The 56,556-nt window shown below is 71.6% G+C and carries 49 protein-coding genes and 3 tRNA genes (2 of these 52 running past the window's edge); 24 read left to right on the forward strand and 28 right to left on the reverse strand.

The window, feature by feature from the left end; all coding sequences use genetic code 11:
* Positions 1-548 carry the 3' portion of an alpha/beta fold hydrolase gene (locus DK419_RS14160; RefSeq protein ID WP_109959644.1) on the forward strand. 346 nt of this gene lie to the left of the window's left edge, so 548 of the gene's 894 nt are visible here — the last part of the coding sequence; its start codon lies off the left edge, out of view; it ends in the stop codon at positions 546-548.
* 4 nt (positions 549-552) lie between these two features.
* Here the strand turns inward: DK419_RS14160 and trpC are convergent, their stop codons facing one another.
* From trpC to DK419_RS14180, 4 genes are all read right to left on the reverse strand, one after another.
* Positions 553-1,401, reverse strand: a complete 849-nt coding sequence (gene trpC / locus DK419_RS14165) for an indole-3-glycerol phosphate synthase TrpC (RefSeq protein ID WP_109959645.1) — start codon at positions 1,399-1,401, stop codon at positions 553-555.
* 59 nt (positions 1,402-1,460) lie between these two features.
* Complete coding sequence (gene trpD / locus DK419_RS14170) at positions 1,461-2,474, reverse strand: anthranilate phosphoribosyltransferase (protein ID WP_109959646.1); 1,014 nt, start codon at positions 2,472-2,474, stop codon at positions 1,461-1,463.
* 45 nt (positions 2,475-2,519) lie between these two features.
* The gene (locus DK419_RS14175; protein ID WP_109959647.1) at positions 2,520-3,155 is read right to left on the reverse strand and encodes an anthranilate synthase component II; all 636 of its coding nucleotides are present in this window, start codon (positions 3,153-3,155) and stop codon (positions 2,520-2,522) included.
* A 166-nt stretch (positions 3,156-3,321) separates the two neighbouring features.
* Positions 3,322-3,804 carry a peroxiredoxin gene (locus DK419_RS14180; protein WP_109959648.1) on the reverse strand — a complete coding sequence of 161 codons (483 nt, stop codon included), beginning with the start codon at positions 3,802-3,804 and terminating at the stop codon, positions 3,322-3,324.
* Between the two features lie 380 nt (positions 3,805-4,184).
* Here DK419_RS14180 and DK419_RS14185 point away from each other — a divergent pair, with 380 nt between their 5' ends.
* Entirely contained in the window at positions 4,185-4,730 is a 546-nt protein-coding gene (locus DK419_RS14185) for a YqgE/AlgH family protein (protein ID WP_109962307.1), read from the forward strand.
* Between the two features lie 40 nt (positions 4,731-4,770).
* Here the strand turns inward: DK419_RS14185 and DK419_RS14190 are convergent, their stop codons facing one another.
* Entirely contained in the window at positions 4,771-5,772 is a 1,002-nt protein-coding gene (locus tag DK419_RS14190) for a hypothetical protein (RefSeq protein ID WP_109959649.1), read from the reverse strand.
* 471 nt (positions 5,773-6,243) lie between these two features.
* Here DK419_RS14190 and dnaK point away from each other — a divergent pair, with 471 nt between their 5' ends.
* From dnaK to DK419_RS14205, 3 genes are all read left to right on the forward strand, one after another.
* Positions 6,244-8,166, forward strand: a complete 1,923-nt coding sequence (dnaK, locus tag DK419_RS14195) for a molecular chaperone DnaK (RefSeq protein ID WP_109959650.1) — start codon at positions 6,244-6,246, stop codon at positions 8,164-8,166.
* Positions 8,167-8,315: 149 nt separating this feature from the next.
* Positions 8,316-9,491: a molecular chaperone DnaJ gene (gene dnaJ, locus DK419_RS14200; RefSeq protein WP_109959651.1), complete on the forward strand. Its 1,176-nt coding sequence runs from the start codon at positions 8,316-8,318 to the stop codon at positions 9,489-9,491.
* Positions 9,492-9,684: 193 nt separating this feature from the next.
* The gene (locus DK419_RS14205) at positions 9,685-10,326 is read left to right on the forward strand and encodes a class I SAM-dependent methyltransferase (protein ID WP_208642317.1); all 642 of its coding nucleotides are present in this window, start codon (positions 9,685-9,687) and stop codon (positions 10,324-10,326) included.
* A gap of 112 nt (positions 10,327-10,438) precedes the next feature.
* On the opposite strand, the gene DK419_RS14210 is transcribed toward DK419_RS14205, so the two are convergent.
* The gene (locus DK419_RS14210) at positions 10,439-11,488 is read right to left on the reverse strand and encodes a hypothetical protein (RefSeq protein ID WP_109959653.1); all 1,050 of its coding nucleotides are present in this window, start codon (positions 11,486-11,488) and stop codon (positions 10,439-10,441) included.
* A 174-nt stretch (positions 11,489-11,662) separates the two neighbouring features.
* Between DK419_RS14210 and DK419_RS14215 the strand changes: the two genes are divergently transcribed.
* The 6 genes from DK419_RS14215 to DK419_RS14240 all read left to right on the forward strand — a co-directional run bounded on the left by DK419_RS14215 (position 11,663) and on the right by DK419_RS14240 (position 17,708).
* Positions 11,663-12,994, forward strand: coding sequence for a replication-associated recombination protein A (locus tag DK419_RS14215; protein ID WP_109959654.1), 1,332 nt, complete (start codon positions 11,663-11,665; stop codon positions 12,992-12,994).
* A gap of 110 nt (positions 12,995-13,104) precedes the next feature.
* Complete coding sequence (locus DK419_RS14220) at positions 13,105-13,935, forward strand: ParA family protein (protein WP_109959655.1); 831 nt, start codon at positions 13,105-13,107, stop codon at positions 13,933-13,935.
* 60 nt (positions 13,936-13,995) lie between these two features.
* A complete protein-coding gene (locus tag DK419_RS14225; protein ID WP_109959656.1) occupies positions 13,996-15,588 on the forward strand; it encodes an RluA family pseudouridine synthase in 1,593 nt (530 codons plus the stop codon).
* A 159-nt stretch (positions 15,589-15,747) separates the two neighbouring features.
* The gene (locus tag DK419_RS14230; protein ID WP_109959657.1) at positions 15,748-16,134 is read left to right on the forward strand and encodes a serine/threonine protein kinase; all 387 of its coding nucleotides are present in this window, start codon (positions 15,748-15,750) and stop codon (positions 16,132-16,134) included.
* 79 nt (positions 16,135-16,213) lie between these two features.
* Positions 16,214-16,876 (forward strand): HAD-IA family hydrolase, encoded by a 663-nt coding sequence (locus DK419_RS14235; RefSeq protein ID WP_109959658.1) that lies wholly within the window; start codon positions 16,214-16,216, stop codon positions 16,874-16,876.
* Between the two features lie 43 nt (positions 16,877-16,919).
* Positions 16,920-17,708: an ATP12 family chaperone protein gene (locus DK419_RS14240; protein WP_109962308.1), complete on the forward strand. Its 789-nt coding sequence runs from the start codon at positions 16,920-16,922 to the stop codon at positions 17,706-17,708.
* 35 nt (positions 17,709-17,743) lie between these two features.
* On the opposite strand, the gene DK419_RS14245 is transcribed toward DK419_RS14240, so the two are convergent.
* Complete coding sequence (locus tag DK419_RS14245) at positions 17,744-18,034, reverse strand: hypothetical protein (RefSeq protein ID WP_109959659.1); 291 nt, start codon at positions 18,032-18,034, stop codon at positions 17,744-17,746.
* A 76-nt stretch (positions 18,035-18,110) separates the two neighbouring features.
* Positions 18,111-18,455 (reverse strand): hypothetical protein, encoded by a 345-nt coding sequence (locus DK419_RS14250; RefSeq protein WP_245442436.1) that lies wholly within the window; start codon positions 18,453-18,455, stop codon positions 18,111-18,113.
* Between the two features lie 414 nt (positions 18,456-18,869).
* On the opposite strand from DK419_RS14250, the gene DK419_RS14255 reads away from it, so the two are divergent.
* The 10 genes from DK419_RS14255 (at position 18,870) to DK419_RS14300 (ending at position 33,827) form a co-directional block, all read left to right on the forward strand.
* Positions 18,870-20,057 carry an aminotransferase class V-fold PLP-dependent enzyme gene (locus tag DK419_RS14255; RefSeq protein WP_109959661.1) on the forward strand — a complete coding sequence of 396 codons (1,188 nt, stop codon included), beginning with the start codon at positions 18,870-18,872 and terminating at the stop codon, positions 20,055-20,057.
* A 153-nt stretch (positions 20,058-20,210) separates the two neighbouring features.
* Positions 20,211-21,149 (forward strand): D-2-hydroxyacid dehydrogenase, encoded by a 939-nt coding sequence (locus DK419_RS14260; RefSeq protein WP_109959662.1) that lies wholly within the window; start codon positions 20,211-20,213, stop codon positions 21,147-21,149.
* 84 nt (positions 21,150-21,233) lie between these two features.
* Positions 21,234-22,094 (forward strand): NADP-dependent methylenetetrahydromethanopterin/methylenetetrahydrofolate dehydrogenase, encoded by an 861-nt coding sequence (locus tag DK419_RS14265; RefSeq protein WP_109959663.1) that lies wholly within the window; start codon positions 21,234-21,236, stop codon positions 22,092-22,094.
* Entirely contained in the window at positions 22,094-22,723 is a 630-nt protein-coding gene (gene fchA, locus DK419_RS14270; protein WP_109959664.1) for a methenyltetrahydrofolate cyclohydrolase, read from the forward strand. The genes DK419_RS14265 and fchA overlap by 1 nt, the downstream gene beginning before the upstream one ends.
* 129 nt (positions 22,724-22,852) lie before the next feature.
* Positions 22,853-24,022, forward strand: a complete 1,170-nt coding sequence (locus DK419_RS14275; protein WP_109959665.1) for a malate--CoA ligase subunit beta — start codon at positions 22,853-22,855, stop codon at positions 24,020-24,022.
* Positions 24,023-24,033: 11 nt separating this feature from the next.
* Positions 24,034-24,933: a succinate--CoA ligase subunit alpha gene (gene sucD / locus DK419_RS14280; RefSeq protein WP_109959666.1), complete on the forward strand. Its 900-nt coding sequence runs from the start codon at positions 24,034-24,036 to the stop codon at positions 24,931-24,933.
* A 243-nt stretch (positions 24,934-25,176) separates the two neighbouring features.
* On the forward strand, positions 25,177-27,915 hold the full coding sequence (locus DK419_RS14285; RefSeq protein ID WP_109959667.1) for a phosphoenolpyruvate carboxylase: 2,739 nt from the start codon (positions 25,177-25,179) through the stop codon (positions 27,913-27,915).
* 361 nt (positions 27,916-28,276) lie between these two features.
* A complete protein-coding gene (locus tag DK419_RS14290) occupies positions 28,277-29,251 on the forward strand; it encodes an HpcH/HpaI aldolase/citrate lyase family protein (protein ID WP_109959668.1) in 975 nt (324 codons plus the stop codon).
* Between the two features lie 237 nt (positions 29,252-29,488).
* Positions 29,489-30,646: an efflux RND transporter periplasmic adaptor subunit gene (locus tag DK419_RS14295; RefSeq protein WP_425352580.1), complete on the forward strand. Its 1,158-nt coding sequence runs from the start codon at positions 29,489-29,491 to the stop codon at positions 30,644-30,646.
* 1 nt (position 30,647) lies between these two features.
* Positions 30,648-33,827, forward strand: a complete 3,180-nt coding sequence (locus DK419_RS14300) for a multidrug efflux RND transporter permease subunit (RefSeq protein ID WP_109959670.1) — start codon at positions 30,648-30,650, stop codon at positions 33,825-33,827.
* A gap of 66 nt (positions 33,828-33,893) precedes the next feature.
* On the opposite strand, the gene DK419_RS14305 is transcribed toward DK419_RS14300, so the two are convergent.
* The 6 genes from DK419_RS14305 to DK419_RS14330 form a co-directional block, all read right to left on the reverse strand.
* A complete protein-coding gene (locus tag DK419_RS14305; RefSeq protein ID WP_109959671.1) occupies positions 33,894-34,748 on the reverse strand; it encodes an alpha/beta fold hydrolase in 855 nt (284 codons plus the stop codon).
* Positions 34,749-34,805: 57 nt separating this feature from the next.
* A complete protein-coding gene (locus tag DK419_RS28615; protein ID WP_162561229.1) occupies positions 34,806-35,207 on the reverse strand; it encodes a transposase in 402 nt (133 codons plus the stop codon).
* Between the two features lie 685 nt (positions 35,208-35,892).
* Positions 35,893-35,968 (reverse strand) — tRNA-Ala (locus tag DK419_RS14315).
* Positions 35,969-36,063: 95 nt separating this feature from the next.
* Positions 36,064-36,139, reverse strand: a tRNA-Ala gene (locus DK419_RS14320).
* A gap of 94 nt (positions 36,140-36,233) precedes the next feature.
* Positions 36,234-36,309: transfer RNA gene (locus DK419_RS14325), tRNA-Ala, on the reverse strand.
* A gap of 235 nt (positions 36,310-36,544) precedes the next feature.
* On the reverse strand, positions 36,545-36,931 hold the full coding sequence (locus tag DK419_RS14330) for a TIGR02300 family protein (protein WP_109959673.1): 387 nt from the start codon (positions 36,929-36,931) through the stop codon (positions 36,545-36,547).
* Positions 36,932-37,102: 171 nt separating this feature from the next.
* On the opposite strand from DK419_RS14330, the gene aroA reads away from it, so the two are divergent.
* From aroA to DK419_RS14345, 3 genes are all read left to right on the forward strand, one after another.
* Positions 37,103-38,452, forward strand: coding sequence for a 3-phosphoshikimate 1-carboxyvinyltransferase (gene aroA / locus DK419_RS14335; RefSeq protein ID WP_109959674.1), 1,350 nt, complete (start codon positions 37,103-37,105; stop codon positions 38,450-38,452).
* A gap of 8 nt (positions 38,453-38,460) precedes the next feature.
* Complete coding sequence (gene cmk / locus DK419_RS14340; RefSeq protein WP_109959675.1) at positions 38,461-39,081, forward strand: (d)CMP kinase; 621 nt, start codon at positions 38,461-38,463, stop codon at positions 39,079-39,081.
* Positions 39,082-39,267: 186 nt separating this feature from the next.
* On the forward strand, positions 39,268-40,890 hold the full coding sequence (locus DK419_RS14345) for an ABC-F family ATP-binding cassette domain-containing protein (RefSeq protein WP_109959676.1): 1,623 nt from the start codon (positions 39,268-39,270) through the stop codon (positions 40,888-40,890).
* Between the two features lie 30 nt (positions 40,891-40,920).
* Here the strand turns inward: DK419_RS14345 and leuD are convergent, their stop codons facing one another.
* The 14 genes from leuD to DK419_RS14415 all read right to left on the reverse strand — a co-directional run.
* Entirely contained in the window at positions 40,921-41,523 is a 603-nt protein-coding gene (gene leuD, locus DK419_RS14350; protein ID WP_109959677.1) for a 3-isopropylmalate dehydratase small subunit, read from the reverse strand.
* A 2-nt stretch (positions 41,524-41,525) separates the two neighbouring features.
* Entirely contained in the window at positions 41,526-42,932 is a 1,407-nt protein-coding gene (leuC, locus tag DK419_RS14355; protein WP_109959678.1) for a 3-isopropylmalate dehydratase large subunit, read from the reverse strand.
* 325 nt (positions 42,933-43,257) lie between these two features.
* Positions 43,258-44,652 carry an FAD-dependent oxidoreductase gene (locus DK419_RS14360; RefSeq protein ID WP_109959679.1) on the reverse strand — a complete coding sequence of 465 codons (1,395 nt, stop codon included), beginning with the start codon at positions 44,650-44,652 and terminating at the stop codon, positions 43,258-43,260.
* Positions 44,649-45,260: a cysteine hydrolase family protein gene (locus DK419_RS14365; RefSeq protein ID WP_109959680.1), complete on the reverse strand. Its 612-nt coding sequence runs from the start codon at positions 45,258-45,260 to the stop codon at positions 44,649-44,651. Before DK419_RS14365 ends, DK419_RS14360 begins: the two co-directional genes overlap by 4 nt.
* A complete protein-coding gene (locus tag DK419_RS14370; protein WP_109959681.1) occupies positions 45,257-47,323 on the reverse strand; it encodes a hydantoinase/oxoprolinase family protein in 2,067 nt (688 codons plus the stop codon). Before DK419_RS14370 ends, DK419_RS14365 begins: the two co-directional genes overlap by 4 nt.
* On the reverse strand, positions 47,320-49,005 hold the full coding sequence (locus DK419_RS14375) for a hydantoinase B/oxoprolinase family protein (RefSeq protein ID WP_109959682.1): 1,686 nt from the start codon (positions 49,003-49,005) through the stop codon (positions 47,320-47,322). Before DK419_RS14375 ends, DK419_RS14370 begins: the two co-directional genes overlap by 4 nt.
* Positions 49,002-49,868, reverse strand: a complete 867-nt coding sequence (locus DK419_RS14380) for an isocitrate lyase/PEP mutase family protein (protein WP_109959683.1) — start codon at positions 49,866-49,868, stop codon at positions 49,002-49,004. Before DK419_RS14380 ends, DK419_RS14375 begins: the two co-directional genes overlap by 4 nt.
* Positions 49,869-50,235: 367 nt before the next feature.
* The gene (locus DK419_RS14385; protein WP_109959684.1) at positions 50,236-51,630 is read right to left on the reverse strand and encodes an MmgE/PrpD family protein; all 1,395 of its coding nucleotides are present in this window, start codon (positions 51,628-51,630) and stop codon (positions 50,236-50,238) included.
* Between the two features lie 2 nt (positions 51,631-51,632).
* Positions 51,633-52,334, reverse strand: coding sequence for an ABC transporter ATP-binding protein (locus DK419_RS14390; RefSeq protein WP_109959685.1), 702 nt, complete (start codon positions 52,332-52,334; stop codon positions 51,633-51,635).
* Positions 52,327-53,088, reverse strand: a complete 762-nt coding sequence (locus DK419_RS14395; RefSeq protein WP_109959686.1) for an ABC transporter ATP-binding protein — start codon at positions 53,086-53,088, stop codon at positions 52,327-52,329. Before DK419_RS14395 ends, DK419_RS14390 begins: the two co-directional genes overlap by 8 nt.
* 3 nt (positions 53,089-53,091) lie before the next feature.
* Positions 53,092-54,075 (reverse strand): branched-chain amino acid ABC transporter permease, encoded by a 984-nt coding sequence (locus DK419_RS14400; protein WP_109959687.1) that lies wholly within the window; start codon positions 54,073-54,075, stop codon positions 53,092-53,094.
* Complete coding sequence (locus DK419_RS14405) at positions 54,072-54,944, reverse strand: branched-chain amino acid ABC transporter permease (RefSeq protein ID WP_109959688.1); 873 nt, start codon at positions 54,942-54,944, stop codon at positions 54,072-54,074. Before DK419_RS14405 ends, DK419_RS14400 begins: the two co-directional genes overlap by 4 nt.
* A gap of 2 nt (positions 54,945-54,946) precedes the next feature.
* Complete coding sequence (locus DK419_RS14410; RefSeq protein ID WP_425352581.1) at positions 54,947-56,164, reverse strand: ABC transporter substrate-binding protein; 1,218 nt, start codon at positions 56,162-56,164, stop codon at positions 54,947-54,949.
* Positions 56,161-56,556, reverse strand: partial view of a GntR family transcriptional regulator gene (locus DK419_RS14415; RefSeq protein WP_109959689.1) — the 3' portion only. It continues 429 nt past the right edge of the window; only the last 396 of its 825 coding nucleotides appear in the window; its start codon lies beyond the right edge, outside the window; its stop codon occupies positions 56,161-56,163. Before DK419_RS14415 ends, DK419_RS14410 begins: the two co-directional genes overlap by 4 nt.

Genomic DNA, 56,556 nt, shown 5'->3' on the forward strand with positions numbered 1-56,556 from the left:
CCCGCCACCCCGACCGGCTGGAGCGGCTGGCGATCCTCAACGCGCCGCACCCGGACGTCTTCGGCGCCTATGCCCGCCGGCACCCGAGCCAGGCCTTGCGGAGCTTCTACGTCGGGCTGTTCCAGATCCCCGGCCTGCCCGAGGCGCTGCTGCGGGCCGGCGACTGCGCCGCCCTGCGCCGGGCCCTGACGGGGTCGAGCCGGCCCGGCACCTTCTCGGCGAACGACCTCGACCTCTACGCCGCCGCCTGGCGCCGCCCCGGCGCGATCACCGCGATGCTGAACTGGTACCGGGCCCTGCGCCTCCACCGCGACCCGGCGCCGGGCCCGATCCGGCCACCGGTCCTGGTGCTGTGGGGCGAGCGCGACACGGCCCTCGAGCGGGGGCTGGCCGCCGAGAGCCTGAAGCTCTGCGCGGAAGGGGCGGTACGGTACTTCCCCGCCGCCACCCACTGGCTCCAGCACGAGGAGCCCGACGCGGTCAGCGCGGCCCTGATCGGGTTCCTGACCGCGTCGGGCGAGACCCGGGGCGCGACGAACCAGGCGTGACCGCTCAGGCCCGCTCGCCGAACAGCAGCCGCTTCGTCGCCGCCGCCACGTCGTCCTGCCGCATCAGGCTCTCGCCGACGAGGAGGGTGCGGATGCCGGCCTTGCCCAGCACCTGCGCGTCGGCGTGGCTGCCGATGCCGCTCTCGCCGACCAGGATGCGGTCCGGCGGCACCAGCGGGCTCAGGCGCACGGCGTTGTCGAGGGAGACCTGGAAGGTGCGCAGGTCGCGGTTGTTGACGCCGATGAGGCGGGTGCCGAGGGGAAGCGCCCGGGCGAGCTCCGCCTCGTCGTGCACCTCGACCAGCACGTCCATGCCGAGGTCGTGGGCGGTCTCGACGAGGGCTGCCGCCTCCTCGTCGTCGAGGCTCGCCATGATGACCAGGATGCAGTCGGCGCCCCAGGCCCGGGCCTCCACCACCTGGTAGGGCTCGAACAGGAAGTCCTTGCGCAGAACCGGCAGGGCGCAGGCGGCCCGGGCCGCCATCAGGTATTCGGGCTTGCCCTTGAACGAGGGCTCGTCGGTCAGCACCGACAGGCAGGTGGCGCCGCCCTCCTCGTAGGCGCGGGCGAGCGCCGGCGGGTCGAAATCCTCGCGGATCAGGCCGCGGGACGGCGAGGCCTTCTTGATCTCGGCGATCAGCGCGAAGCGACCTTGAGCGACGTGGGCCGCGATCGCGTCGGCGAAGCCCCGCGGCGGATCGGCCTTGGCGGCGCGCTTCTCGAGCTCGGCCAGCGGCACGCGCAGCTTCGCCGCCGCGATCTCGCGCCGCTTGTAGGCCTCGATATGGGCGAGCACGTCGGCCGGGCGCGGCCGGGCCTCGTCCTCCGGGGCGGTCGTATCGATGTCGGACAAGGCCGTGTCCTCCCCTCGGGAGCGTGTCGGGGATAACGAGGTGACGGGACGCCGTCGATTCACGCGTTGGAGACGACCGCCAGGCGCTCCAGGACCGCCCTGGCGGCGCCGGTGTCGATCGCCTGGGCGGCGCGTGCGACGCCGTCCTGCAGGCTGTCAACGCGCCCGGCGACCATCAGGGCCGCCGCGGCATTCAGGACGCCGATGTCGCGGTAGGGCGTGCGGGCGCCGTCGAGCACCTCGCGCAGCGCGGCCGCGTTGTGCTCCGGGTCGCCGCCGCGCAATTCCTCAGGCTGGCTGAGGCGCAGGCCCAGCTCCCGCGGGTCGATGGTGAAGCGGCGGATCGCGCCGTCCTCGAGCGCCACCACGGCGGTCGGGCCGGTGGTGGTGATCTCGTCGAGGCCGTCGGAGCCGTGCACGGTCCAGACCCGGCGGCTGCCGAGCTCGGACAGCACCCGGGTCATCGGCTCGGCGAGCGAGGGGGCGTAGACGCCGAGGAGCTGGCCCGGGACGCCGGCCGGGTTGCACAGCGGACCCAGCACGTTGAACAGGGTCCGGGTGCCGATCTCGACCCGCACCGGCGCGACGTGGCGCATCGAGGCGTGGTGCGACTGGGCGAACATGAAGCACAGGCCCGCCTCGGACAGGCAGCGGGCGAGGTGCTCGGGGGTGAGGCCGATGCCGACGCCGAGCGCCGCGAGCACGTCGGCGGCGCCGGAGCGCGACGAGGCGGCGCGGTTGCCGTGCTTGGCCACCGGCACGCCGCAGGCGGCGGTCACGATCGCCGCCAGCGTCGAGACGTTGTAGCTGCCCGAATGGTCGCCGCCGGTGCCGACGATGTCGATCGCACCCTCCGGCGCCGCGACGCGGGTCATGCGCTCGCGCAGCGCGCCGGCGGCGCCGGCGATCTCGTCCACGGCCTCGCCGCGCACCCGCAGCGCCATCAGGAAGGCGCCGGCCTGGGCGTGCGTGACCTCGCCGGAGAGCAGATGGTCGAAGGCGCGGCGCGCCTCCTCGCGCGTCAGCGCGGCGCCCGTGGCGACCTTCGCCAGGTAGGGCTTGAACGAGTCCATGACGAGTACGAGCCTGATCTCAGCGCGGGTGTCGGGCCGGGTCCGTCAATGCACATCTCGGCCGCGCTTGTCACCCCGGGCGTCGGCATTCCGAGCTTTGGAGTTCCACGCCGCGGCGAGATCGAGGAAATTGCGCACCATGGTCCGGCCGTGCTGCGACAGGATGCTCTCGGGGTGGAACTGCACCCCGTGCACCGGCCGGTCGGCGTGCTCCAGCGCCATGATCAGCCCGTCGGCCTCCGCGGTCACGACGAGATCCTGCGGGCAGCTCCCCCGCTCGACGATCAGCGAGTGGTAGCGCGTCGCCGCGAACGGCCCGTCGATGCCGCGAAACAGCCCGGTCGCCCGGTGCTGCACCTGCGAGACCTTGCCGTGCATCGGGGCCGGCGCCCGCACCACCTCGCCGCCGAAGGCCTGGCCGATCGCCTGCAGGCCGAGGCAGACGCCGAGCATCGGGATCTCGTCGCTCAGGTCCCGCACCACGTCGAGGCACACGCCCGCCTCGCTCGGCGTGCACGGCCCCGGCGACAGCACCAGGGCGTCGGGCGCGCGGCGGCGGATCTCCTCGACCGTGATCGCGTCGTTGCGCACCACCTCGACCGCGCCGGCGAGCGGCCCGATCAGGTGGACGAGGTTCCAGGTGAAGGAATCGTAGTTGTCGATGACCAGGATGTCGGACATGGGATGCGCGCCCTCGGAAGGCGCGGTGTGGGGCCGGGGGTGGCGCGCGGTCAAGGGGGCGCCGGCGGCGGCGCCCGACGGCGACCGCGGAATCGGTCGCCGTCCCGGGCCGGGGCCGGGCGACGCCCGGACCGTCGGATAGCCCGTGAGGAGGTTGCGTGCGGCCTCAGAGCGACTTCAGCAGCGTCTCGGCCCCGGACAGGTCCGCCTTCGAGGGCGCGTCCTCGACGTTGAGCACCCGCACCACGCCGTCCTCGACCAGCATGGCGTAGCGCTTCGAGCGCACGCCGAGGCCGAAGCCGGTGCCGTCCATGTCGAGGCCGAGCGCCTTGGCGAAGTCGCCGTTGCCGTCGGCCAGGAACTCGATGCCCTCGGCGCCGGCGGCCTTCGACCAGGCCTCCAGCACGAACACGTCGTTGACCGAGGTCACCGCGATCGCGTCGACGCCGCGGGCCAGGATGTCGTCGCGCCGGGTGACGTAGCCGGGGAGGTGGTTGCGGTGGCAGGTCGGCGTGAAGGCGCCCGGCACCGCCACCAGCACCACCCGGCGGCCCTTGAACACGTCGTCGGTGGTCTTCGCCGCCGGGCCCTCGGGGCCCATGACCCGGAAGGTCGCCTGGGGCAGGTGATCGCCGACCTGGATCGTCATCGTGCTCTCCTCGCGGAAACGTTCCGGGCCGGCCCCGCCGGGACCTCGAGCCCGGGCGGGGTCTAGCGCGGCGGTCCGGGCGAGTCGAGGCGGGCATCCCCGAAGCCCGAGGCTCGAGGCCCGGGCCCCCGCGGCAAGCGGTGCCGGAGCCACGGGCGCCTCCGCGCGTTCACCCCCCGAGGCGGGCTATGGACAACGCCGGGGCGGGGCGTAGCATGGGCATCATGCGCAGCAGATTTCCTCAGGACCTTCTCTCCCAGGACGCCGCCGGCCAGGATGCCGGAGCGGGCCCGGACCCGCGCGCCGGGGCGCGGGGCGAGAGCGGGGAGGCGCCGGGCCGCGGCGCGCCGAGCTACCTCGACGGGCAGCTCCTCGTCGCGATGCCGGGCATGGTCGACGAGCGCTTCTCGCGCTCGGTGATCTACCTCTGCGCGCACTCGGCCGAGGGGGCGATGGGGATCATCGTCAACAAGCCGGCCGCCGACCTGAACATGCCGGACCTCCTGGTCCAGCTCGACATCATCGCCCAGGACGACGCGATCCGCCTGCCGGGCCGGGTGGGCCACATGCCGGTGCTGATGGGCGGGCCGGTCGAGGCGAGCCGGGGCTTCGTGCTGCACTCGCCCGACTTCCACATCGACCAGTCGACCCTGCTGATCGACGACGGCATCTGCCTCACCGCGACGATCGAGATCCTGCGGGCGATCGCCGTCGGCAAGGGACCGGCGAGCGCGGTGCTGGCGCTGGGCTATGCCGGCTGGCAGGCCGGCCAGCTCGAGAGCGAGATCCAGGCCAACGGCTGGCTGCACTGCCCGGCCGACCCGGACCTGATCTTCAACACCGCCCTCGAGACCAAGTACGACCGGGCCCTGCGCGGCATCGGCATCGAGCCCGCGATGCTCTCGGCCACGGCCGGCCACGCCTGACGGGGCGCGACTTACCCGCCCGGCCGGCACCCGCGGCGCGCTACTGGTCCTGCGCGCCGGCCTCGAAGCCCGGGTTCATCCCCTCGACCGCCGGAGCGGGGCGCTTGCGCGCCGCCGGCCGCGGCGCGTTGCTCGCCGTCGGCGCCGCGCCCGACAGGCCGAGGCGGGTGGCGAGCGAGAGTGCCCGCGCCTCGGAGAAGCGCAGGTGGCAGAAGCCGTGCGAGCCCTCGCGCACGTAGGCCCGGCACAGCTGCTCGCGGTCGGACGAGAAGGCGGCCTGCTCGGTCACGATCGGCCGCACGTCCTCGCGCCGGGCGCGCTGGGTCATCACCTTGTAGTTCTCGCGCACCGCCTTGTCGGCGACGCCGCGGGCCGAATCGAATTCCTGCGCCCGCGGCAGCAGCGTCGCGGCGCCGGGCCCCCACAGGCCCTTCGGGGTGGTGGCGCAGTCGGAGGCCGTGAAGACGCACGATTCCGCCTCGGCGAGCGGCGTGACCATCACGCTGCCCTCCAGGATCTCGAATCGCAGCGGGCAGGCCGGGCCGGACGAGGCGAGCTGGGTCACGCCGCTGGGCTTGCCCTGGTCGGCGAGCGCGAGCGGCTGCCCGTCGTTGATCGCGACCTTGCAGCTCTCCGTCGGCTGCGAGACCTTCGTGCCGGCGAGCGTCACGCGGGCGGTGAAGCCGGCGCCGGCGCGATCCAGGCGGAGCGAGCCGGCATTGCCGTTCTGTTGCAGGTCCTGGCCGAGCACGGCGTCGTCGCTGGGGGTCTTGAGCACCACGGGCTTCGGCGGCGCCGGCGGCGCCGGGGCCGGCCGGGGCGCGGCCTCGGGCGGCACCTCGCCGGGGGCGCCCGGGACCCGTCCGCCCGGCACCGGCGCCGGGGGGACCGGGGGGCGGGCGGCGCGGCCGATGCCGAACAGCTCCTCGAGGAAGGACTGGGCCGAGGCCGGGGCCGGCGCCACCATCAGGACCGCCGCGAGGGGCAGGGCCGCCAGAACGGGCAGGGCCACCGGGCGGGGGGAGGGGCGAACGGGCTGCATCAGGCTCCAGGCGCAGGCGACGGGACACAGGCAACGGGATAAACGTGCCGCACGGTCCTAGCATGGGGTCCGTGGCACGGGCGTGGCAAGGCCGCAACATTGTCGTGGCGGCTTGGCCGTAGGAGCTTGGCCGTCGGAGCTTGGTCGTGGGAGCGCCGCCGTCCCGGTCCCGACGCCGCGATGCGGCGGTGCCGGCTCGGGACCGCGGGAGCCCGGCAACGATCGGGAAAACAGAAGGGCCGCGCGAGGCCCGATTCCGGGCACGCCGCACGGCCCGGCTCGCCTTGCGGCTCCGAAAAGGCCTTCTTATATCCGGCTCGGCGCGGGCAACGCCCCCGCTCGCCGGGTTCCCGGCGAAGCGCGGTCCGGTCCGGCCCGCCCCGGCTCAAACCATTCGACAAGTACCGCCATGGGCCGAGCTGCTTCGGGGCTCGGCGGTCTGCTTAAAAAACACCAACGAGGGATCCCACCATGGGTAAAGTGATCGGCATCGACCTTGGCACCACCAACAGCTGCGTGGCCGTGATGGAAGGCACGCAGCCCAAGGTCATCGAGAACGCGGAAGGCGCGCGCACCACCCCGTCGATCGTCGCCTTCACGGATGACGGCGAGCGGCTCGTCGGCCAGCCGGCCAAGCGCCAGGCGGTGACGAACCCCGAGCGCACCTTCTTTGCCATCAAGCGCCTCATCGGCCGTACCTACGACGACCCGATGACGCAGAAGGACAAGGGGCTCGTCCCCTACAAGATCGCCCGCTCGAACGGCGGCGACGCCTGGGTCGAGGCGGACGGCAAGTCCTACTCGCCGTCGCAGATCTCCGCCTTCACCCTGCAGAAGATGAAGGAGACGGCCGAGTCGTATCTCGGCCAGCCGGTCACCCAGGCGGTCATCACCGTCCCGGCCTACTTCAACGACGCCCAGCGCCAGGCCACCAAGGACGCCGGCAAGATCGCCGGGCTCGAGGTGCTGCGCATCATCAACGAGCCGACCGCGGCGGCGCTCGCCTACGGCCTCGACAAGAAGAAGGCCGGCCTGATCGCGGTCTACGACCTCGGCGGCGGCACCTTCGACGTCTCGATCCTCGAGATCGGCGACGGCGTGTTCGAGGTGAAGTCGACCAACGGCGACACCTTCCTGGGCGGCGAGGACTTCGACAACCGCATCGTCGAGTACCTCTCGGCCGAGTTCAAGCGCGAGCAGGGCATCGACCTGACCAAGGACAAGCTCGCCCTCCAGCGTCTCAAGGAGGCCGCCGAGAAGGCGAAGATCGAGCTGTCCTCGGCGACCCAGACCGAGATCAACCTGCCCTACATCACCGCCGACGCGAGCGGCCCGAAGCACCTGGCGCTGAAGCTCAGCCGCGCCAAGTACGAGTCCCTCGTCGACGACCTGGTGCAGCGCACGATCGAGCCCTGCCGCAAGGCGCTCAAGGATGCGGGCGTCTCGGCCGCCGAGATCGACGAGGTGGTGCTCGTCGGCGGCATGACCCGCATGCCGAAGGTCCAGGAGCAGGTGAAGACCTTCTTCGGCAAGGAGCCCCACAAGGGCGTCAACCCGGACGAGGTCGTGGCGATCGGCGCCGCGGTGCAGGCCGGCGTGCTCCAGGGCGACGTCAAAGACGTGCTGCTCCTCGACGTGACCCCGCTCTCGCTCGGCATCGAGACGCTCGGCGGCGTGTTCACCCGCCTCATCGACCGCAACACCACCATCCCGACCAAGAAGTCGCAGGTGTTCTCGACGGCCGAGGACAACCAGAACGCGGTCACCATCCGGGTCTTCCAGGGTGAGCGCGAGATGGCGGCCGACAACAAGCTGCTCGGCCAGTTCGACCTCGTCGGCATCCCGCCGGCCCCGCGCGGCCTGCCGCAGATCGAGGTGACCTTCGACATCGACGCCAACGGCATCGTCAACGTGACGGCCAAGGACAAGGCGACGGGCAAGGAGCACCAGATCCGCATCCAGGCCTCGGGCGGCCTGTCCGACGCCGACATCCAGCGCATGGTGCAGGAGGCGGAGGCCAACGCGGCCGACGACAAGAAGCGCCGCGAGCTGGTCGAGGTGAAGAACCAGGGCGAGAGCCTGATCCACGCCACCGAGAAGTCGGTGACCGAGCACGGCGACAAGGTCCCGGCCTCCGACAAGGCCGCGATCACCACCGCCATCGACGCCCTGCGCCAGTCGCTGGCCGGCGAGGACGTCGAGCAGATCAAGGCCCGCACCACCGACCTGATGCAGGCCTCGATGAAGCTCGGCGAGGCGATGTACGCGGCGAGCCAGGCCGCCGGTCCGGACGCCGCCCCGGGCGGGGCCCCGGGCGGGGAGGCCAAGAAGGACGACGTCATCGACGCCGACTTCCAGGAGGTCGACGACAAGGACCAGAAGAAGCGGGCGTAAAAACACGCCTTGAGGTTGCCGCACGGATCTGAGATCCGTGCGGCCCAGTGATTTGCAGCGCGACCCGGTCCCCGGCGCCGAAAACGGCGCCGGGGACCGGACGTGTATGGACGATGCCCGACGGGGATACGGCGGGGCCGGGGACAGGAATGTCGAAGCGCGACTACTACGAGGTGCTGGGCGTCGCCCGGACCGCGACCGACGGTGAGATGAAGTCGGCCTTCCGCAAGCTGGCGATGGTCTACCACCCCGACCGCAACCCCGGCGACAAGGAGGCCGAGCTCAAGTTCAAGGAGCTCAACGAGGCCTACCAGTGCCTGTCCGACGGGCAGAAGCGCGCCGCCTACGACCGCTTCGGCCACGCCGCCTTCTCGCAGGGCGGGCAGGGCGGCCCCGGATTCGGCAACGAGTTCGGCGACTTCATGTCGGACATCTTCGACACGTTCTTCGGCGATGCCCGCGGCGGCCCGGGCGGCGGGCGGCCGGGCGGGGCCGCGGGCGGGCGCCCCGGCGGCGGACGCGAGCGCGGCGCCGACCTGCGCTACAATCTCGAGATCAGCCTCGAGGAGGCCTTCACCGGCAAGACCGAGACGATCAAGATGCCGACCTCGGTCACCTGCGAGGTCTGCGCCGGCTCGGGCGCCAAGGCCGGCTCGAAGCCCAAGACCTGCCCGACCTGCGCCGGCTACGGCCGCGTGCGGGCGGCGCAAGGGTTCTTCGCCATCGAGCGCACCTGCCCGGCCTGCCAGGGCCGCGGCGAGATCATCGAGGATCCGTGCCCGGCCTGCTCGGGCGCCGGCCGCGTCACCCGCGAGCGCACGCTGTCGATCAACGTGCCGGCGGGCGTCGACGACGGCCTGCGCATTCGCCTGGCCGGCGAGGGCGAATCGGGCCTGCGCGGGGGACCTGCGGGGGACCTCTACATCTTCCTGGCGATCAAGCCCCACCCGTTCTTCCAGCGCGACGGCGCCGACCTGTTCTGCCGCGTGCCGATCTCGATGGTGACGGCGGCGCTCTCGGGCGAGATCACCGTGCCGGTGATCGACGGCTCGCACACCTCGGTCCGGGTCCCGGCCGGCACCCAGACCAACAAGCAGTTCCGCCTCAAGGGCAAGGGCATGCCGGTGCTGCGCTCGCGCGACGTCGGCGACCTCTACATCCAGGTCTTCGTCGAGACGCCGCAGAACCTCACCAAGCGCCAGCGCGAACTCCTGCAGGAATTCGACACCCACGGCACCCAGGCCGACAACCACCCGGAGAGCGCCGGCTTCTTCTCCCGGGTCAAGGAGTTCTTCGACGGCCTCAGCGGCTCGGGCCGCGCCTGATCTCCGAGGCGTGGCTGAGGCCGCACCCGATCCGACGATCCCGCGAACCGGGGCAGCCGTCGCGCGTTCTCCCGCGCGAGCGGGATTGCGGGGTTCGCGGGCCTCGTTCCGGGCGCCCAGGCTTGACGGCGGCGCGCCTTTGAACGACAGCCGTTCACCAACCGACTTTTCGCGTGTTCAAGGGTCTTCGGTCTTGCCTTTGCCTCGCCGATCCAGGGCCAAAGCCATCGCGGTCACCAGCCCGGTGTCCCACCCGCGGCCCCAGAAGCGCGACATCCTGGAGGACGAGGCGCGGTTCCTGCGCTCCTGGTTCGAGCGGCCCCTGGTCACCGGCGCCGTGACGCCGTCCGGCCGGATGCTCGCCCGCACCATGGCCTCCTACGTCGATCCGCGCCTGACCGGGCCGGTGATCGAGCTCGGGCCGGGCACCGGCCCGGTGACCGACGCGCTGGTGCGCCGCGGCATCGCCCCCGAGCGCCTGGTGCTCGTCGAGTACAACCCGGATTTCTGCAAGCTGCTGCGCCGGCGCTTCCCCAAGGCCACGGTGCTGCAGGGCGACGCCTACGACATCCGGGCGACGCTCGCCGGGGTCGTCGACGAGCCCGCCTGCGCGACGATCTCGAGCCTGCCGCTGTTCACCAAGCCGCTGGAGCAGCGCCTCGACCTCCTGAGCGCGGTGCACGACCTGATGCATCCGGACGCGCCGTTCGTGCAGTTCACCTACGCGGTGGTACCGCCGATCCCGGCGAAGTCCACGACCTACACTGCCAGCCGCTCGAACAAGGTGTGGCTCAACCTGCCGCCGGCGCGGGTCTGGGTGTACCGCCGGCCCTGACGGGGCCGGGGCTCGACCGTCCTATCGACTGTTCTCCGAAGCGGTTCTCGTCCGCGACCTCATCCCGAGGTCGCAGATGGGGAGTGGGTGAGGAGCTTCGACGGGACGCGCCTCACGCCTTCTCCCACTGCTTCTCGATGATCGTGTAGACCTTGTCGCTGAGGTTGATGTCCATCTCGACGAGGCCGATCGTGGCCTTCACCCGGCTCAGGGTCTCGGCGAGCTGGAGCACCGGCTCGGGTACGCGCCGCTCGGGCAGGGCCGGTCCCTCGAGCGTCAGCACGTCGGCGAGCATCGCCGTGTAGGCGCCCCAGAAGTGCTGGTGGCCGATGACGTGGAAGCGCGACAACGCCTCGATCGCCAGCGTCCAGTGCCCGGGCTTCATCGTCTCCCCGGGATGGGTGCAGGAGAGGTCGCGGGTGAGCGGGTTCTCCAGCCAGGCGTAGGTCTCCATGTCGATGCGGTCAAAGCCCTTGCGCAGGGCCGAGACGCTGCCGAGGTCGAGCCCCGCCGCGAAGGCGCTGGGGCCCTGGAGGTGGTCGACGCGCCAGCTCTGCGCCGGATCCTTGCCGATCTCCGCCATCCGGCGCAGCCACAGGATGCGCTTGGCGAGCTCGACGTAGGGATCGACGACCAGGATCGTCTTCACGTACTCGCCCGCCTGGACCACATCCTCGTAGCGCTTCAGCAGCAGGCTGCCCTGCAGCAGCATCGAATCGCTGTACTTGATGTCGATGATGCAGCGCAGGAGGTCGAAATGGATGTCGTGGATGCCGAAATACGCCAGCGCGAATTCCGGAAAGAGCATCTCGCGGGCGATGTTGTCCTGGTTGATCGTATAGTCGAGCGAGAGCACGCGGGACGGGCGGAAGGGCGCGCCGGTGCGGTGCCGGTAGAGCAGGATGTTGGTGTCGGCGTCGTAGATCTCGTAGCGCTCGGCCCGGTCGAGGCCGGGGCAGCTCTCGCCGTCGAGCTTGAAGCCGCACATGCCGTGGGCGTGCCAGCCGAACTCCTTGAGCTGCGGGTAGTGCACCCAGGCCTCGATCACGGCTTCCTGCGTCCGGTCCATGACGACGCGCAGGCGCGGCGTGAGGCGCATGTCGTCGGGCGCGATCCAGAGGTCGAAGCTCGCCGGGCCGACGACGTTGAAGTTGAATCGCATGCTGCTTGCTAGGCTGAAGACCGGGTGCCGGCAAGCGCGCCGGCGCATGGGGTGGTCGCGCCGGCAGGGTAGCAGCTTCGCGGGGTGAGATCATCCCGGCACCGCCCCCCGACCGGCGGTGGGCGAGGGCGGGGGCGCTCTTGCGGCCCCGGGCCCGGCGGGTGTTGATGCGGCATGTCCGACCTGTTCGCCTCCGCGGGCCTCGACCGCGACGCTCCCCGCCCCCTCGCCGACACCCTGCGGCCGACGACCCTGGCCGAGGTGGTCGGGCAGGAGCACCTGACCGGGGAAGGGGGGGCGCTCACCCGGCTCCTGCGCGGGCGCAACCTCGGCTCGCTGATCCTGTGGGGACCGCCGGGCACCGGCAAGACCACGGTGGCGCGCCTCCTCGCCGGCGAGACCGACCTGCATTTCGAGCAGATCTCGGCGATCTTCTCCGGCGTCGCCGAGCTCCGGAAGGTGTTCGAGGCGGCGCGCGCCCGGCGGGCGGCGGGCCGCGGCACGCTGCTCTTCGTCGACGAGATCCACCGCTTCAACCGGGCCCAGCTCGACGCCTTCCTGCCGGTGGTCGAGGACGGCACCGTGACGCTCGTCGGCGCCACCACCGAGAACCCGTCCTTCGAGCTGAACGCGGCGCTCCTCTCCCGCGCCCGGGTGCTGGTCTTCCGCGCCCTCGACGAGGCGGCGGTCGCACGGCTCCTCGACCGGGCCGAGGCGGTGACCGGCCGGGCGCTGCCGCTCGATGCGGAGGCCCGCGCGGTCCTGGTGCGGATGGCCGACGGCGACGGGCGGGCGGCCCTGACGCTGGCCGAGGAGGTCTGGCGCTCGACGGCGCCCGGCGAGACCCTGGATGCGGCCCTGCTGCAGGAGCTGATCCAGCGCCGCGCCCCCGTCTACGACAAGGCGCAGGAGGGCCACTACAACCTGATCTCCGCGCTGCACAAGACGATCCGCGGCTCGGATCCGGACGCCGCCCTGTACTACCTCTGCCGGATGCTCGATGCCGGCGAGGACCGGCTGTTCATCGCCCGCCGGCTGGTACGGGCGGCGGTGGAGGATGTCGGGCTCGCCGACCCGCAGGCGCTCGCGGTGGCGAACGCCGCCAAGGAGGCGTTCGACTTCCTCGGCTCGCCGGAGGGCGAACTGGCGCTCGCGCAGGCGGCGGTCTACCTCGCCACGGCGCCGAAATCGAACGCGCTCTACACCGCCTACAAGGCCGCGACCCGCACCGCCAAGGAGCACGGCTCGCTGCCGCCGCCCCGCACCATCCTCAACGCCCCGACCAAGCTGATGCGCAAGCTCGGCTACGGCGAGGGCTACCGCTACGACCACGACGAGCCCGACGCCTTCTCGGGCCAGGATTACTGGCCCGAGCGGCTCGGGCGGCAGAGGTTCTACGCGCCGACCGACCGCGGCTTCGAGCGCCGCATCGCCGAGCGGCTGGAGTGGTGGGAGGCGGCGCGCCGGGAGCGCGCGGGCGAGGAACCGGGACGCGAGACATCGTGACCGCCGTGTGAACAACCGGATCGGGAGGCGTTGACGGGCCGCGCTCCCCCGGGTCAGCCTGCGGCGATGAGACAGACTCTGCCGCGACCCCTCCCGCGACGGCGGGCGCGATGACGGCCCGCGTGCTCTCGATCGCCAACTGCAAGGGCGGCACCGGCAAGACGACCTCCGCGGTCAACCTCGCGGCCGAGCTCGGCGCCCGGGGCTACCGGGTGCTGGTGGTGGATCTCGATCCGCAGGGCCATGCGGGCCTCGGCCTCGGGGTGAGCGCCCGGCTCGGCTCGGCCAATGCCCACACGCCGCTGCTGCGGGCCGGCATCGATCTCAGCGGCGCCGCGCAGGCGACCGGGGAGGACAACGTCGCGGTGGTGCCGGCCGACCGCGGCTTCGACGGGCAGCTCGGCAACGGCGACATCCGCTGCATCGCCGCGGCGCTCGGCGCCTTATGCCGGATCCACGACCTGGTGCTGATCGACGTGCCGCCGGCCGCGGCCGCACTCACGGTCTGCGCCCTGATGGCGAGCGACGGCGTGGTGGTCCCCACCACCCTCGATCCCCTCGGCCTCGAGGGCGTGCGCCAGTTCGCCCGGTCCTACCACGACACGATGCTGCGCTTCCGCGCCGCCCCGCTCGGCCTCGCCATCGCGCCGATGCGGATCGACCTGCGCACCAACGTCGAGCGCGAGACCCTCGGCCAGTTGCGCACCGCCTTCGGGCCGGGCCAGATGGTGCGGGGCGTGCGCACCGACGTGGCGGTGAGCGAGGCCTTCGCCCGGCGCCAGCCGGTGCGGCGCTACCGGCCCCGCGCCCGCGCCGCGGAGGATTTTTCCGCGCTCGCCGACGACCTGGTGCAGCGCTTCGGCATCGATTGCGCCGCCGCCTTCGCGGAGCCGGCCTACGCCCGGCCCGAGGGCTTTTCGCGAGGAATTTCCTGGCGCTGACCCGTCGGCGGCGACTCGTCGGGCGTGACGGAAGGGCTCGCGGGTGCTACGAGCCGCCGCATGACGAAGCCTCCTTCTCGCGGCGGTACCGGGCGGTCGCGGACCGGCCCGGGCGGACCCGCCCGCCCGCCGCGGGCCCGCACCGGACCGCGCAACACCGCCCGCGACGCCGCCGAGCGCGCCGCCGGCCTGGTGGTCTCCAGCCGGGCCGCGCCCGGCAAGTCCTCTCCTGGCAAGTCCTCTGCCGGCAAGTCCTCTGCCGGCAAGTCCTCTGCCGGCAAATTCGCTCCTGCGAAGTTCGCTCCTGCCGGGGCCGCTCCTGCGCGCCCCGCCTTCGGCCGCGACATGAGCGACGCCGCCCCCTGGGAGCGCGACGAGGCGCCGGCCCGCGCGCCGGCCGGAATTCCCGGCAAGCCGAGATCCGACCGGCCGAGATCCGACCGGCCGCGCACCGGCACGGCGCCGGACCGCGCGCCCCGCGCCGCCGCCGAGGACCGCCCGCCGGCCCGGCCGCGCCGGGCCGAGGGCCAGGACGAGCGCCGGAGCGAGCGCCGGGACACCGCCGAGGCGCCGCGCCGCGTCTCGGCGGAGGCCCATGCCCCGTCATCCAAGCCCCCGACCCGCCGGGCGCTGCGCGAGGCGACCGCCGAGGCGCTCGCCACCGGCGTGCAGACCCTGGAGGTGACGCCGGACGAGGCCGGGATGCGCATCGACCGCTTCCTCTCGGCCCGCTTCCCGCAGCTGCCCTTCACCCGCATCCAGAGCCTGGTGCGCAAGGGCGAGCTGCGCGTCAACGGCAAGCGCGCCAAGGCCGCCGACCGGGTCGAGCCCGGCGCCAGCGTGCGGGTGCCGCCCTTGAGCCTCGAGGCCCGCGCGCCGGCACCCGGCTCGCCGCGGGCGGAGGGCGATCTCGCCTTCCTGCGCTCCCTGATCCTCTACGAGGACCAGGACATGATGGTGCTCAACAAGCCCTTCGGCCTCGCGGTCCAGGGCGGCTCGGGCACCACCCGCCACGTCGACGGCCTCTTGGAGGCGATGCGCGGCGAGGACGGCCAGAAGCCGCGCCTCGTCCACCGCCTCGACAAGGACACGGCGGGCTGCCTGATCATCGCCAAGACCCGGCTTGCCGCGGCGACGCTCGCCAAGACCTTCCGGTCGCGGGCGGCGCGCAAGATCTACTGGGCGCTCGCCGCCGGGGTGCCGAAGGTGCGCCAGGGCCGAATCTCGACCTACCTCGCCAAGGAGGAGATCGGCGACGCCGATGCCCGGATGCGGGTGGCCAAGCACGGCGACGAGGGGGCGAGCCACGCACTCACCTACTACGCCGTGGTCGACCAGGCCGGGCAGAAGCTCGCCTGGCTCTCGCTGAAGCCGGTCACCGGGCGCACCCACCAGCTGCGGGCGCATGCGGCCCATATCGGCCACCCGCTCGTCGGCGACCCGAAATACTTCGACATCGAGAACTGGGAACTGCCCGGGGGCCTGCAGAACCGCCTGCACCTGCTCGCCCGGCGCATCGTGATTCCCCATCCGCGCACCGCCAAGCCGATCGACGTGACCGCGCCCCTGCCGCCCCACATGGCGCAGAGCTGGAACCTGCTCGGCTTCGACGCCTCGCGCTACGACCCGATCGTCGAGGCGCCGGAGGCGTGACGGCGCGGGCGTCCGATCTCGGCCTTCCCTTGGGACTCGGCCTTCCCTTGGGAATGGAGGCCTTGGCAGGACGCCCGCGCGCCTTATTCTCAGGATCGGCCGTCGCGAGCACAGGCGCCAGCGCGGGCCCGCGGCCCATCCGGGAGTGAGACAAGCCAGATGAGACCCGCCGCGCTCGCCAGCCTCGGCCTGATCGGATTCCTCGCCGTCGCCGGAACGGCGCAGGCCCAGCCCGTTCCCGCCGCCCCGGCGCAGTCGGAGCCGGCCACGGCACCGGCTGCCCGGACTGACGGCAAGCCCGCCGACGGGCGCGCGACGCCGACGGACGGCCGATCCGCGCCCGCCAATGCCCGTACTCCTGAGGCGCGGCCCGCCGCGCCCGAGCGGACTGCCGCGCCGCGCCGGCGCCGGCCGAGCTACGCCGCCTGCAACCGCGCCTCGCAGCGGCGCAGCCTGCATGGCGGCGCACGGCGCCGCTTCCTCATCCGCTGTCGCCTGGGCTATGAGCGGATCCAGCCGGGCCAGCCGGCCCGCACGAGACCCTGACGAGGCGGCCCCCGGCGGGGAGACCTCGGCGGGGACGGGCGGGGCCGCGCCCGGTACGGAACGAGGCAGCCCCGGACCCATGCTCCTGATCGTCTTCGACGTCGACGGTACCCTGGTCGACAGCCAGCACCTGATCGTGGCGGCGCAAGCCGAGGCCTTCGCGGCGGTCGGGCTTCCGGCGCCGACGCGGGAGCGCTCGCTGTCGGTGGTCGGGCTCTCGCTGCCGCAGGCCTTCACCGCCCTCGTCGGCGCCGACGGGCCGGTGGTCGCCCTGTCGGAAGCCTACAAGCAGGCCTTCGGCCGGCTGCGGGCCCGGGCCGAGATCCGCGAGACGCTGTTTCCCGGGGCCGCCGCGCTGCTGGCGCGGCTCAACCGCGACCCGGCGGTGCAGCTCGGCATCGCCACCGGCAAGTCCCGTCGCGGCGTCGACCACCTCGTCGCGCTGCACGGCTGGGAGGGCTGGTTCGCGACGGTGCAGACCGCCGACGACGCCCCCTCGAAGCCGCACCCGGCGATGCTGGAGCAGGCGATGGCCGAGACCGGGACCGAGCCCGCCCGCACGGTGATGATCGGCGATTCGACCTACGACATGATGATGGCGCGCGGCGCCCACGTCACCGCCCTCGGCGTCGCCTGGGGCTATCACACCCCGGACGCGCTGCGGGCGGCCGGCGCCCACGCGGTGCTGGACAGCATGGCGGCGCTCGAAGCCACCCTGCTTGAGCGGATCGCGGCGGCGTGAGCCCGCCTCGCAACCGCCGGCCCGAGCCCCTATCTGGATGTCCATGACCAACGACGTGACCCGCGACTGGCTCGGGGATCCGGAGGGCACGCCCGATCCGGTCCGCGCCGCCCGCCAATCGGCGAAGCCCGCGCTGCCGAAGCGCTTCTACACGGAGGCCGGCGTCGCGCCGGGCGAGGACGGGTTCCGCCTGGTCCTCGACGGCCGCCCGGCGCTCACCCCCGCCCGCCGGCGCCTCGCGGTGCCGCAGGCGGCCCTCGCCGAGGCCCTCGCCGAGGAATGGGGGGCGCAGGAGGAGTTCATCGATCCGGCGCGGATGCCGCTCACCCGCCTCGTCAACTCGGCCCTCGACGGGGTGGCCGAGCGGCGCGAGGCGGTGGTCGACGACCTCGCGGCCTATGCGGGCACCGACCTCCTGGTCTACCGGGCCGGCGACCCGGCGCGGCTCGTGGCGGCGCAAGGCGTGGCCTGGGACCCGGTGCTCGACTGGGCGCACGAAACCCTGGGCGCCCGGTTCGTGCTGAGCGAGGGGGTGATGCACGTCACGCAGCCGGACGCGTCGCTCCAGGCGGTGCGCCGGGCGATCGAGGCGGTGGCGAGCCCGACGGCGCTCGCCGGCCTCCACTCGATGACGACCCTGACCGGCTCGGTGCTGATCGCGCTCGCCGTCCTCCACGGCCGCCTGACGCCTCAGGAGGGATGGGCGGCCGCCCATGTCGACGAGACTTTCCAGGCCGAGGTCTGGGGCCGGGACGCGGAGGCCGAGGCGCGCCTCGACAAGCGCCGGGGCGAGTTCGAGGCGGCGGCGCGGGTGGCGGCGTTGAGCGCCTGAGGCGGGCCGGGGCAGGCTGCCCCGGCCTCACGGGCTCACTTCTTGAGCGAGCCGGTGGCGATGTCGGCGTTCGGGTCGATCATCTGGGGCACCGACGGACCGAAGGCGACGAGGCCGCTGGCGTCGATGCCGCGCACGTCCACCTCGGCGCCCGGCGCCATCCGGGGCAGGGCGGCGAAGAGCGGCATGCCGCTCGGCACGCTGTCCGAGAAGCCCGGCACGTCGAGCGCCGGAATGCCGGCCTGGTCGAGGGTGGTGCCCTCGGCGCGGGCGGCGGCGGAACCGGCCAGCACGAGGCCGGCCGCGATCACGGTCTTGAGAAACATCCCCGGTTCTCCGCTGCTGAAGCATGTCTTGGCTAGACAATGCGCGAACCCCGGCCGCGGTTCTCGACGGAAAAACTTATCCGGCGGCGCGCCAGACCGGCTCCGGCGCCGCGACGGCCGGCAGCTGGTGGAACAGGTGGAAGCCGCAGGTCTCGGCGCCGCGCTCCGCCACCTCGGCCGAGAAGCCGGGTGGCGCCTCGGACGGAGCGGCGATGCTGCCGGCGAAGGTCCAGGCCTCGCCGGTCACGAAGGCCGGGACCGGAAAGTCGTTCGGCACGGCGCAGACCAGGTCCGGCTCCTCGCGCCGGCGGAACAGGTTGTAGGTCGGCCAGCGGCGCACCGTCCGCGGTCGGGTGCGGGTGAACTCTGCACGAGTGGACTCCGCGCGGGTGAACCCCGAGTTCACGCTGCTCGCAATCATGAGCGGTCTCCCCCCGGTTCCGACCCGTTGCATCTTGGAGCCGATGCATATCCGCCGCGATCGGAACTGCTGATCACATTCGATAAGGTTTGAAGCTTTTCTGAGCAATACTGCCGATACGGCAAAGCCTAGACTAAGCCGTTGCCACCGAAGGTGCAGCCGCGTACCCCTTTCGGACGAGACGCCGGCGCGGCTTCAATTTTTTCGAAGCCCGGCCTCAGTTTTTTCAGTTTTCCTTCGAGGCGGCGCACTTCCATAGTCTTCCTCGACGGGGCGAGCCGGTCCTCGGCGCGGTAACGCGGCGCCGACCGATCCTCGGATCGACCCGTCGCGGCGGCCGAGGACGCGCACCGATTTCACGGGACGGGCGATGCAACGCCCGGACTCAGAGCCCGCAGGGCCGGAGGAGACACCATGGCTGGATCGAGACGTCCGGGACGCAACTTCCTCTTCGTTCCGGGTCCGACCAACATCCCGGAGCGGGTCCAGCGCGCGATGATCGTGCCCTCCGAGGACCACCGCTCGTCGGCCTTTCCCGAATTGACGCTGCCGCTGTTCGAGGAAACCAAGAAGGTCTTCAAGTCCCGCGAGGGCCAGATCTTCCTCTTCCCCTCGACCGGCACCGGCGCCTGGGAAGCGGCGCTCACCAACACGCTCTCCCCCGGCGACCGGGTGCTGGCGCCGCGCTACGGCCAGTTCAGCACGCTGTGGATCGACATGGCCCGCCGGGTCGGCCTCGACGTCGAGATCCAGGAGGAGGCGTGGGGCACCGGCGCCGACCCCGAGCGGATCGAGGAGGCCCTGCGGGCCGACCGCGAGCACCGGATCAAGGCGGTGCTGGTGGTCCACAACGAGACCACCACCGGCGTCACCTCCGACATCGGCGCGGTGCGCCGGGCGATCGACGCGGCGAACCACCCGGCGATGCTCTACGTCGACGGCGTGTCGTCGATCGGCAGCATCGACTTCCGGGCGGAGGAATGGCGGGTCGACTGCGCCATCACCGGCTCGCAGAAGGGCCTGATGCTGCCGGCGGGTCTCGGCATCGTCTGCGTCAGCAAGCGGGCGCTGGAAGCCGCCAAGACCGCCGAGTGCCGGCGCGTCTACTTCGACTTCGCCGACCAGGCCAAGGCCAACGCCACCGGTTACTTCCCCTACACGCCGTCCGTGCCGATGCTCCACGGCCTGCGCGAGGCCCTGGCTTGCGTCGAGGACGAGGGGCTGGAGACCATCTTCGCCCGTCACCGCCGGCTCGCCGACGGCACCCGCGCGGCGGTCAAGGCCTGGGGGCTGACGCTCTGCGCGAAAGAGCCGAAGTGGCACTCCCACACGGTGAGCGCCGTGATGGTGCCGGAGGGGATCAACGGCGCCGAGATCATCGACATCGCCTATCGCCGCTACAACCTCGCCCTCGGCGCCGGCCTGTCGCAGGTGGCGGGCAAGCTGTTCCGCATCGGCCATATCGGCGACCTCAACGAGCTGATGCTGCTCGGTGCGCTCGCCGGCGTCGAGATGGCGATGCAGGATGCGGGCATCCGCATCACCCCCGGCAGCGGCGTCGCGGCGGCGACGGAGCATTTCCGGAGCACGCGGGAGGGTTGAGGCGCGTGTCTCTCCTCTCCCCGCCCGGGGGGGAGAGGAGAGTGATCTACCTCTAAGACCGGCTGCCGGGATCCGGCCCGCCATGCCATTGTGCCGCGCCCCGCCCGCCCCGGGAGCGGGGATCACGAAAAGACCGCCGGAGACCGCCCGACCATGTCCCACCGCATCGTCTTCCTCGACCGCGAGACCCTGGATGCGACCCTGCGGCCCCCGGGCTTCCCGCACGAGTACGTCGAGCACGCGGTGACGGCTCCGGACGAGATCGTCGCGCGGTTGAAGGGCGCCGACATCGCCATCATCAACAAGGTGCCGATGCGCGAGGAGACCCTGTCCCAGCTGCCGGACCTCAAGCTGATCGCGGTCGCGGCGACCGGCACCGACGTGGTCGACAAGGCCTTCGCCAAGTCCCGCGGCATCACGGTCGTCAACATCCGCAACTACGCCTTCAACACCGTGCCGGAGCACGTGATCGGGCTGATCTTCGCCCTGCGCCGGGCGATCGTCCCCTACACCAACTCGGTCCGGCGCGGCGACTGGGCCAAGGCGCGGCACTTCTGCTACTTCGACTACCCGATCCGCGACGTCGCCGGCTCGACGCTCGGCATCGTCGGCTACGGCGCGCTCGGCAAGTCGATCGGCCAGCGGGCGGAAGCGCTTGGCATGCGGGTGCTCGCCTACGACGTGATGCCCCAACCGGGCCTCGTCGACCTCGACACGATCATCCGCGAGAGCGACGTGATCACGCTGCACGCGCCGCTGACGCCCGAGACCCGCAACATGATCGGCCGGGACGAGCTCAAGCGGATGAAGCGCGACGCGATCCTGATCAACACCGCCCGCGGCGGCCTCGTCGACGAGGCGGCGCTGGCGGAAGCCCTGACCGCCGGCACGATCGGCGGCGCCGGCTTCGACGTGCTGACCTCCGAGCCGCCGCGGGACGACAACCCGCTCCTCGCCCTCGACCTGCCGAACCTCATCATCACCCCCCACGTCGCCTGGGCGAGCCGCCAAGCGATGCAGATCCTGGCCGACCAGGTCGTCGACAACATCGAGGCCTTCGTGGCCGGCCGGCCGCAGAACGTGGTGGAGTAGGGCGGGACGGAGCGCTAACCCGCTCTCGCCAACCTCGAAGGATGCCCCGCGCCGGCTCGGTTGCCCGCGGCGGAAAGGATCACGATGAAGAAGCTTCTGTTCCAGTTCGACACCGACCCGATGCCCAGCGTGTTCGACGTGGTGGTGGGCTACGACGGCGGCGCCGACATCATCACCGGCTATCCCAACGTGACGCCCGAGAATGTCGGGGCGCTCGTCGACGGCACGATCTACACCCGCGGCGGGTCGGAGAAGAAATCGACCGCGATCTTCGTCGGCGGCGGCAGCATGGCGGCCGGCGAGGCGGTGTTCAAGGCGGTGCGCAAGCGCTTCTTCGGCCCGTTCCGGGTGTCGTGCATGCTCGACTCCAACGGCTCGAACACCACCGCGGCGGCGGGCGTGGCCCTCGTCGCCAAGGCGGCGGGCTCGCTCCAGGGCAAGCGCGCCGTGGTGCTCGCCGGCACCGGCCCGGTCGGCATGCGCTCGGCGGCCCTGCTCGCCAAGGAGGGCGCGACCGTCACGCTCGCCGGGCGCAACCTCGCCAAGGCGCAGGAAGCCGCCAAGGCCATCGAGACCCGCTTCAAGGTCGAGATCCGGGCGATCGAGACCGCGGATGCCGAGTCCCGGGCTGCGGCCGTCAATGATGCCGATGTGGCGTTCTCGGCCGGCGCGATCGGGCTCGAGCTCGTCTCCGAGGCGCAGTGGCAGGGAGCCCGGGACCTCGCCTTCCTGGCCGACTACAACGCCCAGCCGCCGCTCGGCTTCGGCGGGATCGAGGCGACCGACAAGGGCAAGGAGCGCCACGGCAAGACGGTGTTCGGGGCGCTCGGCATCGGCGGCCTGAAGCTCAAGCTGCACCGCGCCTGCGTCGCCAAGCTGTTCGAGAGCAGCGAACAGGTCCTCGACGCGGAAGAGATCTACGCGCTCGCGAAAGAGATGGCGTGATGGCCAATCCTGAGGACACCATCCCGGGCTTCCTCGACGCCCTGGCGAGCGAGCGCCCGACCCCGGGCGGCGGCGGCGCGGCGGCGATCTCCGGCGCCATGGGGGCGGCCCTGGTCTCGATGGTCTGCAACCTCACCATCGGCAAGAAGAAGTACGCCGAGGTCGAGGCCGAGATGATCGCGACCCGCGACCGCGCCGAGCGCTTGAGGGCCGAGCTCACCGGCATGATCGCCGAGGACGTCAAGGCGTTCGACGCGGTGATGGGCGCCTACGGGCTGCCGAAGGCGAGCGACGACGAGAAGGCGGCCCGCGCGGCCGCCATCCAGGACGCCCTGCGGCTCGCCACCGACGTGCCGCTCGCCTGCGCCAGGACCTGCCGGGCGGTGATCGACCTGTGCGAGGGAATCGCCGAGCGCGGCAACCTCAACGTGGTCAGCGATGCCGGCGTCGCCGTGCTGGCGGCCCAGGCCGGCCTGCGCAGCGCCGCCCTCAACGTCTACGTCAACGCCAAGGCGATCGAGGACCGGACCTTCGCGGAAGGCCGCCTCGCCGACCTCGCCTGGGCGCTCGACGGTGCCGACGCCCTGACCGAGCGGGTCTACGGGCTGGTGAAGTCGAAGCTGACCTAAGTGTCGGCGCGCCCGGCGTGAAGTATCCGGGCGACTAAACGAAGCAACGACCCGAGCTTTTCAGCCGGGCGCGAGGAACCCCCTCGTGCCCGGAACGGGAAGCCTTTGCCCAGAACCCAGGAGGACGCCATGGACGTGCACGAGTACCAGGCCAAGGAGCTGCTCGCGAGCTTCGGCGTGCCGATCCCGAAGGGAGCCGTGGCGTTCAGCCCCGACCAGGCGGTCTACGCCGCGACCGAGCTCGGCGGCGGGCACTGGGCGGTGAAGGCGCAGATCCATGCCGGCGCCCGCGGCAAGGCCGGCGGCATCCGGCTCTGCCGCACCACCCACGAGGTCCGCGACGCGGCGAACGACCTCCTCGGCCGGCGCCTCGTCACGCACCAGACCGGCCCCGAGGGCAAGCCGGTGCAGCGGGTCTACATCGAGACCGCCGACCCGTTCGAGCGCGAGCTCTATCTCGGCATCGTCCTCGACCGGAAGGTCGAGCGGGTGCGGGTCGTGGCCTCCAAGGCCGGCGGCATGGACATCGAGGAGATCGCCGCGACCGATCCCGACGCGCTCTTGCAGGTCGTGGTCGAGCCCGCGGTCGGCCTGCAGCCCTTCGAGGCGCGCGAACTCGCCTTCCAGCTCGGCCTCACCATCAAGCAGGTCGGCGCCGCGGTGAAGACGATCATGAGCGCCTACCGGGCCTTTCGCGATTGCGACGCCGTGATGCTCGAGATCAATCCCCTCGTCGTGACCCGCGACGACCGGGTGCTGGCGCTCGACGCCAAGATGTCGTTCGACGACAACGCCCTGTTCCGGCGCCGCCAGATCGCCGACATGCACGATCCCTCGCAGAGCGACCCGCGCGAGGCCCAGGCCGCCGAGCACAACCTGAACTACATAGGCCTCGACGGCGAGATCGGCTGCATCGTCAACGGCGCCGGCCTCGCCATGGCGACCATGGACATGATCAAGCACGCGGGCGGCGAGCCGGCGAACTTCCTCGACGTCGGCGGCGGCGCCTCGCCGCAGCGCGTCGCCACGGCCTTCCGCCTCGTCCTGTCGGACCCGAACGTGCGGGCGATCCTGGTCAACATCTTCGCGGGCATCAACCGCTGCGACTGGATCGCCGAGGGCGTCGTCCAGGCCGCCCGCGAGGTGAAGATCGGCGTGCCGCTGGTGGTGCGGCTCGCCGGCACCAACGTCGAGGCCGGCAAGGCGATCCTGGAGAAGAGCGGCCTCGACCTCATCACCGCCGACACCCTGACGGAGGCCGCGGAGAAAGCCGTGGCCGCCATCCGCACCGCGAACTGAGGGGACGCCCGATGAGCATCCTGATCGACGAGACGACCCGGATCCTGGTCCAGGGCATCACCGGGGACAAGGGCAGCTTCCACGCCCGCGAGATGGTCGAGTACGGCGGCAAGGTCGTGGCCGGGGTCACACCGGGCAAGGGCGGCCGCACCGAGCACGGCGTGCCGGTCTTCGACACCGTGCGCCGGGCGGTGCAGGAGACGGGCGCGGAGGCCAGCATCACCTTCGTGGCGCCGCCGTTCGCCGCTGACGCCATCATGGAGGCGGCCGATGCCGGCATCCGGCTGATCTGCTCGATCACCGACGGCATCCCGGCCCAGGACATGATGCGGGTCAAGCGCTACCTGCGGCGCTACCCGAAGGAGCGCCGGCCGATGGTGGTGGGCCCCAACTGCGCCGGCATCATCTCGCCGGGCAAGGCGATGCTCGGCATCATGCCGGGTCACATCTACCTCAAGGGCAATATCGGGGTGATCTCCCGCTCCGGCACGCTCGGCTACGAGGCGGCCGCGCAGATGAAGGCGGTGGGCCTCGGCATCTCGACCTCGGTCGGCATCGGCGGCGACCCCATCAACGGCTCGTCCTTCCTCGACCACCTCGCCCTGTTCGAGGCGGACCCGGACACCGCCGCGGTCCTGATGATCGGCGAGATCGGCGGGCCGCAGGAGGCCGAGGCCGCGGCCTGGATCCAGAAGAACATGCGAAAGCCCGTCGTCGGCTTCGTCGCCGGGCTGACCGCCCCGAAGGGCCGCAAGATGGGCCACGCCGGCGCGATCATCTCGGCGGCCGGTGACAGCGCGGGCGAGAAGGCCGAGATCATGCGCGCCCACGGCCTCACCGTGGCGCCGAGCCCCGGCGCCTTCGGGACGACCATGGCGCAGGTGATGGCCGAGCGCCGCAAGGCGGCGTGAGCCGGTCCCATGCACGGCTCCCGCAAACAGCGCGGGATCCCCTCTCCCGTGTGGGAGAGGGGTAGGGGTGAGGGTGGCTCGGCTTCGGGATAAAGGGCCGAGCGTCGAGCTGCGCAGCTTAGCGCTCAGAGTTCAAACCTGAAGCCGAGCCACCCTCACCCCCGGCCCCTCTCCCACTCGGGAGAGGGGGGACAGCGCGAACCCTTCGAAGAATCCTCCCTCGATCCCCACGGGGAGCCCCCGATGATCCACACTCCCGTTCCCGACACCCCCTTCGTCCCGCCGCTGATCTCCGGCACCGAGGACCGCGTCGCCCTCGACGTGCTGTTCCGCTCGCTGGTCGACGTCTGCCGGCGCCACCAGCCTGAGCTGGAGGCGACCTTGCGCGGGCAGGCGGACATCGCCGGGCTGTCGCCGGAGCTGACGGCGCGAGCCCTGCAGGTCCAGGGCATCTGGTTCCAGCTCATCGCGATCGCCGAGCAGAACACCGCCATGCGCCGGCGCCGCCACGTCGAGCGCAATGCCGGGCGTGACCGGCTGAAGAACTCGTTCGGCGCGGTGCTCGCCCGCGCGGCCGCGCGGGGCGTGCCGGCGAAGGCCGTGCACGAGATGCTGACGTCCCTGCGCGTGCGCCCGACCCTGACGGCGCACCCGACCGAGGCCAAGCGCGTCACGGTGCTGGAGAAATTCCGGCGCATCTACCTGATCCTGAAGGAGCTGGAGATGCCGCGCTGGACCGAGCGCGAGCGCCACGCCCTGATGGACGACCTGCGCGACGAGATCGAGCTGGTCTGGATGACCGGCGAGCTGCATCTCGAGAAGCCGACCGTCGACCGCGAGGTGGCCTGGGGGCTGCACTTCTTCGACGAGACGCTGTTCGAGATGCTGCCCGAGACCCTGGGCTCGCTCGAGGAAGCCCTGGAGGCCGCCTATCCGGGCACCCGCTTCGAGGTGCCGGCCTTCTTCCAGTTCGGCTCGTGGATCGGCGGCGACCGGGACGGCAACCCCTTCGTCACCGCCGAGGTGACCCGGCGCACCCTCCGGCGCAACGCGCTCGCGAGCCTGGCGCGCTACCGCGACGGGATCGGCGGGCTCGCCCGCACCCTGTCGATCAGCGCCCGCGCCCTGCCGGTGCCGGACGGTTTCGCGGCCGCGCTCGCCGGCCAGATCGCGCGCCAGCCGGACGGGGAGGACATCGCGCGGCGCAACCCGGGCGAGCCCTACCGCCAGTTCCTGACCTGCCTGAGCCGGCGCCTCGACGCGACGATCGCCGGGCTGGAGGAACGACCCGGGACCGGACCGGGCTACGCCGATGCCGACGCGCTGATCGCCGACCTGCGCGCACTGGAGGACGGTCTGCGCGAGGCCGGCTGCGCCTCGCTGTCCGCCAACCGGGTGCGGCCGGTGCGCCGGATGGTCGAGATCTTCCGCTTCTCGACCGTGCGGCTCGACATCCGCGAGAACACGACCCGCACCACCCGGGCGCTCCAGGCGCTCTGGCGCCGGGATCACGCGGGCGAGCCGCCGGACGTCGACGCGCCGGCCTGGACCGCCTGGCTCGAGGCCGAACTGGCGCGTCCCCTCGACGGCCCGCCCGACCTCGCCGGCCTGCCCGAGGAGGCGCGCGAGACGCTCTCCACCTTCCGGCTGGTGGCGGAGATGCGCGGCAGCCTCGACCGCGAGGCCTTCGGCGCCTTCGTGCTGTCGATGACCCATTCGGTCCCCGACATCCTCGGCGTCTACCTGCTGGCGAAGAGTGCCGGCGTCTTCCTCGACTCGGGCGGCACCGAGGTCTGCCCGCTGCCGATCGTGCCCTTGTTCGAGACCATCGACGACCTGCGCGCCGCGCCGGCGATCATGCGGGCGCTGCTCAAGACCCCGGTCGTGCGCCGCTCCGCCCGCCAGCAGGGCGGGGTGCAGGAGGTGATGATCGGCTACTCGGATTCGAACAAGGACGGCGGCTTCGTCGCCTCGAACTGGGAGCTGGCGAAGGCGCAACGCCTCCTGACCCAGGTCGGCGAGCAGGCGGGGATCGGCATCGCGTTCTTCCACGGCCGCGGCGGCTCGGTGAGCCGCGGGGGCGCGCCGACCGCCCGGGCGATCGCCGCCCAGCCGCCGGGCTCGATCCGGGGCCGGTTCCGCACCACCGAGCAGGGCGAGGTGGTGTCGTTCAAGTACGCCAACCGCGGCACCGCCGCCTACCAGATGGAGCTGCTCGCCTCCGCGGTGCTGGCCCACGCCCTCGACGGCGCCGCCCCGGAAACCCCGGCGGCGAACCCGGATTTCGACGACGCGATGGAGGCGCTATCGGGTGCCTCGCGGGCGGCCTACGCGCGGCTCCTGACGCATCCGGACCTCGTGACCTATTTCGGCGCCGCGAGCCCGCTCGACGAGATCGCGCTCCTCAACATCGGCTCGCGCCCGGCCCGCCGCTTCGGCGCGCGCAGCCTCGCCGACTTGCGGGCGATCCCGTGGGTCTTCGCCTGGAGCCAGAACCGGCACGGCATCACCGGCTGGTACGGGGTCGGCAGCGGGCTGAAGAGCCTCGTCGACGTGCGCGGCGAGGCCGGCCGGACGCTGCTGCGGCGGATGTTCGAGGAGTCGCCGCTCTTCCGCCTCATCATGGACGAGGTCGAGAAGACGCTCCTCACCGTCGATCTCGGGCTCGCCCGCGACTTCGCCGGCCTGTGCCCGGACGAGGGCGCCCGCGAGGCGATCTTCGCGATGATCGAGGCCGAGTACCGGCTGACCTGCGCGATGGCGCTCGAGGTGAGCGGTGCCGCGAGCCTCGCCGAGCGGTTCCCGCTCTATCGCGGCCGGCTCGACCAGCGGCTGCCTGTGCTCAACCAGGTCGGCCGCGAGCAGGTCGACCTCCTGCGCCGCTTCCGGGCCGAGACCGACGAAGGCAAGCGCGAGGGGCTGAAATCGGCGCTGCTGCTCTCGATCAACTGCGTCGCGACGGGGTTCGGGGCGACGGGGTGAGGGTGTTTCGCCCGGTTGCCGGATGAGGCGCCCATCCTCCTCTCAGCGCGGGTAGCAGGTCTGCCCGGGAAAGAAGAGGGGAGGGTGGCCCCGAAGGGGGCCGGGAGAGGGGCTGCGCGACGCTGTTCCAGAGGGCGCCCTTCAGAACGGCTCAGTCTTCTCCGGAAGCGTGGTTCCCCTCTCGGCGGGACTGCGTCCCGCTGCCCCGGCTCCGCCGGGCACCCTCCCCGCAGAGGGGGGAGGGAGAGACCCGCGCCTCTTCTTTATCCCCATGCCCCGCCGGGCCCGCGCCCCCCACCTTCCGCCACGTTGCCTGCGTCCCCGACGGACCGCCACACTCTCTCCTCGGAGGAAACCCAAAATGAGCTTCACCCTCGTCCAGCAAGCCACGCCCCGCCTGCACCGCTCCGAGCTTGCGGTGCCGGGCTCGAACCCGACCTTCATGGAGAAATCCGCCAAGTCCACCGCCGACGTGATCTTCCTCGATCTCGAGGATGCGGTCGCCCCCGACGACAAGGAGCAGGCGAGGAAGAACATCGTCCAGGCCCTCAACGACATCGATTGGGGCTCGAAGACGATGATGATCCGCATCAACGGCCTCGACACCCACTACATGTACCGGGACGTGATCGACATCGTCGAGTCCTGCCCGCGCCTCGACATGATCCTGATCCCGAAGGTCGGCGTGCCGCAGGACGTCTACGCCATCGACGTGCTGGTGACGCAGATCGAGCAGGCCAAAAGGCGCGAGAAGAAGATCGGCTTCGAGGTGCTGATCGAGACCGCGCTCGGCATGGCCAACGTCGAGGCGATCGCCCAATCCTCGAAGCGGCTCGAGGCGATGTCGTTCGGCGTCGCCGACTACGCCGCCTCGTTGCGTGCCCGCTCGACCGTGATCGGCGGCGTGAACCCTGACTACGCGGTGCTGACCGACAAGGACGAGGCGGGCGGGCGCCAGACCCACTGGCAGGACCCCTGGCTGTTCGCCCAGAACCGGATGCTGGTCGCCTGCCGCGCCTACGGCCTGCGGCCGATCGACGGGCCGTTCGGCGACTTCTCCGATCCGGACGGCTACCGCTCGGCGGCCCGGCGCTGCGCGGCGCTCGGCTTCGAGGGCAAGTGGGCGATCCATCCCTCGCAGATCGATCTCGCCAACGAGGTCTTCACCCCGAGCGAGGCCGAGGTGACGAAGGCCCGGCGCATCCTGGCGGCGATGGAGGAGGCGGCCAAGGCCGGCCGCGGCGCCGTCTCGCTGGACGGACGGCTCATCGACATCGCGTCGATCCGCATGGCGGAGGCGCTGATCGGCAAGGCCGACGCGATGGCGCGCGCCTGAGGCGGACGGCCGGCGCGTTCCGAGCGGTCGCGCCGGCCCGCATCCATCGGAGGCCGGATCCATCCACCGCGCAGAAACGACGCATGGACCTCGCATACTGCAGAAACAGTCGAGTGCCATACGCTTGAAGGATGCCGGACCGTGCGGCCGCCTCGGCGGTCGCCTGAGCCAGTCGCGGGCCGGCTCCGGACTTGTGGAAGCGCGCGACCGATGAGATCAGAACAGGGCGCTGGACCGATGAAGCGCCGGCGCGGCGGATGGCTGCTGGCCCTCGTCGTGCTGGCAGGGGCCGGCGGCGCCTATGCGTGGCACCGGCACGAAGAGGCCGGCGCGGCGAAACCCGCCGCCCGCGCCCCGGCCGCCGTGCCGGTGACCTTCGCGCAGGTCGAGCAGGGCCCGCTCGCCGTGGTGCTCGGCGGCCTCGGCACGGTCCAGGCCTACAACACCGTTCAGGTGCGCAGCCGGGTCGACGGCGAGATCCTGAAGATCGGCTTTCGCGAGGGTCAGGTCGTCAGGAAGGGCGACCTCCTCGCCCAGGTCGACCCGCGGCCCTACCAGGCCGCCCTCGACCAGGCCAAGGCGAAGAAGACCCAGGACGAGGCCAACCTCAAGAACGCCAAGGCCGACCTCGAGCGCTACACCAAGCTCGGCGACTACGCCTCGCGCCAGCAGACCGAGACGCAAGGGGCGCAGGTGAGCCAGCTCACCGCCCAGGTCGCCTCCGATCAGGCGGCGATCGACAACGCGACGACGCAACTCTCCTACGCCACGATCCAGGCGCCGATCGACGGCGTCACGGGCTTTCGCCTGATCGACGTCGGCAACATCGTCAACGCGGCGCAGCAGACCGCGATCGTCACCATCACCCAGGTCGAGCCGATCTTCGTGGTCTACACCGCGCCCGAGGAGCGGCTGCGCGAGGTGACGAAGGCGCTGGCCGCCGGCCCGGTGCCGGTCGAGGCCTGGAGCACCGACGGGGCGGCGAAGCTGTCCGAGGGCCGCCTCGACCTCGTCAACAACCAGGTCGACACCGCGACCGGCACGATCCGGCTCAAGGCCTCCTTCGCCAACAAGGACCACGCCCTGTGGCCGGGCCTGTCGGTCTCGACCAGGATGCGCACCGGCACGATCCCCGACGCCGTGACGGTGCCGGACGACGCGGTCCAGCACGGGCCGAAGGGCCTCTACGCCTTCGTGGTCGACGATCAGAAGCGGGCGCACATGCAGCCGATCACGGTCGGCCGCTCCGACGGCGGCCGCACCGAGGTGACCAAGGGCCTCTCTTCCGGCCAGACGGTGATCTGGCGCGGCCAGTCCCGGGTGCAGGAGGGCGCGCTCGTCGCCGAGAGCCGGCCGGCCGGCAACGCCGCCCTGGCGCAGAGCGAGGCGCGCTGACATGCAGTTCGGCACCGGGCAGGGGAACGCCGCGCGCGGCGGCATCTCCGGCTACTTCATCCGTTTCCCGATCGCGACCTCGCTGATCATGGCCGGGATCCTGTTCATCGGGATCGTGGCCTATCCGCTGCTCGGCGTCGCGCCCCTGCCGCAGGTCGACTTCCCGACGATCCAGGTCACCGCGCAGCTGCCCGGCGGCAGCCCGGAGACCATGGCCTCCTCGGTGGCGCAGCCGCTGGAGCGCCAGTTCGCCCAGATCCCGGGCGTCAGCCAGATGACCTCGACGAGCGCGCTGGGCATCTCGTCGATCACCGTGCAGTTCGACCTCAACCGCAACATCGACGCGGCGGCGAACGACATCCAGGCGGCGATCAACGCCGCCGGCGGCCAGTTGCCGAAGACGCTGCCGAGCCCGCCGACCTACCGCAAGGTGAACCCGGCCGACTCGCCGATCCTGCTGCTCTCGGCCACCTCCGACACCCTGCCGCTGATCGAGGTCGACGACGCCGCCGACGTGCAGCTGGCGCAGCGCATCAGCCAGATCTCGGGCGTCGGCCAGGTCCTGATCGGCGGCCAGCAGAAGCCGGCGGTGCGGGTGCAGATCGACCCGGCGAAGCTCGTCGCCAAGGACCTGTCGCTCGAGGACGTCCGCACCCAGCTCTCGATCACCACGGTCAACAGCCCGAAGGGCAGCTTCGACGGGGCGACCCGCAGCTACACGGTCTACGCCAACGACCAGCTCACCGTCGCGAAGGACTGGAACGACGTCATCATCGCCTACCGCAACGGCGCGCCGCTGCGGGTGCGCGACATCGGCACCGCGGTGGCGGGGCCGGAGGACGCCAAGCAGGCGGCCTGGGCCAACGGCCAGCGCGGGGTGTTCCTCGTCATCTTCAAGCAGCCCGGCGCCAACGTCATCGACACGGTGGACCGGATCAAGGCCGAGCTGCCGCGCATCACCGCCTCCCTGCCGGCGGGCGTGGTGGTCAAGACCCTGAGCGACCGCACCCAGACCATCCGCGCCTCGGTCGAGGACGTGCAGTTCACGCTCCTCATCACCATCGCGCTCGTGGTGGCGGTGATCTTCGTGTTCCTGCGCTCGGTCTGGGCCACCATCATCCCGAGCGTGACGGTGCCGCTGGCGCTGCTGGGCGCCTGCGCGCTGATGTGGATGGCCGGCTACACCCTCGACAACCTGTCCTTGATGGCGCTCACCATCGCGGTCGGCTTCGTCGTCGACGACGCGATCGTGGTGCTGGAGAACATCGCCCGCCACATCGAGGAGGGGATGAAGCCGATGCAGGCGGCGCTCAAGGGCGCCGGCGAGATCGGCTTCACCATCGTGTCGATCTCGGTCTCGCTGATCGCGGTGCTGATCCCGCTGCTCCTGATGGGCGGCATCATCGGCCGGCTGTTCCGCGAATTCGCCGTGGTGCTCTCGATGACGATCGGCGTCTCGGCCTTCGTGTCGCTGTCGCTGACCCCGATGATGGCCTCGCGCTTCCTCAAGGAGCACGAGGACGAGCATCACGGACGCCTCTACCGCTGGAGCGAGCGGGTCTTCGAGGGGATGCTGCATGCCTACGAGGCCGCCCTCGACGTGGCGCTCCGCCACCACGTCGTGACGTTCCTGACCTTCCTCGGCACGGTGGCGCTCACCGGCTACCTGTTCGTGATCATCCCGAAGGGCTTCTTCCCGCAGCAGGATACGGGCCTGATCGTCGGCATCACGGAGGGCGGGCAGGACATCTCGTTCTCCGCCATGGAGGACCGCCAGCGCGCGGTCGGCCAGGTGATCCAGGCCGATCCGGACGTGGCGAGCGTCGCGATGTCGATCGGCGGCAGCGGCCAGGCGCTCAATTCCGGCCGGATGTTCATCACCCTGAGGCCCCGGGACGACCGCGAGGCGAACGCCTTCCAGATCATCGACCGCCTGCGGCCGAAGCTCGCGAAGCTCGAGGGCGTGAAGGTCTTCCTCCAGGCCTCGCAGGACGTGCGCACCGGCGGTCGCTCCTCGCGCACCCAGTTCGAGTACACGCTGCAGGACCCGAACCTCGACGAACTCAACACCTGGTCGCCGCGGCTCCTCGAGAAGCTGAAGACCCTGCCGGAGTTGCGCGACGTCGCGACCGACCAGCAGACCGACGGCACGACCCTGACCCTGTCGATCAACCGCGACGCCGCCTCGCGCTTCGGCATCACGCCGCAATTGATCGACGACACGCTCTACGACGCGATCGGCCAGCGCCAGGTGGCGCAGTACTTCACCCAGCTCAACAGCTACCACGTCGTCATGGAGATCCTGCCGGCGCTCCAGGGCAACCCGGACTCGTTGCGCGACATCTACGTGAAGTCGCCGACCACCGGCGGGCAGGTGCCGCTCGCCGCCTTCGCCACCTGGACCACCGTGCCGGTGCGCCCGCTCTCGATCAGCCACCAGGGCCAGTTCCCCTCGGTGACGATCAGCTTCAACCTGGCGCCCACCATCGCGCTCGGCCAGGCGACCGCCGCGATCGACAAGGCGGCCAAGGACCTCGGCGTGCCGGCGACCCTCGCCACCGGCTTCCAGGGCACCGCGCAGGCGTTCCAGCAATCGCTCGCGACGGTGCCGCTCCTGATCGCCGCCGCCCTGGTGGTGGTCTACCTGATCCTCGGCATCCTCTACGAGAGCTACATCCACCCGCTGACGATCCTGTCGACCCTGCCCTCGGCCGGCGTCGGCGCGCTCGCGATGCTCCTGTGGTTCGGCTACGATTTCAGCCTGATCGCGCTGATCGGCATCATCCTGCTGATCGGCATCGTGAAGAAGAACGGCATCATGCTGGTCGACTTCGCGATCGTCGCCGAGCGCCACGAGGGCATCGGCCCCGAGGAGGCGATCCGCAAGGCGGCCCTCCTGCGCTTCCGCCCGATCCTGATGACCACGATGGCGGCGCTTCTCGGCGGCATCCCGCTGATGTTCGGCACCGGCACCGGCTCGGAGATCCGCCAGCCGCTCGGCTACGCCATGGTCGGCGGCCTCGCGGTGAGCCAGGTGCTGACGCTGTTCACCACGCCGGTGATCTACATCTACCTCGACAAGCTCTCGACCTTCCTGTCCGGGCGCACGCACGGCCCCCGGGATGAGGACGAGGTGCCGGCGGACGAGGAGCCGCCGCGGCTGCGGGAGGCGGCGGAGTAGGGGGGCTCGGAGCGTCGCCCGACCAGCCTCGGCAGGATCGACACCCGTCTCGTCATCGTGACGGGCTCAAGAGCCCGTCACGATGAAGTCGCGCAGGATCGCGGAGGCCCGCTCGGGGGCGTCGCCGAACACGCCGTGGCCGCACTCGGCGAAACGTTCGAAGCGCACGCGGTCGGGCGGCAGGGAGGCCACGATCGTCTCGCTGAAGGCGATCGGCGAGACCGGGTCGTGATCACCGGCCATGACGAGGACGGGGCAGCGCAGGCCCGCGAGAGCGGACCGGAAGTCCATGCGCCCCTGTTCATTCTCGGGCCCGTTGAAGTGCAGGGCGGTGTCGTGGCGGATCACCGCCCGCCGCATCGCCTCCGGGTCCGAAGGCGTCCGGCGGTAGAGCGGTCCGCAGACGCGGATGAAGTCCGCCCGGCGCTCGGCGGTCGGAGCCGTCCAGTAGGCCTCCGCGATGCGGGCGGCCTCGGGGCCGCCCAGATGGCCGAACCGCTCGAAGACCGCCGGGAACTCGAACTTGGCGGCGGTGCTGACCAGCACGAGCTTGCCCGGATGGTCCGGATGGCGGGTCGCGTAGGATTGGGCGACGTAGCCGCCCCACGACATCCCGAGCACGATCGGCCGGACGAGGCCGAGGGCGTCGCACAGGCCCTTCACGTCGTCGCCCCATTGGGCCAGCGTCCAGGCAGAGCGTTCGCCGTCCTCGCTGCGGCCGTTGCCGCGGTGGTCGTAGTAGACCACCTGGGCCACGTCGCTCAGCCCGGAGAACAGGGGCTTGAGGGCGCTATGGTCGAAGCCCGGCCCGCCATGCAGAAGCAGCAGGGTCGGCTTCTCGCGCATGGTGTCGCCGGCCGGCACCAGCCCGGCATTCTCGACGTCGACGAAGAGGCGGACGCCGTTGACGCTGACGAACATGGGGCGTTCCGTCCTCGTTGCCGGTGACGGCGGCTGCGAACCGGGCGGCCCCGGCCCTCAGGCCACCGCCGCCTGCTTCTGCACGCTCAGCAGCATGTTGGCGATCTGGCGCACCTGCAGCTCGCTGTCCTGCAGCTCCTTCTTGCGGGCGCCGCCATAGGCGAACTCGTCGTGGTCGATCCCGGGAACCGACAGGCCGGCTTCCGTGAAGTAGCGCTCGAGGCGGGCATGCAGCTGCTCCCAGACGCCGAGGCGCGACCAGCGGATGAAGGTCTGGGCCGCCATCCACCACGGGCCGTACTGCACCGGGACGGCGCGCCAGTTGGTATCGTGCCAGTGACGCCAGAGGATCGCGTCGAGGGTTCGCTTGAGGTCGTGCGGCTGCGTCTTGCCACGAGGCCGGCATTCCTCGAGCAAAGGTGCCAGCATGGCCCACTGCGCCTCCGTCAACATAAACATCCCCTCGTCCACGCTTCCGCCTGGAGGCATGTTACCAAGGGTAATTTGCTTCTTCAATCGGGTCATCGACCGGCGGTTGAAGTTTGTTGACTCTCTGCAACATCCAGGAATGCGCAGATCGTTTGTGTTCGAACATGTACCCCTAGGAAAGATTTGCTTTATTACTTGTAAGAATAGATATTTCCGCTTGTAACTGCTTGCAAAAATATCGAGTGGCCGGTGAAGTAAAATGCGTCCCGGCGCCCGAGATGAGGCCGGAGACCGCACCGCAGCGTTACCCATGAGAACCGGACATTGCGCCGCCGAAGCGGCCGAGCGGGAAAGCGGTTGTTTTTACGGAACCCGAAGATGACACAAGAGACGACGAGGCAGAGCGATGCACTACCGTCCGACTGTCGCTGCGTCGCAAAAACCACGAGCGATTGCACGGCCCTGCGACCTCTAGGGCATGCCTCGCTCCGGCCGGACGCGCGAATGCCGGCACGAACCGCACGCCCTGGGACCGTCGGCCGTGGACGCTCGCGGGGGAGGCACACGCAGACGCGGGATCGACGGCGTCCGGGTCGTCGCGGGCACTCACGGGCCGGCGAGGCTCCGGCACGCCACCTCGGGCCGGCCGGCACACCGCGAAAGGCCGCAGGAGCGGCGCGCATCGGATCGAGGCGGAGGTCGGGTCGATGAGGGATGGTGGAGCTAAGCGGGATCGAACCGCTGACCTCCTGCATGCCATGCAGGCGCTCTCCCAGCTGAGCTATAGCCCCGTCCGTCAGCCGCGGCGCTGGGTACGCCGGCGGGTCTCGTCAGGTTCGGATCGCGTCTCGCGATCGGGTCACACCAGGCGGGGCCTGGGATGATGTGGTGGAGCTAAGCGGGATCGAACCGCTGACCTCCTGCATGCCATGCAGGCGCTCTCCCAGCTGAGCTATAGCCCCGTCCATCATCCGCGGCGCTGGGCACGCCGGCGGGTCTCGTCGTTACTGGTCGCGGGTCGCGACCGGATCATGCCAGGCAGGGCCCGAGATGATTTGGTGGAGCTAAGCGGGATCGAACCGCTGACCTCCTGCATGCCATGCAGGCGCTCTCCCAGCTGAGCTATAGCCCCACGCTGCAGGACGTATGGGATCCGTCCCGGAACCGGCAGGTCGCCCTCGGGGAGGGCGTCGCCGGTGAGCGGCGGTATAGGAGGGTGCCGCGCCGGACACAAGCCCCCCGGGGCGGCTCTTCGCGAAGTTTTCGTGACCGTCGGGAATTCCGGAGCCCCGCCGGGGGCTTAAGGGCGCCCGCCGGGGGCCTAAGGGCGACGGAGGCGGGCCCGCCTCCGTCGCCCGCTTCGAGAATCAGGATTCCTCGTCGCTCTCGATGTCGCCGTCGATGAAGTCGGAGACGTCGTCGCCGCTCTCCTCGTCCTCCTCCAGGAAGGTGTCGTCGTCGCCGCCGGCATCGCTCACGTCGGCGTCGTCGTCGACCGAAGTGTCGTCACCGCCCTCGGCGGCCTCGACCTCGTCGAGGGAGACCATCTCGGGGGCGCCGGCCTCCTCCTCGGTCTCCTCTTCGCGCGGGGCGCGGTTGGCGATCGCCGGGGCGGGCACGCGGGTGGTGGAGAGCGCGGCGACCTGATAGACCGTGCCGCACTTCGGGCACACGGCGGGGTCCCTGCTGAGGTCGTAGAACTTCGCGCCGCAGCTCATGCACTGGCGCTTCAAGCCGAGTTCCGGTCTGGCCACGGTAGTTACGTTCCTGTCGATGTCGGAAGAGAGTGGGTTCGGTTAGTCGCGCCCGCCAGCCCTGTCAAATACCCGGGGGACCGGCGGATGACGCGGCGGCGCCCGCGTGCTAACGACCCGGCCGTTTTCCCGCGCTCCCCAAGCGATTCTCGAGATCCAGGCCGCCTGCCCGTGTCGCACGATTCCACTCCGTCCCCGATCACCGCCCAGGCCGGGACGGCCCTGCGGGGCCGGCTGCGGCCGCCCGGCGACAAGTCGATCTCGCACCGGGCGATGATCCTCGGCCTGCTCAGCCTCGGCGAGACCCGGATCGAGGGCCTGCTCGAGGGCGACGACGTGCTGCGCACCGCCGCCGCCGCGAAGGCGCTCGGCGCCGGGATCGACCGGGACGGGGAGGGGCGCTGGCGGGTGCGCGGCGTCGGCGTCGGCGGCCTGTCCGACCCGGCGGGCGTGCTCGATTTCGGCAATGCCGGCACCGGCTCGCGGCTGATGATGGGCGTGGTCGGTGGCCACCCGGTCACCGCGACCTTCGACGGCGACGCGTCCTTGCGCAAGCGGCCGATGCGGCGGATCCTCGATCCCCTGGTGCAGATGGGCGTCACGGTGGTGGAGCAGGCCGAGGGCGGCCGGGTGCCGCTCACCCTGCGCGGCCCCCGCGAGGCGGTGCCGATCACCTACGACAGCCCGGTCGCCTCGGCACAGGTGAAGTCGGCGGTGCTGCTCGCCGGCCTCAACGCCCCCGGGGTCACCACGGTGGTCGAGGCGGCCGCCACCCGCGACCACACCGAGCGGATGCTGCGCCTGTTCGGCGCCCACGTCGAGGTCGAGGCGATCGGTCCCGGCGGCCACGGCCGGCGCATCGCGCTGACCGGCCAGCCGACCCTGAAGGCCACCGACGTGGTGGTGCCGGCCGATCCGTCCTCGGCCGCCTTCGCGCTCGTCGCGGGGCTGGTGGTGCCGGGCTCCGAGGTGGTGATCGAGGGGGTGATGATGAATCCCCTGCGCACCGGCCTCCTCACCACGCTCCTCGAGATGGGCGGCGACATCGAGCGCCTGAACGAGCGCGAGGAGGGCGGCGAGACCGTGGCCGACCTGCGGGTGCGCCACAGCCGCCTCACCGGCGTCGCGGTGCCGCCCGAGCGCGCCCCGGCGATGATCGACGAGTACCCGGTCCTCGCGGTGGCGGCCGCCTGCGCGCACGGCACCACCCGGATGCAGGGCCTGCACGAATTGCGGGTCAAGGAATCCGACCGCCTCGCCGCGGTGGCGGCCGGCCTCAAGGCCAACGGCGTCCCCCACACCGTCGAGGGCGACGACCTGGTCGTGCACGGCGACGGCGCCGCCCCGCAGGGCGGCGGCACGGTCGAGACCCATCTCGACCACCGCATCGCGATGGCGTTCCTGGTCCTGGGGATGGCCGCCCGCGAGCCGGTGACGGTCGATGACGGCGCGATGATCGCGACGAGCTACCCCGCCTTCCTCGCCGACATGCGGGCGCTCGGCGCCGCGCTCGCGGCGTGAGCGGCCCGATGGTGATCGCGATCGACGGCCCGGCAGCCTCCGGCAAGGGCACGCTCGCCAAGCGCCTGGCGGCGCATTACCGCCTGCCGCACCTCGATACCGGCCTGCTCTACCGCGCCGTGGCCCTGACGCTCCTCGATGCGGGGCAGGACCTCGCCGACGAGGAGGCCGCCGCCGCCGCGGCGCGGGGCCTTTCCCCCGCGTTCCTGGCCGATTCCCGCCTGCGCGGCAGCGCCATGGGCGAGGCGGCCTCGATCGTCTCGGCGCAAGGGCAGGTCCGCGCCGCGCTCCTCGACTGGCAGCGCCGCTTCGCCGGCTCGGCCGAGGGCGCGGTGCTCGACGGGCGCGACATCGGCACCGTGGTCTGCCCGGACGCCGCCGTGAAGCTGTTCGTGACCGCCTCGGCGGAAGAGCGCGCCCGCCGCCGCCACCGCGAGCTCGACGGCCGCGGCGAGGCGGTTGCCTACGAGGCGGTGCTCTCCGACATCCTGCGCCGCGACGCCCGCGACGCCGACCGCGCGGCCGCCCCCCTGCGGGTGGCCGAGGACGCCGTGGTGATCGACACCACGGACCTCGACGCCGACGCCGCCTTCCGGGCCGCCACCGAGGTGGTCGACGGGCGGGGCTGAGCGCCGGAACCCCGCGTCTCCCATGCTCGTCCTCAAGGCGAGGGCGCGGGTCGGACGGGCGGTGAAAACCCGTTCGTGCCGACCATGACGCCCGCCTGACACCCCTCCGCCACGAAGCCGTGGCATGCCCCCCTCTCGACACCGCGCGCGATCCGGCGCGCTCCCCATTTCGGACCTCCGCCTCCCATGATCCGCCTCGACAAGATCGCCAAGCAGAACGGCAACCAGCTCCTCTTCATCGAGGCGTCCGCCGCGCTCCAGCGCGGCGAGAAGGTCGGGCTCGTCGGCCCCAACGGCGCCGGCAAAACGACCCTGTTCCGGATGATCACCGGGGAGGAGCAGCCCGACGAGGGCCAGGTCTCGTCCGACCGCGGGATCACCATCGGGTATTTCAGCCAGGATGTCGGCGAGATGGCCGGCCGCTCGGTGCTGTCGGAGGTGATGGACGGCGCCGGTCCCGTGAGCGCGATCGCCGCGGAGCTGCGCGAGATCGAGACCGCGCTCGCCGATCCCGACCGGGCCGACGAGGTGGAGGCCCTGGTCGAGCGCTACGGCGAGGTGCAGGGCCGGTTCGAGGAGCTCGGCGGCTACGCGCTGGAAGGCCGGGCGCACGAGGTGCTGGCGGGCCTGAGCTTCGCCCCCGAGATGGTCGAGGGCGATGTCGGCGCCCTGTCGGGCGGCTGGAAGATGCGCGTCGCGCTCGCCCGCATCCTCTTGATGAACCCCGACGTGATGCTCCTCGACGAGCCGAGCAACCACCTCGACCTCGAGAGCCTGATCTGGCTCGAGGATTTCCTCCGGGGCTTCGACGGCGCCCTCCTGATGACCTCGCACGACCGGGCCTTCATGAACCGGATCGTCGGCAAGATCATCGAGATCGACGCCGGCTCGCTCACCACCTACTCGGGCGACTACGCCTTCTACGAGCAGCAGCGCGCCCAGAACGAGGCGCAGCAGCAGGCGCAGTTCGAGCGCCAGCAGGCGATGCTGGCCAAGGAGATCAAGTTCATCGAGCGCTTCAAGGCGCGCGCCTCGCACGCCGCCCAGGTGCAGAGCCGGGTGAAGAAGCTCGACAAGATCGAGCGCGTCGAGCCGCCCCGGCGCCGCCAGAGCGTCGCCTTCGACTTCCCCGCAGCCCCGCGCTCGGGCGACGACGTCATCAGCCTGAAATCCGTGCGCAAGGCGTACGGCAGCCGCACGATCTACGATGGCCTCGATTTCGGCATCCGCCGCCGCGAGCGCTGGTGCGTGATGGGCGTCAACGGCGCCGGCAAGTCCACCCTGCTCAAGCTCGCCACCGGCACCACCGCGCCGGATGCCGGCAGCGTCACGATCGGGGCCAGCGTCAAGCTCGGCTACTTCGCCCAGCACGCGATGGACACCCTGGTCGGCGAGCAAACGGTGTTCGAGTTCCTGGAGGAATCCTTCCCGCAGGCCGGGCAGGGGTCGCTGCGCACGCTCGCCGGGTGCTTCGGCTTCTCGGGCGACGATGTCGAGAAGCGCTGCCGGGTGCTGTCGGGCGGCGAGAAGGCGCGGCTCGCCATGGCGCGGATGCTCTACGACCCGCCGAACTTCCTCGTCCTCGACGAGCCGACCAACCACCTCGACGTCGGCACCAAGGATATGCTGATCGCGGCGCTCGCCCAGTACGAGGGCACGATGCTGTTCGTCTCGCACGACCGGCACTTCCTCGCCGCCCTGTCGAACCGGGTGCTGGAGCTGACGCCCGACGGCATCCACCAGTACGGCGGCGGCTATTCCGAGTACGTCGAGAAGACCGGGCGGGAGGCGCCGGGCCTGCGGCACTGAGCGCCGCCGCGGGCCTCCCGCCGCTCCTGGTCAGGCGCCCGGCACCCGCCACGGCGCCTCCGCCGCCGCCTTCGCGTCGTAGGCCGCGATGGCCGCCTCGTGCTCGAGCGTCAGCGCCACGTCGTCGAGGCCCTCGACGAGGCAGCGCTTCTTGAACGGGTCGATCTCGAAGGGGATCGCGGTCCCGTCCGGGTCGGTGACGGTCTGGGCCGGCAGGTCGACCGTGACCGCGGCGCCGGGCGCGGCCGCGAGGCGCGCGCGCAGGGACGCGACCGCGTCCTCCGGCAGGGTCACGGTGAGAAGCCCGTTCTTGGCCGCGTTCGAGGCGAAGATGTCGCCGAAGCTCGGCGCGATCACGCAGCGGATGCCGCCGTCGACGAGGGCGTAGACCGCGCCCTCGCGCGAGGAGCCGCAGCCGAAATTGCGGTCGGCCACCAGGATGCCGGCGCCCGCGTAAGCGGGCGCGTCGAGCGGCACCGCCTCGCTCCGGCGGCGCTCGTCGTGGAACAGGAAGTTGCCGTAGCCGGCGCTCCTCGGCTTCTTGAGGAAGCGGGCCGGCAGGATCTGGTCGGTGTCGACGTTCGCCACGTCGAGCGGGACCGCGACGGCCTCAAGGGTGGTGAAGGGCTGCATGGTCAGCGGTTCCCGAGCCGGCGGATGTCGGTGAGGCGGCCGGTGACGGCGGCGGCGGCGGCCATCGCCGGGCTCATCAGGTGGGTGCGGGCATTCGGGCCCTGGCGGCCCGGAAAGTTGCGGTTGGTGGTCGAGGCGCAGCGCTCGCCGGCCGGCACGAGGTCGCCGTTGATGCCGACGCACATCGAGCAGCCCGGCTCGCCCCATTCGAGGCCGGCCTCGCGAAACACCCGGTCGAGCCCTTCCGCTTCGGCCTGGCGCCGCACCGGGCCGGAGCCCGGGACGACGAGGCCCGGCACCGCCGCCTTCTGGCCGCGCAGCACGCCGGCGGCGGCCCGCAGGTCCTCGATGCGCGAATTGGTGCAGGAGCCGATGAACACCCGGTCGATCGCGACCGCTTCGAGGGGCGTGCCGGGGGTGAGGCCCATATAGTCGAGCATCGCCCGCATCTGGCCGGCCTTGGTGGGATCGGCTTCCGCGCCCGGATCCGGCACCGCGGCGGTGACGGGAAGCGCGGTCTCGGGGCTGGTGCCCCAGGTGACGGTGGGGGCGATGCTGGACGCGTCGAGCGTCACCTCGCGGTCGAACCGGGCATCCTCGTCGCTGGGGAGCTGCCGCCAGGCCGCCACCGCCCGATCGAACAGCGCGCCCTTCGGAGCGTAAGCGCGCCCTTCGAGAAACGCGAAGGTGGTGTCGTCGGGGGCGATCATCCCGGCGCGAGCGCCGGCCTCGATCGACATGTTGCAGATGGTGAGCCGCCCCTCCATCGACAGGCCGCGGATGGCACTGCCAGCATATTCGAGCACGTGCCCGACCGCGCCGCCGGCCCCGATCACGGCGATGATCGCCAGGATCACGTCCTTGGCGGTGACGTGGGGGCCGAGCACGCCGTCGATGATCACCCGCAGGGTCTTCGGCCGGCGCTGCCACAGGGCCTGCGTCGCCAGCACGTGGGCGACCTCCGTCGCGCCGATGCCGAAGCCGAGCGCCCCGAAGGCGCCGTGGGTCGAGGTGTGGGAATCGCCGCAGACGATCGTCAGGCCCGGCAGCGTCAGGCCCTGCTCCGGCGCCAGCACGTGGACGATGCCCTGCGCGCGGTCGTCGAGGCCGAAGTGGCGGATGCCGTGCCGGCCGGCATTGTCGGCGAGCGTCGAGACCATGTTGGCGATCTCGGGATCGGGGATCGGTCCGCTGCGGTCGCGGGACGGGACGTAGTGGTCGGCGACCGCGAAGGTCAGCTCGGGGCGGCGGATTTTTCGGCCGGCATGGTCGAGCATCCCGAAGGCGTGGAACGAGCCCTCGTGCAGCAGGTGCCGGTCGATGGCGAGCAAAGCCTGCCCGTCGGGACGGGTCGCCATGACGTGGGCGTCCCAGACCTTGTCGAGGAGGGTGCGGGGTTGCGGGGTCATCGGGCGTCCTCCGTCTTGTTGTTGGGATTCAGGAAGAGGGACAGGGTGTGATGCGGTTCGGCGTCACGATTCTCGGGAAAGGCCGGAAGATGTGGTGGACGCTTCCGTTAGATATTCCGTTTCGAGGTGAAGCGCGTTCCCCTCTCCCGTGTGGGAGAGGGGTTAGGGGTGAGGGTCGAGACGGTGCCGCCTTGAACTCAGATCGTTCCGCTACCAGCACCACGTTCAGAGCTTTACACGGAAGCGTGCCACCCTCACCCCTACCCCTCGCCCACACGGGAGAGGGGATCCCGCGCTATACTTTTTAGAGCAGTTTGACGGGTGATTAAGCCATCGCCATCGCCCCCGCCGCCTGGCCCGCGATGCGCCCGAGCGCCACCGCCGCCAGGAGCCCGTTGCCCGAGAGATACCCGCCCGGCCCGGTCCCCGAGACGCCGCAGGCGGCGCCCCCGGCCGCGAACAGGTTCGGGATCGGTGCGCCGCTCTGCGTCAGCACCCGCGCGTCGCGATCGACCACGAGACCCCCTTGCGTGTGGAACAGCGCCCCGGTCACCCGCACCGCCCGGTAGGGGGGCTCAAGCGCCGGCACGCCCGCGAAGGAGCGCCCGAACTCGTCCCGGCGACCTTCGCGCTTCAGTGCCTCGACCTCATCCAACGTCCCGGCCAGGGCGGCCTCCGGCATGTGCAGCCGCGTCGCGAGTTCCGCGATCGTATCCGCCGCGACGATCGCCCCGGCGCTCTCGGCCCTCCGAAAATCCTCGAACTGGCGGGCGATCCCGGCGATGCGCTCGTCGAACACCGTCACGGCGAGGCCATCGGGCTGGCGCAGCACCTCCGCCGCCTGCTCGGAATAGCCCTTGCTCTCGTTCGAGAAGCGGCGCCCCTCCGCGTTCACCTGGAACCCGCCCTCGGTGACGGTCGCCCAGGTGATCAGGATGCCGTGCGGATGCGCCACCGAGCCGTGGCCCTGGTGGCCGGAGAGGTGGCGGGTCGCCGCGCCGAGCGCCTCGCCCCAGAGCAGCGCGTCGCCCTGGTTGCCCTCGTGGCCGAAATAGAGCGCGCCGGCCAGTTCCGGCACGTGCTGCGCCACCAGCGCCTTGTTGCCGCCGTAGCCGTTGCAGGCGAGCACCAGCGCCCGGCAGGCGACGCGCTCGCGCGAGCCGTCGGGGCGAACGAGGCCGAGGCCCCGGATCGCATCGCCCTCGGTGTAGATCGTATCGACCGTGGCGTCGCACAGGATCGGGATGCCGGCCGCCTCGACCGCCCGGGCGAGGCGATCGACCAATTCCTCGCCCGACCGGCTCGGCAGGCCGTGCATGCGGTTGGCCGAGTGGCCTGGATAACGGAAATCGGTGATGACCGAGAAGGGCAGGCCGTGCCGGTGGCTGAGCCATTCGAGGGCCGGACCGACGGAGCCGGCTAACCGCGCGACGAGGGCCGGGTCCGGCTCGTTCTTCGCCTTCGCCATGATGTCGGCGGAAAACAGCTCCGGGCTGTCCTCGAGCCCGGCCTCGCGCTGCCAGCGCGTGCCGGGGGCCGGGACCAGCCCGGCCGAGAGGGCGGTGGAGCCGCGGGGCACGGGATCGCGCTCGATCACCAGCACCTCGGCCCCGGCCTCGTGGGCGGCGAGCGCCGCCACCAGCCCGGCAGCGCCGGCGCCGATCACCGCGACCGGCACGTCGATGTCGAAGGCGATCCCTTCGGCGGATTCGACCCTCATGCGGACAGCTCCGCCAGGATTTCCGCCACCTCGGCGACGCGGCAGACGGGCTTCAGGGCGTCGATCGCGGTCCGGTGGACGGCCGGCGAGAAGGCCGCGCAGGCATCCGACAGCACGGTCACGGAAAAATCCCGGACATGGGCGTCCCGCACCGTCGAGGCGACGCCGCCGTTGGTGACAATGCCCGACACGATGAGCCGCTCGATCCCGGCCTTGCGGAGCACCCATTCGAGCCGGGTCATGTAGAAGGCCGAGTAGGCGACCTTCTCGACCGCGAGGTCGGCGGGCTGGAGCTCGTCGACGAGCGCATGGCCCCAGGCGCCGGGCAGGAAGTCGCCCTTCGCCAGGAACGGCCGCAGCTCGCGCAGGTGGGGCGAGATCATCGGCTCGCCGCCCTTGCCCGGCACCAGGGTGAAGTGGGTCGAGACGATGAAGCCGCCCCTGGCCCGGATCAGCTCGGCGAGCGGCCGGACGCGGGCCGGCACCGCGGCGATCTCGGGCGCCGCCTGGCCGGCGCGGCCGTAGGCGCCGTCCGGGTGCAGGAAGTCGTTCTGGAGATCGCAGATCAGGAGCGCGGTGCGCTCCATCGGGATCGGACCATGGCTCATGCGGGCTCTCCCGTGCGGGTGACCACGACGTTGCCGAGCCGGTCGACCCGGGCCGTCAGGTCGGGATCGACCACGGTCGTGGCGTCGGGCTGCTCGAGGATCGCCGGGCCAGGGATCTCGGCGCCGACCGGGAGCGACAGGCGGGCGTAGACCGCGGCCTCGTGCCAGGCGCCGGAAAACCAGACCGGCCGGCTGCCGAGGCGGGCGGCGTCCAGCGAGGCATCCGCCCCCGGCGCGAGCGCGGCGAGGTCGAAGTGGGGCCGCCGTCCGATCGCCGCGGTGCGGAGGTTGACGATCCGGGTGCCCAGCCCCGGCAGCAGGCGGCTGAACGATGTGCGGTAGGCCCTCTCGAACGCCTCCTGGATGACGGCGACCGTGACGCCGGTGGTGCCGTTCTCGACCGTCACCGGCAGGGCGACCGCGACGGTGTGGGTCTGGCCGACATAGTGCATGTCGAGCTCGAACACCGTGTCGATCCGCGAGACGGTGAGGCCGGCGGCCTCGACGACCGCGCGGGCGGCCTGCGCCTCCGCCACCATCCGGCGGTCGAGGGCGGCGGCGTCGAGGTTCGCCAGCGACAGGTTGAGGGTCTGGACCTGGTCGTGGCGAATGTCGGCGATGACGCAGCCGAGCGCCGAGGTGACGCCCGGATAGCGCGGCACCAGGGCGCCGCGCAGGCCCACATCCTTGATCAGCGCCCCGACATGCAAGGCTCCTCCGCCGCCGAACGGTACCGCGGCGAACTTTTGGGGGTCGTGCCCGCGCTCGATCGAGACGAGGCGGATCGCGCCCGCCATCTTGCCGTCGGCGACCCGCACGATCGCTTCGGCCGCCGCCATCACGTCGAGGCCCAGCGGCGCCGCGACGTGCTCGTGGATCGCGGCTTTCGCCGCCTCGACGTCGAGGCGCTTCAAGGCCCCGCCGATCGGCCGCTCGGCGTTGATGCGGCCGAGCACCACGTTGGCGTCGGTCAGCGTCGGGCGGGTGTTGCCCTGGCCGTAGCAGACCGGACCCGGCCGCGAGCCCGCGCTCTCCGGCCCGACCTGGAGCAGCCCGCCGGCATCGACGTGGGCGATCGAGCCGCCGCCGGCCCCGATGGTGCTGATCTCGATCATCGGGGTGCGGATGACGAGGCCGAAATCGATGGTGGTCTGGGCGGCGAGCGCCGTCTCGCCCTCGACCACCAGCGACACGTCGAAGGAGGTGCCGCCGAGATCGCCCGTGATCACGTTCGGGAAGCCGGCCTCCTTGGCGATGGCGGCGGCCGCGATGACGCCGGCCGCCGGCCCCGACAGGGCGGTGCGGACGGGGAGCCGCCGGGCGGTCGCGGTCGACATCACGCCGCCGTTCGACTGCACGATGTGGAAGCGGCCCTCGAACCCTTCGGATTCCAGCGCCCGGTCGAGCTTGCCGAGATAGCTGCCGACCACCGGCTGCAAGTAGGCGTTGAGCACGGTCGTCGAGGTGCGCTCGAACTCGCGGATCTCCGGCAGGATGCCCGACGAGCGCTCCACGTTGGCGTTCGGCCACACGGACGAGGCGGCCTCCATGGCGACCCGCTCGTTCTCCGGGTTGGCGTAGGCGTTGACGAAGCAGATCGCCAGGGCCTCGGCGCCGTTGGCGAGAAGCGCGCGGGCGGCCTCCGCCACCTGCTCGGGATTCACCGCCTCGCGGATCGTGCCGTCGGCGAGGGTGCGCTCGTCGACCTCAAGCCTCAGGTCCCGGTCGACGACGGGGACGAAGTCGCCCCACAGGCCCCAGGTGTGGCGCCGGTCGCGCCGGCGCATCTCCAGCACGTCGCGGAATCCGCGCGTGGTGATGAGGCCGATGCGGGCCCCTTTCCGCTCGAGCAGCGCGTTGGTGCCGACGGTGGTGCCGTGGACGATCGAGGCGAGGCCCGCGACCGGGCCGAACCCTTTGAGGCCGGCGAGGAAGCCGACCGCCTCGTCGCCGCGGTTCGACGGCACCTTGCCGGTCTGGAAGCGGCCGGCGGCCTCGTCGTAGTAAAAGAGGTCGGTGAAGGTGCCGCCGACATCGACGCCGACGATGGCGCGGGGGGTCATTGCTCGTCTCCGGTCGTCAGGGCGTAGTCGCGGGCAGCGGCCTCACGGGTCACGTAGCCGAGGCGCAGGTCGCGCTTCAGCGCCTCGCGGTCGCGCTCGGCCGGGTGGCCGAAGCCGCCGCCGCCGGGGGTCTCGAGCCGCACCCGCTCGCCGGCACGCACGCGCACGTCGGTCACCTTCGAGACCATCGGCGGGCTCGCCCAGCCCTCCGGAACCTGCCAGCCGAAGCGGTTCAGCGCCGCGGAGTGACCGCCCTTGACGCCGAACGGCGCCACCTTGCCGCGCTCGCCGAGCAGGAACACGTCGGCGTCGGTCAGGGTCTCGATCTCGTAGACCGCGCCCAGGCCGCCGCGATGGGCGCCCGCCCCGGCGCTGTCGGGCCGCAGGGCCCACTGGGTGAAGACCACCGGATAGGCGGCCTCGAGGATCTCGACCGGCGGGATCGTCGCGGTCGAGATCGGGTTGTTGGCGTGGCTGAGCCCGTCGGTCTCGGGGTTGCCCCCGAGGCCCCCGCCGAAGAACGAGAACATCACCCAGCGCGAGCCGTCGGCCCGGTGGCCGGCGAGCGAGAGCGCGTTGATGGTGCCGAAGGGCGCCGCCGTCGCCCGGTCCGGATCGGCCTCCGCGAGGGCACCCAGCACCACGCCGATCAGCCGCAGGATCGTCTCGGTGTAGCCGGCCATGGGCTTGGGCGCGCCGGCGCCGAGCAGCGTCGTCTCCGGCACCGTGAAGGTGATCGGCCGCAGGCAGCCGGCATTGGCCGGCACCTCGGTGAAGACGTGCTTCAGGGCCACGTAGCAGGCGGCGACCGTCGTCGCGTGCGAGATGTTGATCGGCCCCTGCGCCGGCGCCGACGAGCGCGAGAAGTCGAGGACCATCCGGTCGCCGTCGATCGTCAGGTCGAGGGCGATGGTCAGGGGCTCGTCGGTGATGCCGTCGTTGTCGAGCACGTCCTCGAAGCCGTAGCGGCCGTCCGGGAGCGCCCGGATCGCGGCGCGCATCAGGGCCTCGGCCCGGTCGGAGAAGGCCGCGAAGGCGGCATCCACAATGCGGTCGCCGTACTCGTCGAGGAGGGCGGCGAAGCGGCGCTCGCCGAGGTCGAGGGCGTTGAGCTGGCCGTTGAGGTCGCCCCAGTTCGAGGTCGGCACGCGGGTGTTGGCGGCCAGGATGTCGACGATGTCCTGGTTCAGGCGCCCTGCGGAGAACAGCTTGACGGGCGGGAAGCGCACGCCCTCCTGGAAGCTCTCGGTGGCCTTCGGATTGTAGCCGCCCGGCACGTTGCCGCCGATATCGAGCCAGTGGCCGACCGAGGCGAGCCAGCAGAACAGGGTGCCGTCCCGGAAGACCGGGCGGACGAGCCGGAAGTCGTTGAGGTGGGTGCCGCCGCTGTAGGGATCGTTGAACAGGAAGGTGTCGCCCGGCTCCAGGCCGCCCTCGCGCTCGACCTTGGCGATGACCGCCTTCACCGCGAAGGCCATGGCGCCGACGAAGATCGGCAGGCCCTTGGTGCCCTGGACCAGGGTGTCGCCGGTGGTCGCGTGATAGAGGCCGTGGCAGGCGTCGCGGGCTTCCGCGATGATCGGGTTGAAGGCCGAGCGGTAGAGCGTCGCGTCCATCTCGTCGGCGATCTGCTCCAGGCGGCCCTTCAGCACCGCCAGGGTGACGGGATCGATGGACGTCATTGAGCGGATCCCTCGTAGGCGCGGCCGCGGGCCAGCATCTCGGGCGTGCCGATGAGCGCGTTGAGTTCGCCGAAATCGAACATCCGGTCGGCGAACGGCGTGTTGGTGCCGGCCTTGGCGAGCGAGGCGTAATAATCCTTCGCGGTGCGGGCGAGCGCCCGGACGATGCCGCCGGGGAAGATCACCAGGCGGAAGCCCAGAGCCCCGAGATCGGCGGCGGACGCCAGCGGCGTGTCGCCGCCCTCGACCATGTTGGCGAGCAGCGGGCGGGTCGAGCCCAGCGCCTTCGTGACCTCGGCGAGCTGGTCGGCGGAGCGCGGCGCCTCGACGAACAGCACGTCGGCGCCGGCTTCCGCATAGGCCCGCGCCCGCTCGATGGCGCGCTCGAAGCCCTCGACCGCGACCGCGTCGGTGCGGGCGACGATCAGGGTCTCGGCGCTCGCGCGGGCGTCGAGCGCCGCCTTGATCTTGCCGACCATCTCGGCCCTGCCGATCAGCGTCTTGTCCTGGAGGTGGCCGCAGCGCTTCGGATAGCTCTGGTCCTCGAGCTGGATCGCGCTGGCGCCGGCCCGCTCGAACAGCCGCACCGTGCGCTCGACGTTGAGCGCGTTGCCGTAGCCGTTATCGGCATCGACCACGAGGGGCGTCGCCACCCGGTCGCGCACCAGCGTGATGGTCTCGGCGACCTCGCTCATCGAGACGAGGCCGATATCGGGCCGGCCGAGGCGCGTGTAGGCGATGGCCGCGCCCGAGAGATACAGGGCCTCGAAGCCCGCATCCGTGGCGAGGGAGGCCGTGAGGGCGTCGTAGACGCCCGGAGCGACGAGGACGCGGTCCTCGGCGAGGCGGGACTTCAGGGACATGACGCGGGGTGTTCCTCGTTCGGTTTCATCGCGTTCGTTGGGTGCGCATCCCTCCCCACCGCTCATGGAGCTGCCCAGGAGAGGACAAGCGCAGGTCCCCCTCTCCCGTGTGGGAGAGGGGACAGGGGTGAGGGTGGCACGCTTCCGCAGTAAAACTCAGATCGTCGTGCTGGCGGCGGAACGTTCGGTGCCTCTATCGGCACCGTCTCCACCCTCACCCCTACCCCTCTCCCACACGGGAGAGGGGATCCCGCGCCTCATCTTGTGTGCAATGCGCCCATTTTTAATTCTCTGATATATGATTATGCAAGATTTTCACATTTTAATCAGGAGAATACCAAGGAGCCGCGCAGGCTGTGTCTTGATTTCACGCCACCAACGCCAGCAACGCCCCGACCCCCTCGGCCTTGTCGATCCCCGCCACCGCGGCGATGACCGCCTCGCTCCGCTCCGCCCCCCAGACCGGCCCGGCGAGCGCCCGGAACTTCTCGCGGACATCGTCGGCCGAGTACGGGTCCTCGGTGTCGCCGCGGTTGGTCGTCGCCTTCGCCGAGAGCCTGCGGCCGTCGGCCAGCGTCAGCGTGACCTTGGCGGGACGCAAGGACGGCAGCTGCGCCGTCATGCCGGGATCCTCCTGCACCATCACCCGGCGGGCCAGCGACAGGATGCGGCGGTCGGCCCGCGCCTCGTCCCGGAAGGCGTCGGTGTCGGCCTCGCCCCGCACCAGGGCGGCCGCGAGGGCAAAGGGCAGCGAGAACTTCGCCGCCAGCATCGTCGCGGGCGCCGGGTGGTCGAGCTGCGCCGCCCAGACGTAGGTGGCGACCTCGACCGAGCGCACGGCATCCGGGTCGATCGGGCCGGCCTCGGTTCGGATCTGCGCCAGGGCGTCGAGGGCGCCGTGGGTGTAGCGGCAGGCGGCGTGGCGCTTGAAGTAGTTGCGGGCGATCTCCCAGCGAAACCCCAGCTCCTCGACCATCGCCTCGGGCGAGAAATCCTCGGCGAGGATGCCGCCGTAGACCGTGCCGATCCCGTCGCGCTCCGGCAGGAAGCCGCTCCCGGCGAGATCCCAGGCGGTGAGCCCGAGCTGGTTGGAGAAGCCCGCATAGGTGTTGCGGACGGTCGCCCCCTCCAGCATCGTGCGCCGGCTGGTGCTCAGGCCCAGGGACGAGGCGAGGCCGATCGTCCGGCCGATCATCGCGGCGTCGGCGCCATGCAGCTTCGCCACCGCGAGCGCGGCGCCGACCGTGCCCCAGGTGCCGTGCGGGTGCATCGTCACCCGCAACTTCGAGGCGATGCCGATCCGCGCGCCGATCTCGTAGCCGAGGACCAGCGCCGCGATCAGGTCGGCGCCGGAAGCGTTCGTTTCCTGCGCGGCGGCGAGAACCGCGGGGACGACGTGGATCGCGGGATGGCCGCGGGCGTACTGGTTGCCCTCGTCGAGCTCGAGCGTCGTGCCCGCAGTCCCGTTGACCAGCGCCGCGTCGCGCGGATCGAGGGACAGGCCGCTGCCGATCGCCGGCGCCGGACCGTCGCGGCGGGCGGCCAGCCGCTCGGCGAGCGCCCGGCATTCCGGCTCGCGCATCCCGGCGGCGATGACGCCGAGAGAGTCGAGGAGGACGAGGCGGGCGCGCTCGTGCGCCGGTTCCGGGATGTCGGCGGGGGCGAGATCGGCCGCGAACCCCGTCCAGCGGTCGAGCCAGGCCGGGACGGGCTCGGCGAGCAAGGTGGTGGCCGGGACGATGCCGGGGGTGACGATGCCCATCGCTAAAGCCCCAGATAGGCCCGGCGCAGGGCCGGGTCGGCGGCGAGGGTCGCGGCGTCGCCCGACAGCGCGACGGTGCCGTTCTCCAGGATGTAGGCGCGGGTCGCGAGATCGAGCGACTGCACCACGTTCTGCTCCACCAGCATGATCGGCAGTCCTTGCCTGTTGAGGGTACGGACGAGCGTGAACATCTCTTCGACGAGGAGCGGCGAGAGCCCGAGCGAGGGCTCGTCGAGGATGAGGAGGCGCGGCTCGGCCATCAGGCCGCGGCCGATGGCGAGCATCTGCTGCTCTCCCCCCGAGAGGGTGCCGGCGGCCTGGGTCGCGCGCTCGCGCAGGCGCGGGAAGGTCGAGAAGACCCGCTCGATGTTCTCCCCCCGCCGCGCCCGGCCGCGGCGGTAGCTGCCGAGCACCAGGTTCTCGCGCACGCTCAGGTTCGGGAAGATCTTGCGGCCTTCCGGCACGTGGATCAGGCCGGCCTCGACGATCGCGGACGCCGAGGCCTTGCCGATCGGCCGGCCGTCGAAGCGGATCTCGCCGGCGCGCGCCGGGACGACCCCGGACAGCACCTTGTTGAGCGTCGTCTTGCCGACGCCGTTGGCGCCGAGCACCGCGACGATCTCGCCCGCGCGGACATTCAGGTCGAGGCCGCGCAGGACCTCGGTGGCGCCGTAGCCGGCGCGAAGGCCCGCGACCTCAAGCATCGACCGCCTCGTCGTTGAGGGAATCCTGGGCCTTCATCCGGGCGGCCGCGCCCTTGCCGAGATAGGCCTCGATCACCCCCGGGTCGGCGCAGACCTGGCGCGGCGGGCCGGACGCGATCATCCTGCCTTGTGCGAGCACGAAGACCTCCTCGCACAGGGTCATCACCGCCTGCATGATGTGCTCGATCATCAGGATGGTGACGCCGTCGTCGCGGATGGAGCGCACCACCGGCAGGATGTCGCGGATCTCCGACGGGTTCAGGCCCGCCAGCACCTCGTCGAGGAGGAGGAGTCGCGGCTCGGTGGCGAGCGCGCGGGCCACCTCCAGGCGCTTGCGCCCGGCGACCGTGAGGTCGGCGGCCGGCTTGTCGAGCTGGTCGGCGAGGCCGACCCGGGTCCCGACCTCCCGGGCCTTCGCCACGGCGTCGGCGCGACGCGGGTGGCGCAGGTAGGCGCCGACCGCGATGTTCTCGGCGACCGTCAGCCCGGCGAAGGGCTGGACGATCTGGAAGGTGCGGGCGATGCCGCGGCGCGCCCGCAGGTGCGGGGCCTCCGCCGTCACGTCCCGCCCCTCGAACAGCACCCGGCCCTCGCTGGGATTGAGGAAGCCCGAGATCATCCCGAACAGGGTGGTCTTGCCGGCGCCGTTCGGGCCGATGAGCCCGGTGATCGAGCCGGCCGGCACGGTGAGCGAGGCGCGGTCGACCGCAACGAGGCCCTGGAAGCGCTTGGTGAGGGATTCGACGGCGAGCATCGGTCAGGCCCCCATCGCGGCGGCGCGCGCGTCGCGGGCCTCGCGCCGGCGGCGAAAGGGGCGCAGGCCGAGCAGCCCCTGGGGCGCGAAGGCGATGACGGCGATCAGGCAGGCGCCGAACACCACGAGGTCGACGCCGGGGACGCCGCCGGCGAGGTGCTTGGTCAGCTCGCCGAGGCCCTGCAGCGCCAGCGCCCCGACGAGCGGCCCGAAGGCGGTGCCGATGCCGCCGACGATCGGCGCCAGCAGCGCCTCGACGGAGATCCAGGTGCCGTAGGCCACACCGGCATCGAGGTAGAGGAAGTACTGCACGTAGAGCCCGCCGGCCGCGGCGGTGATCGCCGCCGAGAGCGCGATGGCGCGAAGCTTCACCGCGAGGGCGTCGACCCCGAGCGCGCGCGCCGCCTCCTCGTTCTCGCGCACCGCGATCAGGTGGGCGCCGAAGCGCGAGCGCTCGAGCCAGCGCGAGGCCAGCAGCGCCAGGCCGACGAAGGCGAGGACGAGGAGGACGAAGTAGCGCCGGTCGGCGAATTGCAGCGAGGCGAAGCCGGGCTGGAGCTTCAGCAGCAGGCCGGCCGCGCCGCCGGTGATGTCGGCGGTGTTCGCCAGGATGCGGAACACCTCGGCGAAGGCGAGGGTGACGAGGGCGAAGTAGGAGCCGCGCAGGCCGGCCCGGAAGCTCAGGTAGCCGATGGCGAGGCCGACCAGCGTGCCGAGGCCGATCCCGGCCGCGAGCGCCCCCCAGGCGTTCCAGCCGAACTTCACCTGGAGGACCGCGGTGGCGTATGCGCCGCTGCCGAAGAAGGCGGCGTGGCCGAAGGAATACTGCCCGCCGAAGCCGCCCAGCACGTTCCAGCCCAGGCCCGCGAGCGCGATGATGAGCGTGGTGACGAGGAAGTTGAGGAGGCTGCCCGACAGCCCCAGGAAGGGCAGGGCGGCGAGCACGCCCAGGACGAGGATCACGGGCAGGAGGTCGCGGGCGCTCATGCGCGGGCTCCGAACAGGCCGGTCGGGCGCACCAGCAGCACCAGGATGAAGATCAGGAAGATGCCGATCTGCCCGAGGCTGTCGCCCAGCAGGAGACCGGAGAAGCTCTCGACCACGCCGATGACGAGGCCGCCGATGAGGGCGCCGGCGATCGACCCCATGCCGCCGAGCACCACGATGGTGAAGGCGACGAGCACGAAGGCGGCGCCCGAGCGCGGGTTGACGTAGTAGGTCGGCATCAGCAGGCAGGCGGCGACGGCGAGGCAGGCGCAGCCGATGCCGAAGGTCACGGCGTAGACGTGATCGACCTCGATGCCGACGAGGCGCGCGCCGAGCTTCTCCCGCGCCACCGCGCGGATCGCCCGGCCGGTGTCGGTGCGGTTGAGGACGAGCCAGAGCACCCCTGTGACGGCGAGGGAGGCCAGGAAGCCGATCACCCGCGGCGTCGAGAGCAGGAGGGGGCCGAGCTCGATCACCTGGAGGGCGGCGTCGGAATCGAGCGCGCGGGTGTCGGAGCGGAACAGCGCGAGCAGCGCGTTCTCGAGCACGATCGACAGGCCCAGCGTGACCAGCAGCACGTTGTTGTCGCTGCCGTGGCTCGCCGGGCCGATGACGAACCGCTGCAGGCCGTAGCCGAGGCCGAACATCAGCGGCACGATCCCGATCATCGCGAGATAGGGATCGACGTGGAACAGCGCGAAGGCGCCCCAGACCGCGAACATCGCGCAGGTGAGCAGGGCGCCATGCGCGAAGTTGATGATGTGCAGCACCCCGTAGACCAGGGTCAGCCCGAGGGCGATGAGGGCGTAGACCGCCCCCGTCATCAGGCCGTTGAGGGCCGCCTCGATCAGGATCTGGGGCGCGTACATCGTCACGCCTTGAGCGGGAAGTTGGCCTTAGCCTCGGCGAAGGCGTCCGGCGCGATCACCTTGACGTCGCCGCCCTGCACCTGCGTGTTGAGCGGCAGCGCGGAGGTGTTCTGGCCGTTCGAGAACTTCGACTGGCCGTAGGGCATCACCCCGCTGGCGAAGCTCTGGGTCGAGAGCGCCTCGATGATCTTGAGCCGGTCGGGCGCGCCGGCCTTCTCGATCGCCTCGGCCATCAGCCGCACGGCGGAGTAGTTCATCGGCACGTTGTAGGCGAAGGCGCGGCCCGCGGCTTCCGTGCGCTTGCGCAGCTCGGGCGTCAGCGGGTTCTTCGGATCGGGCCAGTGGTTGCAATCCATCACGCCCTCGGCCGCCTGCGGGAACTCCTTGACGAAGCGCAGGGACGAGGCGCCGCCGCCGAGGATCGCGTAGATGCCCTTCGGCCGGACCCGCTGCTGGAGCATCGTGCGGGCGAGCAGCACGAACTCGCCGTAATAGTTCGACGGGATGACGAGGTCGGGCTGGAGCGAGCGGATGCGCAGCACCACGTTGGCCATGTCGCGGGCCGGGGTCGGGTGCGAGACGGTCTCGAGGATCTCGAAGCCGAGCTTCGGCAATTCCGCCTGGAGGAGCTTGGCGAGGCCGGAGCCGAACAGGCCGTCCTCGTGCACGATCACGACGGTGCGGGCCGGCTTGCCGGCGGCGTCGTTCAGCGCGACGAGGCGCTCCAGCGCGCTCTTCGTCACCATGCCGAAGCTCGGCGAGAACCGGAAGGTGTTCTTGAGGCCGCGCTGGGTCAGCTGGTCGGCGACGCCGACATCGATCAGGTAGGGCAGGTCGTAGCGCGAGGCCGCCTGGCTCGCGGTGGCGCAGAGCCCGCTGCCGAAGCCGCCGACGATCGCCGCCACGCCCTCGCCGTTCAGGCGCTCGGTCTCCTGCGCCGCGGCTTCGGGGCTCGAGCGGCTGTCGGCGAAGACGATCTCGAGCTTGGCGCCGCCGAGGCTTTTGAGCCCGCCGGCGGCGTTGATGTCCTGCACGGCGAGTTCCGCGCCGAGCTTGCCGAGGTCGCCGTCATTGGCGAGCGCGCCCGTGACCGGCTGGATGATGCCGAGCTTCACGGTCGACCCCTGCGCCCGCAGGATCGACGGCATCGCCACAAAGGAGGTCGCGGCGAGACCGGTGCGCAGGATCGCGCGGCGGGAGGGGGAGACGATCGAGGTCACGGGGCGGGCCTCCTGTGGGCGGCGGGTCGGCGGGGGGTGGAATCAGGCTTGACGGGGCGCGGCACGGCGGGCGTCCAGCGCCGCTCGCCGGCGTCGCCCGTGCGCACGAGGTCCATCTGGAAGGCGTAGCGGTCGGGCCGGTAGAGCGCGTGCAGGTGCTCGACGCCGCGGCCGGTGGGATCGAACACGACCCGGGTCAGGTCGATCAGCGCCGATCCGACCTCGAGGTCGAGGGCCTGGGCCACCTCGGGCCCGGCGAGGGTCGCGCCGATCGCCTGCGTCGCCCGGTCGGCGGTGACGCCGGAGCGCTCCATCAGCGACAGGAGCGGCGTCGCCGCGAGATCGGCCTCCGAGTAGGACAGGCCGACCCGCTCGGGCACGTGGGTGGTGAG

This window comes from Methylobacterium terrae (assembly GCF_003173755.1).
Lineage (GTDB): Bacteria > Pseudomonadota > Alphaproteobacteria > Rhizobiales > Beijerinckiaceae > Methylobacterium > Methylobacterium terrae.

Excerpts from the sequence above, each read along its gene's own strand:
- trpD (WP_109959646.1), bottom strand. The coding sequence starts at position 2,474 with ATGGACTCGTTCAAGCCCTACCTGGCGAAGGTCGCCACGGGCGCCGCG.
- DK419_RS14175 (WP_109959647.1), bottom strand. The coding sequence starts at position 3,155 with ATGTCCGACATCCTGGTCATCGACAACTACGATTCCTTCACCTGGAAC.
- DK419_RS14180 (WP_109959648.1), bottom strand. The coding sequence starts at position 3,804 with ATGACGATCCAGGTCGGCGATCACCTGCCCCAGGCGACCTTCCGGGTC.
- DK419_RS14185 (WP_109962307.1), top strand. The coding sequence starts at position 4,185 with ATGCCGGGCATGGTCGACGAGCGCTTCTCGCGCTCGGTGATCTACCTC.
- DK419_RS14190 (WP_109959649.1), bottom strand. The coding sequence starts at position 5,772 with ATGCAGCCCGTTCGCCCCTCCCCCCGCCCGGTGGCCCTGCCCGTTCTG.
- dnaK (WP_109959650.1), top strand. The coding sequence starts at position 6,244 with ATGGGTAAAGTGATCGGCATCGACCTTGGCACCACCAACAGCTGCGTG.
- dnaJ (WP_109959651.1), top strand. The coding sequence starts at position 8,316 with ATGTCGAAGCGCGACTACTACGAGGTGCTGGGCGTCGCCCGGACCGCG.
- DK419_RS14210 (WP_109959653.1), bottom strand. The coding sequence starts at position 11,488 with ATGCGATTCAACTTCAACGTCGTCGGCCCGGCGAGCTTCGACCTCTGG.
- DK419_RS14215 (WP_109959654.1), top strand. The coding sequence starts at position 11,663 with ATGTCCGACCTGTTCGCCTCCGCGGGCCTCGACCGCGACGCTCCCCGC.
- DK419_RS14220 (WP_109959655.1), top strand. The coding sequence starts at position 13,105 with ATGACGGCCCGCGTGCTCTCGATCGCCAACTGCAAGGGCGGCACCGGC.
- DK419_RS14225 (WP_109959656.1), top strand. The coding sequence starts at position 13,996 with ATGACGAAGCCTCCTTCTCGCGGCGGTACCGGGCGGTCGCGGACCGGC.
- DK419_RS14230 (WP_109959657.1), top strand. The coding sequence starts at position 15,748 with ATGAGACCCGCCGCGCTCGCCAGCCTCGGCCTGATCGGATTCCTCGCC.
- DK419_RS14235 (WP_109959658.1), top strand. The coding sequence starts at position 16,214 with ATGCTCCTGATCGTCTTCGACGTCGACGGTACCCTGGTCGACAGCCAG.
- DK419_RS14240 (WP_109962308.1), top strand. The coding sequence starts at position 16,920 with ATGACCAACGACGTGACCCGCGACTGGCTCGGGGATCCGGAGGGCACG.
- DK419_RS14245 (WP_109959659.1), bottom strand. The coding sequence starts at position 18,034 with ATGTTTCTCAAGACCGTGATCGCGGCCGGCCTCGTGCTGGCCGGTTCC.
- DK419_RS14250 (WP_245442436.1), bottom strand. The coding sequence starts at position 18,455 with ATGATTGCGAGCAGCGTGAACTCGGGGTTCACCCGCGCGGAGTCCACT.
- DK419_RS14255 (WP_109959661.1), top strand. The coding sequence starts at position 18,870 with ATGGCTGGATCGAGACGTCCGGGACGCAACTTCCTCTTCGTTCCGGGT.
- DK419_RS14260 (WP_109959662.1), top strand. The coding sequence starts at position 20,211 with ATGTCCCACCGCATCGTCTTCCTCGACCGCGAGACCCTGGATGCGACC.
- DK419_RS14265 (WP_109959663.1), top strand. The coding sequence starts at position 21,234 with ATGAAGAAGCTTCTGTTCCAGTTCGACACCGACCCGATGCCCAGCGTG.
- fchA (WP_109959664.1), top strand. The coding sequence starts at position 22,094 with ATGGCCAATCCTGAGGACACCATCCCGGGCTTCCTCGACGCCCTGGCG.
- DK419_RS14275 (WP_109959665.1), top strand. The coding sequence starts at position 22,853 with ATGGACGTGCACGAGTACCAGGCCAAGGAGCTGCTCGCGAGCTTCGGC.
- sucD (WP_109959666.1), top strand. The coding sequence starts at position 24,034 with ATGAGCATCCTGATCGACGAGACGACCCGGATCCTGGTCCAGGGCATC.
- DK419_RS14285 (WP_109959667.1), top strand. The coding sequence starts at position 25,177 with ATGATCCACACTCCCGTTCCCGACACCCCCTTCGTCCCGCCGCTGATC.
- DK419_RS14290 (WP_109959668.1), top strand. The coding sequence starts at position 28,277 with ATGAGCTTCACCCTCGTCCAGCAAGCCACGCCCCGCCTGCACCGCTCC.
- DK419_RS14295 (WP_425352580.1), top strand. The coding sequence starts at position 29,489 with ATGAAGCGCCGGCGCGGCGGATGGCTGCTGGCCCTCGTCGTGCTGGCA.
- DK419_RS14300 (WP_109959670.1), top strand. The coding sequence starts at position 30,648 with ATGCAGTTCGGCACCGGGCAGGGGAACGCCGCGCGCGGCGGCATCTCC.
- DK419_RS14305 (WP_109959671.1), bottom strand. The coding sequence starts at position 34,748 with ATGTTCGTCAGCGTCAACGGCGTCCGCCTCTTCGTCGACGTCGAGAAT.
- DK419_RS28615 (WP_162561229.1), bottom strand. The coding sequence starts at position 35,207 with ATGTTTATGTTGACGGAGGCGCAGTGGGCCATGCTGGCACCTTTGCTC.
- cmk (WP_109959675.1), top strand. The coding sequence starts at position 38,461 with ATGGTGATCGCGATCGACGGCCCGGCAGCCTCCGGCAAGGGCACGCTC.
- DK419_RS14345 (WP_109959676.1), top strand. The coding sequence starts at position 39,268 with ATGATCCGCCTCGACAAGATCGCCAAGCAGAACGGCAACCAGCTCCTC.
- leuD (WP_109959677.1), bottom strand. The coding sequence starts at position 41,523 with ATGCAGCCCTTCACCACCCTTGAGGCCGTCGCGGTCCCGCTCGACGTG.
- leuC (WP_109959678.1), bottom strand. The coding sequence starts at position 42,932 with ATGACCCCGCAACCCCGCACCCTCCTCGACAAGGTCTGGGACGCCCAC.
- DK419_RS14360 (WP_109959679.1), bottom strand. The coding sequence starts at position 44,652 with ATGAGGGTCGAATCCGCCGAAGGGATCGCCTTCGACATCGACGTGCCG.
- DK419_RS14365 (WP_109959680.1), bottom strand. The coding sequence starts at position 45,260 with ATGAGCCATGGTCCGATCCCGATGGAGCGCACCGCGCTCCTGATCTGC.
- DK419_RS14370 (WP_109959681.1), bottom strand. The coding sequence starts at position 47,323 with ATGACCCCCCGCGCCATCGTCGGCGTCGATGTCGGCGGCACCTTCACC.
- DK419_RS14375 (WP_109959682.1), bottom strand. The coding sequence starts at position 49,005 with ATGACGTCCATCGATCCCGTCACCCTGGCGGTGCTGAAGGGCCGCCTG.
- DK419_RS14380 (WP_109959683.1), bottom strand. The coding sequence starts at position 49,868 with ATGTCCCTGAAGTCCCGCCTCGCCGAGGACCGCGTCCTCGTCGCTCCG.
- DK419_RS14385 (WP_109959684.1), bottom strand. The coding sequence starts at position 51,630 with ATGGGCATCGTCACCCCCGGCATCGTCCCGGCCACCACCTTGCTCGCC.
- DK419_RS14390 (WP_109959685.1), bottom strand. The coding sequence starts at position 52,334 with ATGCTTGAGGTCGCGGGCCTTCGCGCCGGCTACGGCGCCACCGAGGTC.
- DK419_RS14395 (WP_109959686.1), bottom strand. The coding sequence starts at position 53,088 with ATGCTCGCCGTCGAATCCCTCACCAAGCGCTTCCAGGGCCTCGTTGCG.
- DK419_RS14400 (WP_109959687.1), bottom strand. The coding sequence starts at position 54,075 with ATGAGCGCCCGCGACCTCCTGCCCGTGATCCTCGTCCTGGGCGTGCTC.
- DK419_RS14405 (WP_109959688.1), bottom strand. The coding sequence starts at position 54,944 with ATGTACGCGCCCCAGATCCTGATCGAGGCGGCCCTCAACGGCCTGATG.